The sequence below is a fragment of the Enterobacter sp. R-1.6.2 genome (assembly GCF_035064085.1).
Taxonomy (GTDB): domain Bacteria; phylum Pseudomonadota; class Gammaproteobacteria; order Enterobacterales; family Enterobacteriaceae; genus Enterobacter; species Enterobacter asburiae_B.
Window position 1 is genome coordinate 1 of the sequence record NZ_JASEYI010000016.1, and the last position, 56335, is coordinate 56335.

The 56335-nt window shown below is 58.3% G+C and carries 56 protein-coding genes, 1 pseudogene and 1 other annotated feature (1 of these 58 cut by a window edge); of the genes and pseudogenes, 21 read left to right on the forward strand and 36 right to left on the reverse strand.

The genetic code is table 11. The features are described from left to right. From QMN93_RS16955 to QMN93_RS16985, 7 genes are all read right to left on the reverse strand, one after another. A partial coding sequence (locus QMN93_RS16955) for a POTRA domain-containing protein (RefSeq protein ID WP_323619874.1) occupies positions 1-290 on the reverse strand: 290 nt, incomplete at its 3' end. A 285-nt stretch (positions 291-575) separates the two neighbouring features. After that, positions 576-1529 carry a GlxA family transcriptional regulator gene (locus QMN93_RS16960; protein ID WP_048981419.1) on the reverse strand — a complete coding sequence of 318 codons (954 nt, stop codon included), beginning with the start codon at positions 1527-1529 and terminating at the stop codon, positions 576-578. A 26-nt stretch (positions 1530-1555) separates the two neighbouring features. Further along, the gene (locus QMN93_RS16965) at positions 1556-2335 is read right to left on the reverse strand and encodes an MBL fold metallo-hydrolase (RefSeq protein WP_182382840.1); all 780 of its coding nucleotides are present in this window, start codon (positions 2333-2335) and stop codon (positions 1556-1558) included. A gap of 122 nt (positions 2336-2457) precedes the next feature. Continuing rightward, positions 2458-3258 (reverse strand): lipoprotein NlpA, encoded by an 801-nt coding sequence (gene nlpA, locus QMN93_RS16970; RefSeq protein ID WP_182382841.1) that lies wholly within the window; start codon positions 3256-3258, stop codon positions 2458-2460. 140 nt (positions 3259-3398) lie between these two features. After that, positions 3399-3797, reverse strand: a complete 399-nt coding sequence (locus tag QMN93_RS16975; protein WP_176686521.1) for a type II toxin-antitoxin system VapC family toxin — start codon at positions 3795-3797, stop codon at positions 3399-3401. A gap of 3 nt (positions 3798-3800) precedes the next feature. Beyond that, positions 3801-4061 carry an antitoxin gene (locus tag QMN93_RS16980; RefSeq protein WP_039260382.1) on the reverse strand — a complete coding sequence of 87 codons (261 nt, stop codon included), beginning with the start codon at positions 4059-4061 and terminating at the stop codon, positions 3801-3803. A 129-nt stretch (positions 4062-4190) separates the two neighbouring features. Next, positions 4191-4610, reverse strand: coding sequence for a GNAT family N-acetyltransferase (locus tag QMN93_RS16985; protein WP_039260381.1), 420 nt, complete (start codon positions 4608-4610; stop codon positions 4191-4193). 186 nt (positions 4611-4796) lie between these two features. On the opposite strand from QMN93_RS16985, the gene QMN93_RS16990 reads away from it, so the two are divergent. The 5 genes from QMN93_RS16990 (at position 4797) to QMN93_RS17010 (ending at position 11528) form a co-directional block, all read left to right on the forward strand. Beyond that, complete coding sequence (locus tag QMN93_RS16990; RefSeq protein WP_033144322.1) at positions 4797-5366, forward strand: TetR/AcrR family transcriptional regulator; 570 nt, start codon at positions 4797-4799, stop codon at positions 5364-5366. A 148-nt stretch (positions 5367-5514) separates the two neighbouring features. Further along, positions 5515-6636 (forward strand): efflux RND transporter periplasmic adaptor subunit, encoded by a 1122-nt coding sequence (locus tag QMN93_RS16995; RefSeq protein WP_182382842.1) that lies wholly within the window; start codon positions 5515-5517, stop codon positions 6634-6636. Beyond that, the gene (locus tag QMN93_RS17000; RefSeq protein ID WP_193140290.1) at positions 6636-9746 is read left to right on the forward strand and encodes an efflux RND transporter permease subunit; all 3111 of its coding nucleotides are present in this window, start codon (positions 6636-6638) and stop codon (positions 9744-9746) included. The genes QMN93_RS16995 and QMN93_RS17000 overlap by 1 nt, the downstream gene beginning before the upstream one ends. After that, positions 9746-11110, forward strand: a complete 1365-nt coding sequence (locus tag QMN93_RS17005) for an efflux transporter outer membrane subunit (RefSeq protein ID WP_182382844.1) — start codon at positions 9746-9748, stop codon at positions 11108-11110. The genes QMN93_RS17000 and QMN93_RS17005 overlap by 1 nt, the downstream gene beginning before the upstream one ends. Before the next feature lie 121 nt (positions 11111-11231). Then, positions 11232-11528 carry a YicS family protein gene (locus QMN93_RS17010; RefSeq protein ID WP_023309843.1) on the forward strand — a complete coding sequence of 99 codons (297 nt, stop codon included), beginning with the start codon at positions 11232-11234 and terminating at the stop codon, positions 11526-11528. A 61-nt stretch (positions 11529-11589) separates the two neighbouring features. Here the strand turns inward: QMN93_RS17010 and QMN93_RS17015 are convergent, their stop codons facing one another. Then, positions 11590-12540: a LacI family DNA-binding transcriptional regulator gene (locus QMN93_RS17015; protein WP_033144326.1), complete on the reverse strand. Its 951-nt coding sequence runs from the start codon at positions 12538-12540 to the stop codon at positions 11590-11592. A 293-nt stretch (positions 12541-12833) separates the two neighbouring features. On the opposite strand from QMN93_RS17015, the gene QMN93_RS17020 reads away from it, so the two are divergent. The 6 genes from QMN93_RS17020 to QMN93_RS17045 all read left to right on the forward strand — a co-directional run bounded on the left by QMN93_RS17020 (position 12834) and on the right by QMN93_RS17045 (position 18757). After that, on the forward strand, positions 12834-13148 hold the full coding sequence (locus tag QMN93_RS17020) for a PTS sugar transporter subunit IIB (protein WP_039260376.1): 315 nt from the start codon (positions 12834-12836) through the stop codon (positions 13146-13148). An 11-nt stretch (positions 13149-13159) separates the two neighbouring features. Then, positions 13160-14485 carry a PTS sugar transporter subunit IIC gene (locus QMN93_RS17025; RefSeq protein ID WP_193140288.1) on the forward strand — a complete coding sequence of 442 codons (1326 nt, stop codon included), beginning with the start codon at positions 13160-13162 and terminating at the stop codon, positions 14483-14485. 17 nt (positions 14486-14502) lie between these two features. Next, complete coding sequence (locus QMN93_RS17030) at positions 14503-15879, forward strand: glycoside hydrolase family 1 protein (RefSeq protein ID WP_182382845.1); 1377 nt, start codon at positions 14503-14505, stop codon at positions 15877-15879. 5 nt (positions 15880-15884) lie between these two features. Beyond that, positions 15885-16187: a PTS lactose/cellobiose transporter subunit IIA gene (locus QMN93_RS17035; protein ID WP_193140294.1), complete on the forward strand. Its 303-nt coding sequence runs from the start codon at positions 15885-15887 to the stop codon at positions 16185-16187. Positions 16188-16323: 136 nt separating this feature from the next. After that, entirely contained in the window at positions 16324-17703 is a 1380-nt protein-coding gene (locus QMN93_RS17040; RefSeq protein WP_033144328.1) for a carbohydrate porin, read from the forward strand. A 148-nt stretch (positions 17704-17851) separates the two neighbouring features. Beyond that, entirely contained in the window at positions 17852-18757 is a 906-nt protein-coding gene (locus QMN93_RS17045) for a DMT family transporter (RefSeq protein ID WP_048981411.1), read from the forward strand. Between the two features lie 113 nt (positions 18758-18870). On the opposite strand, the gene nepI is transcribed toward QMN93_RS17045, so the two are convergent. The 9 genes from nepI to ivbL form a co-directional block, all read right to left on the reverse strand. Next, positions 18871-20061, reverse strand: coding sequence for a purine ribonucleoside efflux pump NepI (nepI, locus tag QMN93_RS17050; RefSeq protein WP_182382846.1), 1191 nt, complete (start codon positions 20059-20061; stop codon positions 18871-18873). 102 nt (positions 20062-20163) lie between these two features. Then, complete coding sequence (locus tag QMN93_RS17055) at positions 20164-20616, reverse strand: DUF1198 domain-containing protein (protein ID WP_029741417.1); 453 nt, start codon at positions 20614-20616, stop codon at positions 20164-20166. Positions 20617-20794: 178 nt separating this feature from the next. Then, entirely contained in the window at positions 20795-22186 is a 1392-nt protein-coding gene (gene uhpT / locus QMN93_RS17060) for a hexose-6-phosphate:phosphate antiporter (RefSeq protein WP_023333957.1), read from the reverse strand. A gap of 140 nt (positions 22187-22326) precedes the next feature. Continuing rightward, the gene (locus QMN93_RS17065) at positions 22327-23646 is read right to left on the reverse strand and encodes an MFS transporter (protein ID WP_323619870.1); all 1320 of its coding nucleotides are present in this window, start codon (positions 23644-23646) and stop codon (positions 22327-22329) included. Next, on the reverse strand, positions 23639-25144 hold the full coding sequence (gene uhpB / locus QMN93_RS17070) for a signal transduction histidine-protein kinase/phosphatase UhpB (RefSeq protein WP_193140284.1): 1506 nt from the start codon (positions 25142-25144) through the stop codon (positions 23639-23641). Before uhpB ends, QMN93_RS17065 begins: the two co-directional genes overlap by 8 nt. After that, positions 25141-25734, reverse strand: coding sequence for a transcriptional regulator UhpA (gene uhpA, locus QMN93_RS17075; RefSeq protein WP_014881931.1), 594 nt, complete (start codon positions 25732-25734; stop codon positions 25141-25143). The genes uhpB and uhpA overlap by 4 nt, the downstream gene beginning before the upstream one ends. A 125-nt stretch (positions 25735-25859) precedes the next feature. Continuing rightward, positions 25860-26147: an acetolactate synthase small subunit gene (gene ilvN, locus QMN93_RS17080; protein ID WP_015570113.1), complete on the reverse strand. Its 288-nt coding sequence runs from the start codon at positions 26145-26147 to the stop codon at positions 25860-25862. Between the two features lie 3 nt (positions 26148-26150). Then, positions 26151-27839 carry an acetolactate synthase large subunit gene (gene ilvB / locus QMN93_RS17085; protein WP_193140282.1) on the reverse strand — a complete coding sequence of 563 codons (1689 nt, stop codon included), beginning with the start codon at positions 27837-27839 and terminating at the stop codon, positions 26151-26153. Positions 27840-27945: 106 nt separating this feature from the next. Then, positions 27946-28044 carry an ilvB operon leader peptide IvbL gene (gene ivbL, locus QMN93_RS17090; protein WP_057979964.1) on the reverse strand — a complete coding sequence of 33 codons (99 nt, stop codon included), beginning with the start codon at positions 28042-28044 and terminating at the stop codon, positions 27946-27948. Between ivbL and QMN93_RS17095 the strand changes: the two genes are divergently transcribed. The 5 genes from QMN93_RS17095 to emrD all read left to right on the forward strand — a co-directional run bounded on the left by QMN93_RS17095 (position 28031) and on the right by emrD (position 31421). Then, the gene (locus QMN93_RS17095; RefSeq protein ID WP_193140296.1) at positions 28031-28462 is read left to right on the forward strand and encodes a hypothetical protein; all 432 of its coding nucleotides are present in this window, start codon (positions 28031-28033) and stop codon (positions 28460-28462) included. The two genes, ivbL and QMN93_RS17095, sit on opposite strands and share 14 nt — an antisense overlap. A 102-nt stretch (positions 28463-28564) precedes the next feature. Next, positions 28565-28654, forward strand: coding sequence for a type I toxin-antitoxin system toxin TisB (tisB, locus tag QMN93_RS17100; RefSeq protein ID WP_023309830.1), 90 nt, complete (start codon positions 28565-28567; stop codon positions 28652-28654). Between the two features lie 64 nt (positions 28655-28718). Then, positions 28719-29165, forward strand: coding sequence for a GNAT family N-acetyltransferase (locus QMN93_RS17105; RefSeq protein WP_033144339.1), 447 nt, complete (start codon positions 28719-28721; stop codon positions 29163-29165). Between the two features lie 62 nt (positions 29166-29227). After that, the gene (locus QMN93_RS17110; RefSeq protein WP_045888268.1) at positions 29228-30061 is read left to right on the forward strand and encodes an EamA family transporter; all 834 of its coding nucleotides are present in this window, start codon (positions 29228-29230) and stop codon (positions 30059-30061) included. Between the two features lie 175 nt (positions 30062-30236). Then, complete coding sequence (gene emrD, locus QMN93_RS17115) at positions 30237-31421, forward strand: multidrug efflux MFS transporter EmrD (RefSeq protein ID WP_029741426.1); 1185 nt, start codon at positions 30237-30239, stop codon at positions 31419-31421. On the opposite strand, the gene QMN93_RS17120 is transcribed toward emrD, so the two are convergent. Further along, positions 31324-32412: a cellulase family glycosylhydrolase gene (locus QMN93_RS17120; RefSeq protein WP_182382849.1), complete on the reverse strand. Its 1089-nt coding sequence runs from the start codon at positions 32410-32412 to the stop codon at positions 31324-31326. The two genes, emrD and QMN93_RS17120, sit on opposite strands and share 98 nt — an antisense overlap. A gap of 84 nt (positions 32413-32496) precedes the next feature. Then, complete coding sequence (dsdC, locus tag QMN93_RS17125; RefSeq protein ID WP_069303447.1) at positions 32497-33423, reverse strand: DNA-binding transcriptional regulator DsdC; 927 nt, start codon at positions 33421-33423, stop codon at positions 32497-32499. 204 nt (positions 33424-33627) lie between these two features. On the opposite strand from dsdC, the gene dsdX reads away from it, so the two are divergent. Further along, positions 33628-34965 carry a D-serine transporter DsdX gene (gene dsdX / locus QMN93_RS17130; protein WP_182382850.1) on the forward strand — a complete coding sequence of 446 codons (1338 nt, stop codon included), beginning with the start codon at positions 33628-33630 and terminating at the stop codon, positions 34963-34965. Positions 34966-34982: 17 nt separating this feature from the next. Beyond that, on the forward strand, positions 34983-36269 hold the full coding sequence (gene dsdA / locus QMN93_RS17135) for a D-serine ammonia-lyase (RefSeq protein WP_182382851.1): 1287 nt from the start codon (positions 34983-34985) through the stop codon (positions 36267-36269). Positions 36270-36303: 34 nt separating this feature from the next. On the opposite strand, the gene QMN93_RS17140 is transcribed toward dsdA, so the two are convergent. The 4 genes from QMN93_RS17140 to QMN93_RS17155 form a co-directional block, all read right to left on the reverse strand. Continuing rightward, positions 36304-36651, reverse strand: a complete 348-nt coding sequence (locus QMN93_RS17140; RefSeq protein WP_182382852.1) for a DUF202 domain-containing protein — start codon at positions 36649-36651, stop codon at positions 36304-36306. Next, positions 36641-36988 (reverse strand): YidH family protein, encoded by a 348-nt coding sequence (locus tag QMN93_RS17145; RefSeq protein WP_039260367.1) that lies wholly within the window; start codon positions 36986-36988, stop codon positions 36641-36643. The genes QMN93_RS17140 and QMN93_RS17145 overlap by 11 nt, the downstream gene beginning before the upstream one ends. Positions 36989-37080: 92 nt before the next feature. Next, positions 37081-38403: a 6-phospho-alpha-glucosidase gene (locus tag QMN93_RS17150; protein WP_182382853.1), complete on the reverse strand. Its 1323-nt coding sequence runs from the start codon at positions 38401-38403 to the stop codon at positions 37081-37083. Beyond that, entirely contained in the window at positions 38400-40022 is a 1623-nt protein-coding gene (locus QMN93_RS17155; protein WP_182382854.1) for an alpha-glucoside-specific PTS transporter subunit IIBC, read from the reverse strand. Before QMN93_RS17155 ends, QMN93_RS17150 begins: the two co-directional genes overlap by 4 nt. 221 nt (positions 40023-40243) lie before the next feature. Here QMN93_RS17155 and QMN93_RS17160 point away from each other — a divergent pair. Beyond that, positions 40244-40988: pseudogene (locus tag QMN93_RS17160) on the forward strand (GntR family transcriptional regulator). Here QMN93_RS17160 and QMN93_RS17165 read toward each other — a convergent pair. The 3 genes from QMN93_RS17165 to ibpA form a co-directional block, all read right to left on the reverse strand. Continuing rightward, positions 40956-42617, reverse strand: coding sequence for a putative transporter (locus tag QMN93_RS17165; RefSeq protein WP_039260365.1), 1662 nt, complete (start codon positions 42615-42617; stop codon positions 40956-40958). The pseudogene QMN93_RS17160 and the gene QMN93_RS17165 overlap by 33 nt on opposite strands. Before the next feature lie 165 nt (positions 42618-42782). After that, the gene (gene ibpB, locus QMN93_RS17170; protein ID WP_032662053.1) at positions 42783-43211 is read right to left on the reverse strand and encodes a small heat shock chaperone IbpB; all 429 of its coding nucleotides are present in this window, start codon (positions 43209-43211) and stop codon (positions 42783-42785) included. 136 nt (positions 43212-43347) lie between these two features. Further along, the gene (gene ibpA, locus QMN93_RS17175) at positions 43348-43758 is read right to left on the reverse strand and encodes a small heat shock chaperone IbpA (protein ID WP_008500162.1); all 411 of its coding nucleotides are present in this window, start codon (positions 43756-43758) and stop codon (positions 43348-43350) included. Beyond that, positions 43752-43823, reverse strand: a sequence feature (ROSE (Repression Of Heat Shock gene Expression) occurs in the 5'-region of heat shock genes and acts as an RNA thermometer to modulate expression.). (Overlaps the previous gene by 7 nt.) Before the next feature lie 248 nt (positions 43824-44071). Between ibpA and QMN93_RS17180 the strand changes: the two genes are divergently transcribed. After that, the gene (locus tag QMN93_RS17180; protein ID WP_039260364.1) at positions 44072-44404 is read left to right on the forward strand and encodes a YceK/YidQ family lipoprotein; all 333 of its coding nucleotides are present in this window, start codon (positions 44072-44074) and stop codon (positions 44402-44404) included. On the opposite strand, the gene QMN93_RS17185 is transcribed toward QMN93_RS17180, so the two are convergent. From QMN93_RS17185 to QMN93_RS17220, 8 genes are all read right to left on the reverse strand, one after another. Beyond that, positions 44401-45630, reverse strand: coding sequence for a DUF3748 domain-containing protein (locus QMN93_RS17185; RefSeq protein ID WP_073001911.1), 1230 nt, complete (start codon positions 45628-45630; stop codon positions 44401-44403). The two genes, QMN93_RS17180 and QMN93_RS17185, sit on opposite strands and share 4 nt — an antisense overlap. A gap of 51 nt (positions 45631-45681) precedes the next feature. Continuing rightward, positions 45682-47019, reverse strand: coding sequence for an MFS transporter (locus QMN93_RS17190; protein ID WP_081273721.1), 1338 nt, complete (start codon positions 47017-47019; stop codon positions 45682-45684). Between the two features lie 179 nt (positions 47020-47198). Then, positions 47199-48347 (reverse strand): galactonate dehydratase, encoded by a 1149-nt coding sequence (gene dgoD / locus QMN93_RS17195; protein WP_064673027.1) that lies wholly within the window; start codon positions 48345-48347, stop codon positions 47199-47201. Further along, the gene (locus tag QMN93_RS17200) at positions 48344-48961 is read right to left on the reverse strand and encodes a 2-dehydro-3-deoxy-6-phosphogalactonate aldolase (RefSeq protein WP_323619865.1); all 618 of its coding nucleotides are present in this window, start codon (positions 48959-48961) and stop codon (positions 48344-48346) included. Before QMN93_RS17200 ends, dgoD begins: the two co-directional genes overlap by 4 nt. Further along, entirely contained in the window at positions 48945-49823 is an 879-nt protein-coding gene (locus QMN93_RS17205) for a 2-dehydro-3-deoxygalactonokinase (protein WP_064673025.1), read from the reverse strand. Before QMN93_RS17205 ends, QMN93_RS17200 begins: the two co-directional genes overlap by 17 nt. Beyond that, positions 49820-50509 (reverse strand): D-galactonate utilization transcriptional regulator DgoR, encoded by a 690-nt coding sequence (gene dgoR, locus QMN93_RS17210; protein ID WP_003861109.1) that lies wholly within the window; start codon positions 50507-50509, stop codon positions 49820-49822. The genes QMN93_RS17205 and dgoR overlap by 4 nt, the downstream gene beginning before the upstream one ends. A 226-nt stretch (positions 50510-50735) precedes the next feature. Continuing rightward, entirely contained in the window at positions 50736-51548 is an 813-nt protein-coding gene (yidA, locus tag QMN93_RS17215) for a sugar-phosphatase (protein WP_193140280.1), read from the reverse strand. Positions 51549-51663: 115 nt separating this feature from the next. After that, positions 51664-52689, reverse strand: coding sequence for an NAD(P)-dependent alcohol dehydrogenase (locus QMN93_RS17220; protein WP_182382855.1), 1026 nt, complete (start codon positions 52687-52689; stop codon positions 51664-51666). Between the two features lie 110 nt (positions 52690-52799). Between QMN93_RS17220 and QMN93_RS17225 the strand changes: the two genes are divergently transcribed. Beyond that, positions 52800-53735 (forward strand): LysR family transcriptional regulator, encoded by a 936-nt coding sequence (locus QMN93_RS17225; protein ID WP_193140278.1) that lies wholly within the window; start codon positions 52800-52802, stop codon positions 53733-53735. A gap of 34 nt (positions 53736-53769) precedes the next feature. On the opposite strand, the gene gyrB is transcribed toward QMN93_RS17225, so the two are convergent. Together gyrB and recF are read right to left on the reverse strand one after the other, a co-directional pair. Then, positions 53770-56181 carry a DNA topoisomerase (ATP-hydrolyzing) subunit B gene (gene gyrB / locus QMN93_RS17230; RefSeq protein WP_023333933.1) on the reverse strand — a complete coding sequence of 804 codons (2412 nt, stop codon included), beginning with the start codon at positions 56179-56181 and terminating at the stop codon, positions 53770-53772. Between the two features lie 28 nt (positions 56182-56209). Next, positions 56210-56335: the final stretch of a DNA replication/repair protein RecF gene (gene recF / locus QMN93_RS17235; protein ID WP_023309805.1), read on the reverse strand. It continues 948 nt past the right edge of the window; the window shows 126 of its 1074 coding nt (coding positions 949-1074); its start codon lies off the right edge, out of view — the gene reads right to left on this strand; the stop codon is at positions 56210-56212.

Consider the following 56335-nt stretch of genomic DNA (forward strand, 5'->3'; position numbering starts at 1 on the left):
CTGATATACCAGTCAGAAATACGGGCGAGAAGCTCCGTTATTTTCGCCATATCCAGACACCGGCCCTGCCACGGCGCAACCAGGGCCTGCTGCGTTTTCGGGGAAATGAGGGTCGTGCCGGAAAGGGTAATGGTATCAATGGTGAAGCAGGGCCCGGCGCCGGCTGCAGGCAGAGGTCTGGCAGGCGCGGGACGAGGAATACTCCGCTCCAGCTCTTCACGCTGTTGCTGGTTCTTTAATAAAAGCTGCTGCTGTTGCTGCTGAATAGTGTCGCGATCGGCTGGCGACAAGGGTGCAGCGTTAACGCTCGCTGAAAAAAGCGCACCCGATAAGATAAAAATAATATAATTTGCTAATGAAATTATTCTTCTTTCTATTTTATTGCTATTCATCCATGCCACAAAAATTATTCGCAATTAATATTTTCGGAATATAGGAGCATTCTTAATGCGAGTATATCTAATTTGCGTTAGGGCGAAGCAAATATAATATTTTTTCAGAAAAATGAGAGGTGGATTAAGAAAAAATAAGAAGTGATTTAACTAACCCTTAAATCTTGAGTTAGCCGTAATACACTAGCTGTGAAGACGAAACGTTTTTCTCCATTCCGCAGGACTCACCCCAAAACGCGCCTTAAACTGCTGTCGCCAGGTGACGGCGGAATTAAATCCCACCAGCTCGGCCACGCGTTCAATCGGCATATTTCCGGCTTCAAGCAGGAGCTGGCTGCGCCGCAGGCGTTCGGCGGTAAGCCAGTCGGCGACGCTCATCCCCGTGGCTTGAATAAAATGACGGGTCAGGGTGCGGCGGCTCATCGAAACCACCTCCGCCAGTGAGTCCAGGCTATGCGGTTCGGTGATGTGCCGCTGCAGGTAGTCGATCAGGCAGTTAATGCGTCCGTCGCGGGTATCTTTGGGTACCGGCTGGGCGATGAACTGCGCCTGACCGCCCTCGCGGTGGGGCGGAACAATCATCCGACGGGCAATCTGGTTGGCGACCACGCTGCCAAAGCGCTGACGAATGATATACAGGCAGCAGTCCAGCGCCGCCGCGGTTCCGGCGGAGGTGATGATATTGCCGTCATCCACGTAGAGCGCATTGATATCCAGCTGAACGTGCGGGAAAAGGGACTGGAACTGATGCTCGAACTCCCAGTGGGTGGCCGCACGTTTGCCGTCGAGGAGCCCCGCCCAGGCCAGCACAAACGACCCCAGACACAGCCCGACGATTTCCGCGCCGTTGTCTCTCGCCTGCACCAGGCTGTCGAGCAGCGTCTGGGGCGGGCGTTCAAGAACGTGCTGCCAGTAGGGAACGACGACAATATCGGCCTGACCAAGGGCGGTAAAATCCTGCGTGGCGTTGAGGGCAAATCCGTCTTTTGAGGTGAGAAATCCCGGCGTTTCGGCGCAGATCGTCACGTTAAAGCGCTTTTCGCCGGAGACCGAATCGCCAAACAGAATGCAGGGAACGGAGTAGTGGAACGGGCTGAACCCGTCTACCGCGACAATCGCGACGTTGATTAGCGACATCAGATCCTCCTTTCCCCTTAACGCGCTCAGAATATAACGGTTTCGCCATCCTGGGGAATGCTCACTGCGTCACTCACCTGATTGGCTTCAACGTACTCACGCAGCGCGCTGCGGGTCAACAGGCAGTGGTTAATCGCCTCCATATGGATCGCCACAATGCTGGCCTGCGGCAGCAGGAAATGAACGTTGAGCACGTCCTCCTGCCCCATAATAATGGGCCCAAAACCAATAACGTGGGCATAGCCCGCGTTCAGCACCACCACGTCCGGCTGGTGCTTTTGCAGATCGGCCGCCACCTCGTCACGCCAGACGGTATCCCCGGCAAGATAGAGCGTCTTCTCATCGGGATGACGCAGCACCACGCCGCAGGCCTCACCCAGACGCTCCGCCAGCTCGGGCACGGCGTAAGCGCGATCGGTGCCGTGCTGCCCGCCGTGGGTTTTCGTAATCTGAATATCGCCGAAGAAGGTCGCGTCGGTCATGACCGTCAGGTTGCTGAATCCCTGGCTGCGCAGCAGCGCGGCGTCACGATCGTTTTGCACGTAGATCGGTTTGTCTTTGGCGATCAGCTCCGCCGCAGTGAGATCCCAGTGATCGTCATGAGTATGGGTGACGATCACCGCGTCGGCGTCCAGCAGCGTGTTGACGTCAACGGGGAGTTCGACCGTCGGGTTACGGCGTTCGGCATACGCCGTGCCGGGAAAGCCCGGATAAGCCCCCTTCGGGGCCAGCATCGGGTCGATTAAAAGACGTTTTCCGGCGTAGGTAATCAGCTGGGTGGCGTTGCGAATGTGGGTAATGTTCATGGGCTATCCTCCGGTGGGTGTGATAAGGAGGATAGCCAGCCGTCGCAATTGCCGCAGTGGGTTAAAGGGCGATTACCGATGGAATCGGGCCAATTTAAGCAACCCGTTTTCAGTCAGATCGTTTACCAGCCCGGCACCGCCCCGCCGTTAAAGATCGTCTCCGCCGCTTTCGCTACCTCAGACGACTGATACGACTGGATAAATTCCTTCACGTTCTCCGCGTCTTTGTTGTCTTCGCGCGTCACTACGATGTTCACGTACGGCGAGTTTTTGTCTTCAATAAAGACGCTGTCATGCACCGGCGACAGCCCGGTTTGCTGAATATAGGTAGTGCTGATGATGGCGACATCCACTTTCGGGTCGTCCAGCACGCGCGGCAGCTGCGCCCCTTCTAGCTCCATAATTTTCAGCTGTTTAGGGTTGGCGGTAATATCCAGCGCCGTCGGCAGCAGCCCGGTGCCCGGCTTCAGGGTAATGAGCTTCTCCTTTTGCAGCAGCAACAGCGCGCGGCCAAGGTTGGTCGGGTCGTTTGGAATGGCAATCGTCGCCCCATCCTTCAGGTCAGAGACGGATTTGATTTTGCGGGAATAGCCGGCCATCGGAAAAACAAAGGTGTTCGCCACGGCCACCAGCTTGTAGCCATGCGCCTTGTTATCCTCAGCGAGGAACGGGCGATGCTGGAAGACGTTGGCATCCAGTTCTCCCTGGTTGGTGGCATCGTTGGGCAACAGCGAGCCGCTGAAGCCGACCAGCTCCACGTCCAGGCCATATTTCTCTTTTGCCACCTTTTTGGCGATTTCCGCCACGTCCTGTTCAGCGCCGTTGATGACGCCCACTTTAATGTGTTTGGCATCGCTGCCACTTTGATCGCACCCTGCCAGCAGCAGGCCAGCAAGTACCAGAGCACCCAATCGACGTTTCACAAGACAGTTCCTTTTGCTAAATGTTGTAGTGACTATATCGACAACGAGGCGGTGAAATAAAAACCGAAAAAGAATCAATAAGAAGGATAAGTTATATGCGGGTTTTGCCGGGTGGCGCTGCGCTTACCCGGCATGAGGGATCACGACGTTGTCGTCCAGTCCTCGACGGTAAGCTCCTGCACCATTCTGAATGCACGATCGTTAGTCACAATCGTTGTTCTCCGACTGATAGCATGCGCAGCGATCAGTTGATCGAGATCGCCCATCACTTTTCCTCTCTTCTCCATTGCTGCGCGGAGTTCGCCGTACGTTGCGGCGGCGTCACTATCCCAGTCGCAAATCGTAATGGTTTTAAGAAATTCCAGTATGGTTTTTTGTAATGTGTCGTTTTGCTTTTTGGCTATCCCATAAAGCAATTCAGCCTCCGTTACGCTTGAAATACACATTTTTTCAGTTGGGGTGCGAGAATATTGTTCCAACACCCCAGGATGTTGTCTCACGAGATGGCTTACCATGTTTGTATCCAACATATGCAGCATATTCTAGAGTCCTTCAAAGGGATCTCTTGTTGTATAGCTCTGATTACGTTCCTCTTTGCTGAGGAATGAATCAGGAACATGGGTCTGCTTCAATAAACGTAAAAAGTTATCTCGATGCCGCTCTTTCTCCGATCTCGCAGTCAAAACGACATTCCCCTCCTCATCCCGCCGGATGTAGACGCTCTCCGTATCAAACGCGAATTCAGCAGGTAGCATTACGGCCTGATTCCGCCCCTTTTTGAAGAGTTTTGCTGTGCGTTCCATTGCCATCTCCATGGTTTACTTGACCAGGCCAAAGCATGCGCCAGGGCCTGAAAAGAAGACAAGCAACACGCTTCAAATTAGGAATGCGACTCGCAATAAATAGCTGAATCCCTAATCACAGAAACGGATTTAAAGCGCTTTCGCCAGATAATGCCGCTGCATGCCCGGATAAGGATAATCCTGCAAAGACATTTGCAGCTGGTACCCCTGTTTTTCATAGAACGGGCGCGCCTGGAAGCTGGCGGTATCGACCAGCGCGTGCTTACAGCCTTTGCGTCTGGCTTCCTCTTCGGCCGTTTTGATGAGCTGGCTGCCCACGCCGGATCCGCGCACGGTCTCGCTGACCCAGAGATAGTCGATATTCAGCCAGTCGCCTTTACGCACCCCAATTAGCCCGCCGAGCATGACGCCTTTATCGTCTCGTACGTAAACGCCAATGTCGCCGCTAAAGGTCGCCATATCCAAAAATTGCCCGTTATAGGCTCTTAACCCCACAAATAACTCTTCTTTTTCAGCGGGCGTTACATTATTTGTTATGCTCAGGTGCATTTTTCTCTCCTTATTTTCTATGCAATCTGAATATCTCACAGCTTAACCTCCACAAAAACTCCTCATTCCCTCCATTTTTTAAATACGGAAACATTCCCTCAATATCTAAATAAAAAAGGCCTTTCCAATACGCACCCAAAACGTATACTGAGAACGATCATTCTCACTTTTACACGATAGCCGACGATGAGTACGAAACTGGAAGAACGACAAAAACAACGTCAGGACGAGATCATCACCGCCGCGCGTCGTTGCTTTCGCGCCAGCGGATTTCACGCCGCCAGCATGTCGCAGATCGCCAGCGAGGCGAAGCTCAGCGTCGGGCAAATTTACCGTTATTTCAGCAATAAAGACGCGATTATCGAAGAGATGATCCGCCGCATCATCGACTCGCGCATTGAGGAGATGCAGGGTAAAACCCTGGTGGAAGGGATGCCGCAGGCGCTCGCCTGGCGACAGACCCTCAACGAAGATGACGATGCGCTGATGCTGGAAATGTCCGCTGAGGCCACGCGTAATCCGCAGGTGGCGACGATGCTGATCGAAGCCGAATCGCGCATGTTCGCCAACGCCTGTGCGCACCTGAAAAAGCAGTTTCCCCACCTGAGCGACGAGCATATTCGCTGCTGCGTGGAGATTACCGCCGTGATGATTGAGGGGACGATTTATCGTCGATTAACCCCCTTAAAAGTCCCGTCAGAACAATTAGAACCCCTTTATCAGGATATTTTAAATATGCTTTTCTCTGCGAAGTAATCGCATATGAATAATTAGCGGGAATAAGTAATTCCCCTTTTTTACATTTCTGGCTCAGCCGGAGATGCGGTATCGCTGTGCCTTTAAATAGCCCTCCTCCCCGTTAAGCCATTAACGGGGCTGGTGTCGTTCACCCTGGAAAAAGATTATGAAAAACATAACAACCTCCATCGCGGCATTATTTCTCCTGACCGGGTGCGATAATGCGCAAACATCTGCTCCCCAGCGTCCTCTTCCGGATGTGGGGATTGTCACCCTCTTGAGCCAGCCGGTGTCCGTCGTCAGCGAGCTGACCGGCCGCACCACCGCCGCCATGAGCGCCGAAGTGCGCCCGCAGGTGGGCGGCATTATCCAGAAGCGGCTGTTCACCGAAGGCGATACCGTGAAAGCCGGACAGGCGCTGTATCAAATTGACCCTTCCAGCTACCGCGCGGCGTTTGATGAAGCCGCCGCGGCGCTGAAGCAGGCTCAGGCGCTGGTAGCGACCGACTGCCAGAAGGCCCGGCGCTATGCGCAGCTGGTGAAAGACGACGGCGTGTCGCGCCAGGACGCAGAGGACGCGAAGTCCACCTGCGCGCAGGACAAGGCCAGCGTCGAGTCAAAGAAGGCCGCGCAGGAGCGCGCGCGCATTAACCTCAACTGGACCACCGTTACCGCGCCGATTGCCGGACGCATCGGCATCTCCTCCGTCACGCCCGGCGCGCTGGTGACCGCCCAGCAGGATACCGCGCTTGCCACCGTTCGCGGACTGGACAGTATGTACGTCGACTTAACCCGTTCCAGCGCCGATCTGCTGCGTTTACGCAGGCAAACCCTTGCCACCAATAGCGATACGCTAAGCGTGTCCTTAATCCTTGAAGACGGCAGCACCTACGGCGAGAAAGGCCGTCTGGCGTTAACCGAAGTGGCGGTGGATGAATCAACCGGCTCGGTCACGCTGCGCGCCGTCTTCCCGAACCCGCAGCACCAGCTCCTGCCGGGGATGTTCGTTCGCGCCAGGGTGGATGAAGGCGTCATGAACGACGCGATCCTCGCCCCGCAGCAGGGCATCACCCGCGACGCCAAAGGCACCGCCACCGCGCTGGTGGTGAATGCCAGCAATAAGGTCGAGCAGCGTCAGCTGGAGACGGGCGACACCTACGGCGACAAATGGCTGGTGCTGAGCGGCCTGAAGGCGGGCGATAAGCTGATTGTGGAAGGTACCGACAAAGTGACCGCCGGGCAGGAAGTGAAGGCCGAAGAGATGAAAGCTGCGGGAGGAAAAGCCTGATGTTTTCTCGTTTCTTCGTGCGTCGCCCGGTCTTTGCCTGGGTTATCGCCATTCTCATCATGCTCGCCGGGATGCTGGCGATCCGCACGCTGCCGGTCGCGCAGTACCCGGACGTCGCCCCGCCGTCGATCAAAATCTCCGCCACCTACACCGGTGCCTCCGCGCAGACGCTGGAAAATAGCGTGACGCAGGTGATCGAGCAGCAGCTGACCGGGCTGGATAACCTGCTCTACTTCACCTCCACCAGCAGCTCGGACGGGTCGGTGAGCATTACCGTCACCTTCGAGCAGGGAACCGACCCGGACACCGCCCAGGTGCAGGTGCAGAACAAGGTTCAGCAGGCAGAATCGCGCCTGCCGACCGAGGTGCAGCAGTCCGGCATTACCGTCGAGAAATCGCAGAGCAACTTCCTGCTGATCATGGGCGTGTACGACAAAACCGACACCGCCAGCAGCTCGGATATCGCCGACTGGCTGGTGAGCAATATGCAGGACCCGCTGGCGCGCGTGGAGGGCGTCGGCAGCCTGCAGGTGTTCGGGGCGGAATACGCCATGCGCATCTGGCTTGACCCGGCGAAGCTGGCGTCCTACTCGCTGATGCCTTCCGACGTGCAGAGCGCGATTGAAGCCCAGAACGTGCAGGTTTCCGCCGGTAAAATCGGCGCGCTGCCCTCGTCGAACGCCCAGCAGCTGACCGCCACCGTCCGCGCCCAGTCGCGCCTGCAGACGGTCGATCAGTTTAAAAACATCATCGTGAAGAGCCAGTCCAGCGGCGCGGTGGTGCGCATCAGCGACGTCGCCCGCGTGGAGATGGGCAGCGAAGATTATACCGCCACCGCGAAGCTCAACGGCCACCCGGCGGCGGGTATGGCAGTCATGCTCTCACCGGGTGCGAACGCGCTCAACACTGCGACGGCGGTAAAAGACAAGATTGCCGAGTTCAAAAAGTCGATGCCGGAAGGCTACGACGTGGCCTACCCGAAAGACAGCACCGAGTTCATCAAGATCTCCGTTGAGGACGTGATTCAGACCCTGTTCGAAGCCATTATCCTCGTGGTGGTGGTGATGTACCTGTTCCTGCAAAACATCCGCGCGACGCTGATCCCGGCGCTGGCGGTACCCGTCGTTCTGCTGGGCACGTTTGGCGTGCTGGCGCTGTTCGGCTACTCCATCAATACCCTGACGCTGTTTGCGATGGTGCTGGCGATAGGGCTTTTGGTGGATGACGCCATCGTGGTGGTGGAAAACGTCGAGCGTATTATGCGCGACGAAGGCCTGCCCGCGCGGGAAGCCACCGAAAAATCGATGGGCGAAATCTCCGGCGCGCTGGTGGCCATTGCGCTGGTGCTCTCTGCGGTATTCCTGCCGATGGCCTTCTTCGGCGGCTCCACCGGGGTGATTTACCGTCAGTTCTCGGTCACCATCATTTCGGCAATGTTCCTCTCCGTGGTGGTGGCGTTGACACTGACGCCCGCACTCTGCGGCTCGATCCTGAGCCACACGACGCCGCACAAAAAGGGCTTCTTCGGCGCGTTTAACCGCTTCTACAGCAGGACCGAGCGCGGCTATCAGAACAAGGTCCTGCGCGCCCTGCGCCGTTCCGGCGGCATGCTGGTCATCTACGCCCTGCTCTGCGGCGCGATGGGCTTCGCCATGCTTAAGCTGCCGGGCAGCTTCCTGCCGACGGAAGACCAGGGTGAAATCATGGTGCAGTACACCCTGCCGGCCGGTGCGACGACGGTGCGTACCGCCGAAGTCAGCCGCCAGGTGCGCGAGTGGTTCCTCACCAAAGAGAAAGCCAACACCAACGTGATCTTCACCATTGAGGGCTTCAGCTTCAGCGGCAGCGGCCAGAACGCCGGGATGGCGTTTGTCTCCCTGAAAAACTGGTCCGAACGTAAAGGCGATGAGAATACCGCTCAGGCCATCGCCCTGCGCGCCACGCAGGAGCTGAGCACCATCCGCGATGCAACCATCTTTGCCATGACGCCGCCCGCGGTGGACGGCCTGGGCCAGAGCAACGGCTTTACCTTTGAGCTGATGGCCAGCGGCGGCACCGACCGCGACGCGCTGCTGAAGCTGCGTAACCAGCTGATTGGCGAGGCCAACCAGGACAGCTCTCTGCACGCCGTGCGCGCCAACGATCTGCCGCAGATGCCGCAGCTTCAGGTGGATATCGATAACAACAAGGCCGTGTCGCTGGGGCTGTCCCTGAGCGACGTTACCAACACCCTCTCCAGCGCCTGGGGCGGGACCTACGTGAACGATTTTATCGACCGCGGCCGCGTGAAAAAGGTCTACATCCAGGGCGACAGCGACACCCGCGCCGTACCGTCGGATCTCAACAAATGGTTTGTGCGCGGCAGCGACAGCACCATGACGCCGTTCTCCACCTTCGCCACCACCCGCTGGGAGTACGGCCCGGAAAGCCTGGTGCGCTACAACGGCTCGGCGGCGTATGAGATACAGGGCGAAAACGCCAGCGGCGCCAGCTCCGGCACGGCGATGGGCAAAATGGAGCAGCTGGCAAACAGCCTGCCGTCCGGCAGCACCTGGGCGTGGAGCGGTTTGTCGTTGCAGGAAAAACTGGCGAGCGGTCAGGCGATGAGCCTGTATGCCCTCTCCATCCTCGTCGTGTTCCTGTGCCTGGCGGCGCTGTATGAGAGCTGGTCGGTGCCGATTTCGGTCATTCTTGTGATCCCGCTTGGCGTGCTGGGCGCGGCCATCGCCGCCTCCCTGCGCGGGCTGAACAACGACGTCTATTTCCAGGTGGCGCTGCTCACCACCATCGGCCTGTCGTCGAAGAACGCCATCCTGATTGTCGAGTTTGCCGAAGCCAAAGTCGCTGAAGGGTACTCTCTGACGCGCGCCGCCCTGCGTGCCGCCCAGACGCGCCTGCGTCCGATCATCATGACCTCGCTGGCGTTTATCGCAGGGGTTACGCCGCTGGCCGTGGCAACCGGCGCAGGCGCAAACAGCCGCGTGGCGATTGGTACCGGCATTATCGGCGGAACGCTGGCCGCGACGCTGCTGGCGATCTTCTTTGTTCCCTTATTCTTTGTACTGGTGAAACGTCTGTTCTCCGGTAAACACGCGAACCGGAGGTCATAATGTTTCGTGTATCTGTTTTAGCGTTAGCCCTGCTGAGCGCAGGCTGTGTGTCGTTAGACCCAACGTATCAACGCCCGGACGCGCCCGTCCCGGCAACCTTGCCCGGCGCGCACGGCGAAGCCACCGCCGTGGTGAGCCAGTGGCAGCAGGTAATGAACGATGCGCGGCTGAAAAGCGTGGTGACGATGGCGCTGAACAGCAACCGCGACGTGCAAAAAGCGATTGCCGATATCGACGCCGCCCGCGCCCAGTACGGTGAAACGCGCTCGTCCCTGTTCCCGACGGTGGACGCGGAGCTGAGCCACACCCGCAGCCGCACGCTGGCAAGCGGCGTCGCGACAAGCGATGAAGCCAACGGCGCGGTCTCCAGCTTCGAGCTGGATCTGTTTGGCCGCAACCAGAGCCTCTCCCGCGCCGCGCGTGAAACCTGGCTTGCCAGCGAGTTCACCGCGCAGAACACGCGCCTGACGATGGTCAGCGAGCTGACCACGGCCTGGGTGACGCTGGCGGCGGATAACAGCAACCTGGCGCTGGCGAAATCCACGATGGAGAGCGCCGCGAACTCGCTGAAGATTGTGAAGCGCCAGCAGGAAGTGGGCGTGGCGGCGGCGACGGACGTCAGTGAAGCGATGGCGGTGTATCAGCAGGCGCGCGCCAGCGTGGCGAGCTACCGGACGCTGGTGATGCAGGACAAAAACGCCCTTAATCTGCTGGCGGGCAATACGGTGCCGGAGAACCTGCTGCCCGGCACGCTGGAGAGCCTGAGCGATAACGCCATCACGCTGATCCCGGCGGGCGTCAGCTCCAGCGCGCTGCTGCGCCGCCCGGACATTCAGGAGGCCGAGCATAACCTGCTGAGCGCCAACGCCAACATCGGCGCGGCGCGCGCCAACTTCTTCCCGACCATTTCACTCACCGCCAGCGCGGGCGTCGGCAGCGACTCGCTCTCCTCCCTGTTCAGCCACGGGATGAAGGTTTGGTCGTTTGCGCCGTCCATCACCCTGCCGCTGTTTAGCGGCGGAAACAACCTGGCGCAGCTGCGCTACGCGGAAGCGGAGAAGAAGGGGCTGATCGCTACCTATGAGAAAACCATCCAGAGCGCGTTTAAGGACGTGGCCGACGCGCTGGCGCGACGAGAAACCCTGAGCGAACAGCTCGACGCCCAGCGCGAATACGTCGCGGCGGAGCAAAAAACACTGGACGTGGCAACGCGCAGCTATAAGGCGGGCGCGGGGGATTATCTGACGGTACTGACCGCGCAGCGGTCGCTGTGGTCGGCGCAGGAATCGCTGATCGCGCTGCAGCAAACCGACCTGGAAAACCGCATCACGCTGTGGCAGTCGCTGGGGGGCGGTCTTCAGTAGCGCTTGCCGGGAAGTTCATGACAGGCGGTGAAGAGAAAATTCATACTTTCGGCTGGCGTCGCTACACTGAATGTAACGATATATTTCATGGGAAGCATGTGACTTCTAAAGGGGGTTGTTGATGAAAGCTGCGCACCTGGTCTGCCTGCTGGTTTGTCTGCTCTTCGCCGCGTTTGTCCATGCTCAGGAAAAGGATGACCCCGCGAAAGAGGCGCAAATAAAGCAGCAGGTCCTTAAAGATATTAAGAAAACCTGTACGCCACAGAAAAAGCAGAGCGATAAAGCCTGGCAGGAGATGATTTTGTCGTCCGAGGCCAATCAGCTGCTGATCAAAAATGCCATTACCGCCGTGAAGCGCGACAACCTGGATGCCTACTGGGGGGCGATTGGTCAGGTGGATTGTATGGAAGATTATTGAGAGCTGGAAACGTGCTTCTCGCCGGGTGGCGGCTGCGCCTTACCCGGCCTACACAACATTTTTAACGCTTCCGCATATCCGGAATGATGAGATCCCCGCGCAGAACATAGGACCCGAGCATCTGCGTTTTCTCCGTCAGCCAGCTCACAATGCGCGCCGCCATCGCGTCCATGGAATATTCAATCGCCGGGATCACCGGAATGCCCGGCAGGTGCAGCGATCCGGCCAGGCTGAAGACCATGATGTCGTCCGGCACCGATTTATTAAACGCCTGCAGCTGCGGGATCACCCGCTGGGCTTCCTGCTCGTCCGCCACCAGCAGCGCGTTGAAATTCAGGGTGCTGGCGTTGTTAAGCAGCTCCTGCAGCGCAACAGATGAAGAAGTCGCGTCCATAAAGACCAGGCTGCGATTAAAGGGCAGGAAATTTTTCTCCAGCGCGTGCTTGTAGCCGAGCAGCACCTGGTCGGCAAAACCGCTGCCGTGGGGGTGGATCAGCGCAATCTGGCGACGCCCCTGGCTGGTGAGGTAGTTACAGGCGGTTTCGGCGGCAAAGGCGTGATCGAACTGAATGCTGTTGGAATTATCAGACTCCATGCAGTCCACCAGAATGACGTTGTCCATCTCCACGTCCAGCGGGAAACGGGCGCCAATCACCAGGATATCATCGCAGAGTCCGCAGGAGAGTTCTTCAAGGGCGTGCATCACTTCCGCCTTGCTGTGCGCGAAGCGCAGCAGGAGGTGTTTTTGATGCTGGCTGAGCTGTTTTTCCAGCGCGTAGAGATATCCGGTGGTCTGGTTAATATTTTCCTGCGCGCAAATGACTCCAATGCAGCCCGTCGACTGGCTCAGCAGCGACTGGGCAATCACGTTGGGACGATAGTTCAGCTCATCCACGGCCTTCAGAACGGCCTGACGGCTGGCTTCCTTTACGCCACGCGACCCACTCAACACTCGCGATACCGTGGCTTTAGACACCCCGGCAAGACGTGATACATCATTGATTGTCGACATCTCTTTCCCCTGGCAGGCTTACCTCGCGCCTGCAAATTCCATCACCGCTTCGGCTCACATTATAGCCAGAACGGAGTATATCCGTTTCCGTTTTCCATGGAAACCGATTTTCCGTTTCCACTCAAAATGATGTCAAAACGGCCAAATTATGTGACCCACATCCGGTTAATTAGCCTCATAAGTAAGGGATCTTGATGGTTGTCACACTTCTGTCTTTTATGAATGGAAACCGGTTTCCGTATAATGTCCAATCATCCTCGCAATAACTTTTTACATTTAGAGGATGGTTGTCGATGTTCAAGATTATGCTGTGCTGCTCTGCCGGGATGTCCACCAGCCTGTTGGTCAGCAAAATGGTCGATGTCGCGAAAGAACGTGGTTTGCCGGTGAAGATTGATGCGTACGGTGTTTCCGAATTTGATACGCAGTTTCCGCAATACCAGGTTGTCCTTCTCGGACCGCAAGTGAAATACATGTTAAAGACACTCTCAGACAAGGCGGCTACGAAAGGCATTCCGGTGCAGCCCATCGACATGATGGACTACGGCATGCAGCGTGGCGATAAAGTACTGGACTATGCTCTGTCGCTCATCGAAGCGGCACACTAAAAGGTGTTCACATGAGTTCGTTATATCAATCCATGGTCGCGGTGATTGAGCAGTCAATTACCCCGCTGGCCGCAAAGCTGGGCCAGCAAAAGTATGTGATTGCCATCCGCGACGGCTTTACCGCCGCGCTGCCGTTTATGATCATCGGCTCGTTTATGCTGGTGTTCATCTTCCCGCCGTTCTCGGCGGATACCACCAACAGCTTCGCCCGCGGCTGGCTGGATTTCTCCCAGACCTACCGCGAACAGCTGATGCTGCCGTTTAACCTCAGCATGGGCGTGATGACCTTCTTCATTTCGGTGGGGATTGGGGCGAGCCTGGGGCGTCAGTTTAACCTCGACCCGGTGATGTCCGGCCTGCTGGCCTTTATGGCCTTCCTGCTGGTCGCCGCGCCGTATGCCGACGGCAAAATCTCGACCCAGTATCTCTCCGGCCAGGGCATCTTCACCGCGCTGATCACCGCCATTTACGCCACCCGCGTCTACGCGTGGCTGAAGCAGAACAACGTGACCATTCGCCTGCCGAAGGAAGTCCCGACCGGCGTGGCGCGCTCGTTTGAGATCCTGATCCCGGTGATGGTGGTGATCGGTACGCTGCACCCGCTGAACCTGTTCATTGAAGCGCAGACCGGAATGATCATACCGCAGGCGATCATGCACCTGCTGGAGCCGCTGGTGTCCGCCTCTGACTCCCTGCCCGCCATTCTGCTCTCCGTGCTGCTGTGCCAGATCTTCTGGTTCGCCGGTATTCACGGCTCGCTGATCGTCACCGGCATCATGAACCCGTTCTGGATGGCGAACCTCTCGGCAAACCAGGCGGCGCTGGCGGCCGGCGCGGCGCTGCCGCACGTTTACCTCCAGGGCTTCTGGGATCACTACCTGCTGATTGGCGGCGTAGGCTCCACGCTGCCGCTGGCGTTCCTGCTGCTGCGCAGCCGCGTTACCCACCTGCGCACCATCGGCAAAATGGGCGTGGTGCCAAGCTTCTTCAACATCAACGAACCGATTCTGTTCGGCGCGCCGATCATCATGAACCCGATGCTGTTTATCCCGTTCGTGTTCGTTCCGCTGGTCAACGCCTGCCTGGCGTACGCGGCAACCAAACTCGGCTGGCTGGCGCAGGTCGTCTCGTTGACCCCGTGGACCACCCCTGCACCGATTGGCGCCTCGTGGGCGGCAAACTGGGCGCTGAGCCCGGTGGTGATGTGCCTGGTCTGTATGGTGATGTCCGCGCTGATGTACCTGCCGTTCCTGCGCGCCTATGAGCGTACGCTCATCAAAAACGAAGAGCAGAAGGTCCAGGCAACCGTCGGCGCCGCCGAGACCGCCAGCAATTAAGTCAAAGAGGAAGAGTCATGAAATACGCATTTCCCGATAACTTCTGGTGGGGCAGCGCAAGCTCCGCTCTCCAGACGGAAGGGGCAAGAGAGGGGGAAACCACGTGGGATTACTGGTTTGCCCGCGAGCCAAACCGTTTTCACAACGGCGTGGGGCCGCAGCAGACCTCCACGTTTTATCAGCACTGGAAAACGGATATTCAGCTGTTAAAGCAGCTGAACCACAACAGCTTTCGCACCTCGATTAGCTGGGCGCGCCTGATCCCCGACGGTATCGGTGAAGTGAACCCGGAAGCGGTCGATTTTTACAATCAGGTCATTGATGAGCTGAATGAACAGGGCATCACGCCGTTTATGACCCTGTTCCATTTCGACATGCCGATGGCGATGCAGGAGATCGGCGGCTGGGAAAACCGCGACGTGGTGGACGCCTACGCCCGCTATGCGCAGATTTGCTTTGAGCTGTTCGGCGATCGCGTGCTGCACTGGTTTACCTTCAACGAGCCGATCGTGCCGGTGGAAGGCGGTTATCTCTACGATTTCCACTACCCGAACGTGGTGGATTTTCGTCGGGCAGCCACCGTGGCGTATCACACCGTGCTGGCCCATGCGAAGGCGGTTCAGGCCTACCGCGCCGGGCATTACGCGGGGGAGATTGGCATCGTGCTGAACCTGACGCCGTCGTACCCGCGCTCGCAGAACCCGGCAGACGTGAAGGCGGCGCACATCGCGGATCTGATGTTTAACCGCAGCTTCCTTGACCCGGTCCTGCGCGGCGAATACCCGGCAGATCTCGTAGCGCTGCTGAAATCCTGCGATCAATTACCCGCCTGTAAACCGGAAGACGGCTTCCTGATTGCGGAAGGGAAAATCGACCTGCTCGGCGTGAATTACTATCAGCCGCGTCGCGTGAAGTGTCGCGACAGCGCGGTGAACCCGCAGGCGCCGTTTATGCCGGAGTGGTTCTTCGATAATTACGAGATGCCGGGCCGCAAGATAAACCCGTACCGCGGCTGGGAAATCTACGAGCCGGGTATTTACGATATTCTGGTTAACCTGCGCGACAATTACGGCAACCCACGCTGCTTTATTTCTGAAAACGGCATGGGCGTCGAAAACGAGCAGCGTTTTATTGAAAATGGCCAGATTAACGATCGGTACCGCATCGAGTTTATTTCCGAACATTTAGCCTGGCTGCATAAGGGTATTAGCGAAGGGTGCAATTGTCTCGGCTACCATATGTGGACGTTTATTGATAACTGGTCGTGGTGCAACGCGTATAAAAATCGCTACGGATTTATCCAGCTCGATTTAGAGACGCAGAAACGCACCATTAAGAAAAGCGGAGAGTGGTTTGCCGCTACCGCGTTAAATAATAGTTTTGAAAAAGAGTAATGATGATGATCGCATTAGAAGAAGCCGTAATGGAAATTATCGTCAATGCCGGACAGTCCCGCAGCCTGTGCTTTGAAGCGCTGCACGCGGCGCGCCAGGGCAATATTGACGAAGCCAAAAGCCTGCTGCGCGAAGCCGACGGCTACGCGCGCCAGGCGCACAAGATGCAGACCAAACTGATCGAGCAGGATGCGGGCGAAGGCCGCCAGCCGATGATGTTAATTATGGTGCACGCGCAGGATCATTTAATGAATTCATTATTAGCGCGTGAACTGTCCGAAGAAATTATTCATTTATATCAGAGATAGTCTATGGCGAAATAATTATTGTAATACCTCTGTACCCTAAATAGAGATCCACTTGTTCTGATGATAGCGACATACTCTGTCAGATCGGAGCGGGATGGTTATTGTCTGAATAAAATTAAACTATATTGAGATAACCATGAATACGATTAAAAAACTTCCATTAACCATGGCGGTTATCGCCGCGCTTTGCCCAATTTCCGTGCTCGCGCAGGAATTCACCCAGGAGCAAATCGACGCCATTGTGGCGAAAGCGGTGGATAAAGCCCTCGCCGAACGTCAGGCCAAAATGGATGCGGCGGTCGCGAAAAAAGCGGACGTGGTGACCGAGCCGCAAAGCGCGGCGCAATCTCCGGATATGGCGATCCCGTTCGGAATTAAATTTACCGGCTACGCTCGGTACGGCGCGCACTTCCAGGCCGCCGATCAGAAATACGTCGCGGTGGACGGCTCGTACAACGGCGCGTCCGCCATTGGTCGTCTGGGCAACGAAGGCAACGGCGGGGAATTCCAGCTCTCCAAGGCCTTCAAGGGTGAAAACGGCGCCATCTGGGACGTTAACGTGATGATCGATCACTGGGGCGACGAAGTTAACCTGAAAAAAGCCTACGCGGGGGTGACCAACATTATGGCCTCCAACCCGAACGCCTATTTCTGGGCAGGTCGTGACTTCCACCAGCGTCCGCAGCAGGGCATCAACGATTACTTCTGGATGAACCACGACGGCCAGGGCGCCGGGGTGAAGAACTTCGACATCGGCGGCGTGCAGTTCGACGTGGCCGCCGTGGCGGCGGTGGAATCCTGTAGCCCGGAAGTGATGGAAGATGAAGCCAACCCGTCGCGCATCACCTGTACCGGCGGTTCCGGCACGGGCGACAAAGGCAACTACGCCGCGACCTCAAAAATCCACGGCATGAAGCTCGGCCCGATCGACATGGAGCTGTACGCCAACTACGGCTTTGACTCCAAGGCGGTGGAGAGCGACGAGCGTCTGAACGCGTGGCAGGGCGGCGTGGTGTTGAGCCACACCAACGACAGCGGCGTGAACAAGGTGATCGCCCGCTACTCCGATAACGCGGACAACAGCGTGTTCAACAAAACCGAGGATCTGACCACGGTCTACGCCAGCTTCGAAGGACTGTACAAATTCACCCAGGCCACGCAGGTGGAGTACATCCTCGCCTTCCACGACTACGACAACAGCCGCGATAAGACCGACAACCGCAAAAACTACAACGCCATCGTGCGACCGATGCACTGGTGGAACGACGTTCACTCCACCTGGCTGGAAGCGGGCTGGCAGCACGTGGATTACGACAACGGTGGCGACAACAAGGGCTGGAAGCTGACCCTGTCCCAGAACATGTCTATCGCCATGGGACCGGAGTTCCGCCCGATGCTGCGCTTCTACGTGACCGGCGGCAAGGTGGATAACGAACGCACCGCGCGCGTGAACAATACCAAAGACGAAACGCTCGACGACTTCAACGTCGGCGCGATGTGGGAGGCGTGGTTCTAAGCAAGGTAGAAGCAAAACGGCAACGCAAGTTGCCGTTTTTAGTGTTTGCTCCCTCTCCACGTGGGAGAGGGCCGGGGTGAGGGCATCAGGTCGCACACAACCATGCTATGCTGTTGACCGAATTAACGACAACATCGCAGGGGAGAAAATGGGTTCCACACGTAAAGGGATGCTAAACGTCCTGATCGCCGCCGTTTTATGGGGCAGTTCCGGCGTTTGCGCGCAGTACATCATGGAGAAAAGCCACATTTCTTCGCCTTACCTGACCATGGTTCGCCTGCTGTTTACCGGCGTGATCCTGCTGACGCTCTCCTTCGTTCACGGCGATAAGATTTTCTCGGTCATCAAACATCGCAAAGACGCCCTCAGCCTGCTGATTTTCTCACTCGTCGGCGCGCTCACCGTGCAGCTCACCTTCCTGCTGACGATTGAGAAATCCAACGCGGCGACCGCTACCGTGCTGCAGTTCCTCTCGCCGACCATTATCGTGGCCTGGTTCGCCCTGGCGCGGAAAAAGCGCCCCGGCGTCTTTGTGCTGTCGGCCATCATGACGTCGCTTGTCGGTACGTTTCTGCTGGTCACCCACGGCGACCCGACCTCGCTCTCCATCTCGCCTGCCGCGCTGTTCTTCGGCATCGCCTCGGCGTTTGCCGCCGCGTTTTACACGACGTATCCGTCAACGCTGATCGCCCGCTACGGCACGCTGCCGATTGTCGGCTGGAGCATGTTGATTGCCGGGCTAATGCTGACGCCGTTCTACGCCGGGCGCGGGACCACCTTTGTGATTGACGGCAGCCTGCTGCTGGCGTTTTTCTATCTGGTGGTGATTGGCACGGCGCTAACGTTCAGCCTGTACCTGAAAGGTGCACAGATGATCGGCGGGCCGAAGGCGAGCATTCTGAGCTGCGCCGAACCCTTGAGCAGCGCGCTGCTGTCGGTGGTGTTGCTGGGAGTGGCGTTCACCCTGCCGGACTGGCTGGGGACGCTATTGATTGTGTCGTCGGTAGTGTTGATTTCAATGGATTCGAGAAGACGGGTTCAGACATCGGCGTAGCCTGATGTCCCCTCACCCTAACCCTCTCCCCACAGGGGAGAGGGGACGGCTCGGTGCTGTCTTTTCACCCTCGCCCCTTTGGGGAGAGGGCCGGGGTGAGGGGGGAAATTGACTTACTTTGCCTTAACCTTCCCCGCCACCAGCAGCGCGGTCAGCAGCATCAGCGTGCCGGAGATCACCAGCGGTGACGTCAGCCCCAAATGGTCGAGCGCCACGCCGCCAATGGCCGCGCCGCAGGTATTTGCCAGCTGGATCACCGCCACCTGAATCGACCCGGCTTTTTCCGCCTGATCGGCAAGCGTGCGGGTGATCCACGTCGACCAGCCCACCGGCACCAGGGCAAAGGCCAACCCCCAGATAATCGCGATGGTAGACGCCACCCACTTATCGCTGCCCCACAGCACCAGCACCGCTGCGCTCGCTGCCAGCACCAGCGGCGCACCCGCCAGCGCCACCTTCAGGGAGCGTTTCAGGAACTGGGAAGACAGCGAGGTGCCGACAAAGCTGGCGATACCAAAGCTCAGCAGCACCAGCGTCAGGCCGTCCACGTCAAAGCCCGCCATGGTCATAAACACCGGGCGGATATAGGTAAAGAAGGCAAACTGCCCGGCAAAGGACATAAAGATAGCGGTCATCCCCGCCAGCACGCCGGGGCGCTTCAGCAGCGCGAACATGTTCTGTTTGTGGTGCGCCGCTTCGCCCGGTAGCGACGGTAGCGCTTTCCACACCCAAATGATGCAGAGCAGGCCCATCACCGCCGCGGCGTTGAAGACGTTACGCCAGCCGATAATCCCGCCGAGGAAGCTGCCGAGCGGCGCGGCAATCACCAGCGCGATAGAGACCGCACCGAAGATAACGGAAAGCGCTTTTGGCACCGTCCGCGCGGGCACCAGTCGCATCGTGAGCGAGGCCGACATCGCCCAGAAACCGCCTAATCCCAGCCCCAGGCAGGCGCGCCCCAGCAGCATCAGGGTGAAGCTTTCCGCGAAGGAGACCAGCAGGCAGGAGAGCGTCAGCAGCACGCTGAACAGAATGACCACCTTGCGACGGTCGATGGTGCCAATCACCTGGGTGATAAACAGGCTGGCGAACATCGCCACGAAGGCGGTAACGGTGACGGACTGCCCCGCCACGCCCTCGGAAATGCCCAAATCCTGCGCCATCGGCGTCAGCAGGCTCACCGGCAGAAACTCAACGGTAATCAGGCAGGCGACGCAGAACGCCACGGCGAAAACGGCCGACCAGTTGGGGCGAGAAACCTCTTTGGTCTGCGGTCTGGTCGTGGGCTGGATATGTTCTGTCATGGCGTCACCTGAAGATAAAAACGTGCGGAAAAGTCGCGCAGTTTATCATCAAAAGTGTGACGGATTTAACGATTTGACAACTTTTGTCGTTTTTACAGGGGATCAGTGCAGGTAAAACACGCCCTCTTCCGGCAGGAAGAGCTGGTTATAGCGAAGCTGGAAAGCGTTTAGCTCCTGCGGATCGGGCTCCATCTCGCGCATGAAGCCAAGCGCCAGACGAATTTGCGCATCGGTAATCGGCGCGGCAAGGCGGGCTTTACGCAGCATGCGGTGCCAGGCGTGCAGGTTCTCCTCGCTGCCGTCGACAATGCAAACCTGCCAGATGAGCAGCACCTGCGCGGCGTTTTGCAGATGCGCCTCGTCCGGCCGCTCAAGGTAGCGGATAAACTCATTGCCCGACGTTTTACCGAACTGGTCGATCATCGACTCAACCGGCATCGGGGTGATCCCCAGACGCTCGCTCAAACGTTTGATGGCGCGGCGGGAATCTGAGGTCAGGACGCGAAATCCCACCACAAACACCACGGCAAGCGTTGCCAGCATTATCCAGACCATGCGTTCTCCTATGAATAGCCGCTCATCATAGCGGGAAACGCAGCGCCTCGACAGCGGGTGGCACCATAATAGTGAAAGGAAAAGATGTTGAAGAATTGGGAGAAGAGGAGTTAATGCCGTCGGGATCAATATAAAAAAGCCCGGCATCACACACCGGGCAAAGAAGTTACCTGCACACTCAGGCTGTTTTTAATTTCTGCGCGCGATTTTCACGGCGAATCTTACGTTCTTCCAGCACCGCGACCATTGCCATCAGGACGATACAGCCGATGGCCGCCGCATCCAGCGCCGCGAAGGTGCCCGCCCAGCCGGTGAGGCCGAAAATTGGCGTGCCGTCGGCGATCATCCCCAGACCCAGCTTGGCGAAGCTGTCGCCGATCAGGTAGGCGAAGGTGCCCTTAATCCCATCGGCGGCGCCGATCGCTTTTTTCGGTACGAAGCCGACTGCCGCCACGCCGATCAGCAGCTGTGGACCAAACACCAGGAAGCCGAGCGCGAACAGGGACGCCAGGTAAACGTACTGGTTGCTGGCATGCTGGTAGACGCCGAGCGTGGCGATAATCAGCGCCAGCGCGACGCAGGCCACCAGCGCACGACGGCCGTTGGCGAGATCGGAGAGCCAGCCCCACAGCAGCGTGCCGACCAGGGCGCCCACTTCGAACAGGGTGAAGCCCTGAATCGCCACTTCTTTAGAGAGCTTCAGCTCCTGGAAGGCATACACGGTCGACCACTGGTCAATACCAATACGCACCACGTAGAGGAAGATGTTTGAGAAGCACAGCAGCCAGATCACTTTGTTTTTCAGCACGTACTCAACAAAGATCTGCCATTTGGACATCTCGTTTTCTTCGGTCTCTTTGTCCTCTTCGCTGATCTCCTCGCCGAACAGCTCTTCGGCTTTGCCGAGGCCGTAAGATTCCGGGGAGTCGCTGCCGTAGCGCAGGCCGATAAAGCCGACAATCAGGGCGATAATCGACGGGAAGATAAACATGCCGATCACGTGGCCGTCGAACAGGTAGTTTGCGCCAAACAGCGCTACGCCAGCCGCCCCCGCCCCGCCGAGGTTGTGGGAGATGTTCCACATGCCGAGGTACGAACCACGCTTGCGGCGCGGGGTCCATTTGGTGATGGTGGAGTAGCTGCACGACCCGCCGGTACTCTGGAAGAAGCCGCTCAGGGCGTAGAAGGCGATCATCATAAACAGGCTGACGGAGCCCGCGCCCATGCTGGCGCTGAAGCCGAGCATACAGATGGCGGAGAGGATCAGCATAAACGGCAGGAACTGCTTGGTGTTTTTGCCGTCCGCGTAGTAGGACACAACGGTTTTACCCACGCCGTAGGTGATGGAGAAGCCCAGGCCAATCATCCCCAGCTGCGTCATGCTCAGCCCGTAGGTTGAGATCATGTCGTTCTGCGCGATGTTAAAGTTTTTGCGGATCAGGTACATGGTCAGGTAGCCGATGAAGACCACCAGATAGGACTGCATGAACGGTTTGAACCACATCTTGCGCCGCACGTCGAGCGGCAGATCCAGGGTCGGCTTGCGCACCTGGTTGAGGAAGGCCAGCATGGTTTGCTCCTGAGCTGATTTTTACCTGCGAATGGCAGGCATTGTAAAAATCAGCCGGGAGAGATGCCTGAGACAGCGTCCAGGTAAAACCGGGAAAATTTCCTGGTTTTGCGCCATTCGGGGTGAAAAGGTGAGACGCATCACGCTTCGCTCACCTCGCGCGGGGCCTGCGCGTGCAGGAAGGGCAGCAGCAGCAGCGCGGAAATCCCCGCCGCGATGGCGATCACCGCGAAGAAACCGCTCCAGTGCCAGACGTCGATCACCCGCGCCAGCGGCCAGCCGGAGAGCGATGCGCCGAGGTAGGCAAACAGCCCGACAAAGCCCGTCGCCGCGCCTGCCGCCTCTTTGTGGGAACATTCCGCCGCCGCCATGCCGATCAGCATCTGCGGGCCAAACACGAAGAAGCCGGTGGTGAAGAAGCACGCCGCCTGCATCACGTAGCTGGCGAACGGCATCAGCCACAGCGAGCCGACGGAGAGCAAAATCCCGGCGGCGAAAATCAGGTTCATCGGACCACGGTTGCCGTTGAACAGCTTGTCCGAGCCCCAGCCCGCCACCAGCGCGCCGATAAACCCGCCCAGCTCGAACATCGTCACCGCCGAGTTGGCGGTCACCAGATCCACGCCGAGCGTCTCGGACATGTACAGGTTGCCCCAGTCGTTGATCGCCGCGCGCACCACGTAGACCAGCACGTAGCAGAGCGACAGCAGCCAGATGTACGGATTTTTCAGCACGTATTTGGTGAGGATCTCCCTGCGGGTCAGCCCCGCGCCTTCCTGCTGCTGGGCAATCTCCATCTCGTCGTGTCGCCAGTCGCCCACCGGCGGCAGGCCGACGGTTTGCGGCCTGTCGCGCAGGCGCCAGCAGAGGAACAGCCCGGCGACAATCGCGAGGCCACCGGCAATCATCATCCCCGCACGCCAGCCGTAGTGCAGCGCCGCGGCACCCACCACCATAGGGATCAGCGCCCCGCCGACGTTATGCGCGGTGTTCCAGATTGCCCACCAGCCGCCGCGCTCGTTGCGCGAGTACCAGGCGGTGAGCAGGCGGGCGCAGACCGGCGCGCCCCAGCCCTGGAAAAAGGCGTTCAGCGCCCACAGCAGGGCAAAGGCCCACAGCGAGGTGGAGAAACCAAACAGGATGTTCACCACACCGGTGGCGATCAGCCCAACGCCCATAAAATAGCGCGCGTTGGAGCGGTCGCTGACGGTGCCGGAGAAGAACTTCGACAGGCCGTAGGTGATGTAAAACAGCGTCGCCAGCAGGCCGATATCGGTGCGCGTCATCACGCCGCTGGCGAGGATTTCCGGCGCGGCGGCGTTGAAGCTTTTGCGGGTGAAGTAGAACAGCGCGTAGCCGAGCCAGATGGTCATCAGGATATGGCGACGCCAGTAGCGGTAACGGGCGTCGATTTCCGCTTTGTCGCCTATCGGCGCGGCGCTGGCAGGGGTTTTAAACATGGTAACTCCGTAGCGGCAGGCTGACGCTGACGCGCGTCCCGTGGGTGCAGGAGATGTTCAGCGTGCCGCCGAGCGCCTTCACGCGCTCGCGCATGCCCGCCAGGCCAAAGCCCTGCTGGCCGGATCCCGGCGGCAGGCCGCAGCCGTCGTCTTCAATCACTAGCATCAGGCGCTCGTCCTGCTGCCAGCCCTGGATCGTGACCGCGCTGGCGCTGGCGTGCTTGACGATATTGTTCAGCCCCTCCTGACAGACGCGGAACAGCGTCACGCGCTGGCCTTCGCTCAGCGCAGGCTCGTTAATACGCCAGTCGAGATGGCTGATAATCCCGCGGCTTTCCAGCTCCATCTCGCGCATCAGGGAACGCACCGCCTGCTCAAGCGTAAGGTCGTCAAGCTGGCGCGGGCGCAGCCGTCCTAACAGGCGGCGAACGGAGTCATAGACGCCCAGCGAAAGCTGTTCGATATGCGCCCCGCCCTGCTTCACGCCCGCGTTTTCCGCCGCCAGGCGCTGGACAATGCCCGCCTGGGTGCGGATGGCGGTGATGGTCTGCCCGATATCGTCGTGCAGCTCGCGGGCGACCTCCTGCCGCACGCTCTCTTCCGTCTCCAGCAGACGCTCCGCCAGACGGCGGTTGCGCGCCAGCTCGGTTTGCAGGGACTGGTTCAGCTCGCGCAGGCGCTGTATGCCCGCGCCGAGCAACAGCCCGGTCAGGCTCTGGGCCAGCAGGGAAAGCAGCAGATCCACCGGATGATCGTGCCAGGTCTGGCTGGCAATCAGCGCGATGGCGTTCATCAGCGTGGCGATCAGCGCCCCCTGCCAGCCGTAGTGCCAGGCCAGGGCAATGATTGGAAGCGCCAGACAAAACGGCGTGAAGCGTGAAAGCTCGGCGGGAAGGCCAAGCTGGAGCCACAGGCTCACCACAAACAGCAGCAGATACCAGATGAGGTGCCGGGCGCGCCAGTTCACCGGTTGGGAAACCAGCGCCGGACCGAGCGGCTGCCAGACGGTGCTGGTGAGGTAGTGCCAGATCACGAGGCAGGTTGGTGCCAGCGTCAGGCCGCCGGTCAGGGTCAGCAGCAGGGCGTTGAGCATCTCCTTCTCGCCTATCCACGGAAGCGACTGCAGCAGCGCGGCGGCAATCAGCGCCGCCCCCTGACGCAGCAGCGTGCGCCAGTCGCGCTGGTGGCGGTAGCGGGAAATGAGCGCAACCGGGAGAAGCGTTAGCAGGCTTCCGGTCATCAATAAGGGCAGGTGCGCGAGGGCGACTTCCTGCGCCAGCCAGACCAGCATCAGCCACTCTGCGCCGAGCAAAACCGGCCAGTAGGCGCGCGGACACTGGAGCATTAACCCCAGACGCAGGCCGAAGGGAAACAGCAGCACCGCCAGCTCGGGGCGTTCCACCAGGTGCAGGCTGATGCTCCACAGGCAAAACCAGGCGGCGGAGAAGATAAAAAAGCTGGCGACAACGGCGATCAGCCGCGAAAAGACGGGACTCATTGCCAGCTGTCGAACATGCGGCGCGCCAGCTCGACGTCGTTGCTGACGTTAAGTTTTTCCATCAGGTTGGCGCGGTGAACGTGTACGGTTTTCGGGGACAGATCCAGCTCGGCGGCAATCTCTTTTACCGACATCCCCTGCGCGAGTTTTTCCGCAACCTGACGCTCGCGTTTGGTGAGCGGATCCTGACGTCCGGCCGCCAGCTTGATGGCGATATCCGGCGTTAAATAGCAGCCGCCGGTGGAGACGGTGCGCACCGCGGCGATCAGTTCGTCGGGGCTACAGCGTTTAGAGAGGAAGCCGCGCGCGCCCGCGTTGAGCGCCTGCTCGACCAGCGCCGGGCTGTCGTGGACCGACAGCATAATCGTCGCCATCCCTTTCGGCAGCTGGCTTAGCAGCTCCAGCCCGGAGAGATCCGGCATCGAGATGTCGCAGATACAGACCTGCACCCCGCGCCCCGGCAGGCCCGCCAGCGCTTCACGACCGGAGCCAAACTCGGCCACGACCTGAAAATCCGGTTCGAGGTTTAAAAGCTGGGCAAAGCCGGAGCGGACGATAAGGTGGTCGTCGATGAGAGCGATGGTGGTCATGGGTTGATCCTGATGCGTGAACACGCCGGATGGCGGCGTAAACGCCTTATCCGGCCTACGTGTAAAGTCCTTGTAGGCCGGATAAGCGCAGCGCCATCCGGCAAAAGCCTCTTACCTTAAGTGATTTACTCGAAAAACACCGCAATTTTGTTAAACATGGTGGGATCGGACTGGTTGCGCGCCACTTTGGTGACGTCTTCCAGCTTGTCGATCTGCGCCATCATCTGCTCCAGACGCTGATCGTCGTTGACCAGTAGCCAGATGCGGCTGTGCTCGCTGCCCTGAATCGGCAAGCAGAGAATGCCTTCCACGTTAAACGCCCGGCGGGCAAAGAGCCCGCAGACGTGGGTCATGACGCCAGGGTGGTTGCGGACGGTGAGTTCCAGAATGACGTTATCACATTGTTTCTGCATGGCTTATTCCCCCACCATCTCAGTATTTGCCGCACCCGGCGGCACCATCGGATACACTTTTTGTTCAGGGTCGATACGCACGTGGATCAGCGCCGGGCCGGGGCGAGAAATCGCCGCCTGCAGCGCCGCGTGGGCGTCTTCTTCCGCGTTCAGATCGCAGGTATGCAGGCCAAAACCGGCGGCAATCTGCATAAAGTTAATCATCCCCGGATAGGTCGCGGCAAACACGCCCTGCTTGTAGAACAGGCTCTGCTGCTGGTGCACCAGACCCAGCGCCTCGTTGTTCATCAGGATGATTTTCACGTCTAACTGGTTTTCGGCCGCGGTCGCCATTTCCTGAATGTTCATCATCAGGCTGCCGTCTCCGGAGAAGCAGATGACCTTGCGGTCCGGATTAGCCAGCGCCGCACCAACCGCCGCGGGCAGGCCGAAGCCCATGGTTCCCAGCCCGCCGGAGGTCAGCCACTGGCGCGGACGGTTCAGCGGGTAGGCCTGGGCGGTCCACATCTGATGCTGGCCGACGTCGGTGGTGATAATCGCGCTGTCGTCCACGCAGGCGGCCACGGCGTTGATCAGCCCGTAGTGGCTCAGCGGGTCGCCTTCTGTTGGTATGGCTCCCGGGAACTCGCGCTGCAGATCGGCCACCAGCTGGCGCCAGTCGGCGCGCTCGGCTGCGTCCGTCTGCGGGATCAGCTGCGCCAGCACTTCCGCCACGTCGCCCTGAATCGCCACGTGCGGCTGCTTGATTTTACCCAGCTCGGCGCGATCGATATCCACGTGAATGATCTTCGCGTTCGGGCAGAACTGCTCGGTTTTGCCAATCGCCCGGTCATCAAAACGCGCGCCCATAACAATCAGCAAATCCGCCTCTTGCAGGATGTAGTTGGTGCTGCGCGCGCCGTGCATGCCCAGCATGCCGAGAGAGAGCGGGTGCGCTTTAGGCAGCATACCCAGCGCCATCAGGGTCATGGTGGTTGGCAGGTTGGCTTTTTCCGCAAACTCGCGGATTTCATCCGCAGCGTTAATCGCCCCACCGCCCAGATAGAGCACCGGGCGTTTGGCAGCGTTAATCATGGCGGCGGCATCGCGCACGCTCTCAGCGCTGAATTCGGGCGCGGGGGCACGGTCGCCCGGCTCCGGCAGCACGTCGATCTCGATCTCTGCGGTCTGGACATCCTTAGGAATGTCTATCCACACCGGGCCCGGGCGGCCAGACTGCGCAATGCGGAACGCATCGCTGATAACCTGAGGAAGCTCGCTGATATCGCGAACTAAATAGTTATGTTTGGTGATGGGGATAGAGATGCCGTAGGTGTCCACTTCCTGGAACGCATCGGTGCCGATCATCGAGGACGGTACCTGGCCGGTAATGCAGATCAGCGGAATGGAGTCGAGACGCGCGTCGGCGATGGCGGTCACCAGGTTGGTTGCGCCAGGGCCGCTGCAGGCCATACAGACCGCCGGTTTGCCCTGCGTACGCGCCATGCCCTGAGCAATAAAGCCTGCCCCCTGCTCGTGGCGCGCCAGCACGTGGCGGATCTGCGTGCTTTGGCTTAACGCATCGTACAGCGGCAGCACCGTGCCGCCAGGGATACCCGCAACCGTGGTGATGCCCTGCCGTTCCAGCAGATGAACGATCAGCTGCGCGCCAGTAAAACGCGTCGTGGTGGATGTTGTGCCCGAACTTGCCATGCTCCAGTCCTTTTCTTCTGGGCCGACGTTCCGGGGAGGGTCCTAAACGAAAAACCCCGCCCGGTTTGCGCCGGCGGGGTTTTGGATTCGTGTGTTGATCCAGTCCCTACGGCGCATTGCCGACGACCACCACCACACGCACGACGACCACTGCGGCTGGTTGCGCAGTTTTTAGTAGGGTCGAAGTGAAGATGGATGAAGTCATTGGGGACCTGTGTTTGGAATCATTGATGGAATTTATACAAACACAGGTTTTCGGGCGTGACAATGGAAATATTTTCATCTGCGCAAAAATGCGTCAGGGATCACGTTTCGTTTGTTGGGGGATGAAAACAAAAAACCCCGCCGGAGCGAGGTTTTTATCAGGGTTTGCGGTTGGTCGCCGCAGAACACACTGTGTTACGTCAACGCAAAAAGTATACGCGATCGAAGACGAACGCGCAATTCCGGCACGGATTTTGACGTTTTTGAGTATGGATCGCCTTCCTGATTTTGTCCAAAAAATACTGTTCATGCATACAGTATTTATCTATACTGAGGGTGTTCGCAGTGAGCGAGGGGGCCGCAGTTTTACCGGCGCAACGAAGTCTTGGCTGAAACGGGTGGTGCCGTCAGTGCCTTAACCCCTGAAGTGAGCACACTGTGTTACGTCAATCCAGGTGCTGGCAACAGGCGGCGGAAAGGTACGCCAGCATCGTGCTCCTTTTAACCAAAAGGAGACGCGTATGAGCGTAGTGGATATGGTGATACTTATCCTCAAACTCATTGTTGCAGTACTGCAACTGCTTGATGCTGTCCTGAAATTCCTTCGGTAATTCAGGTTCAAGTCGCACCTGAGAGGGGCGGGCAACCGCCCCTCTTTAATAACGAGGGAATGCTATGTCGCGTCTGTTAATTGAGCCCGTCACACCGGATGAACCGGGGTATATCGCCCTGAAGGCTGAAAGTATCGCACTGAATTTCAACATGCTGCGCAGGCTGGAAGAGAACTGGCAGCGCGGCGAGAACCGCTTTAACGCGCCGGGAGAAAAGCTGCTGGGCGCGTTTCTTAACGGCAAGCTGGTCGGCGTATGCGGCCTCAACCGCGATCCGTTCAGCCAGCAGCCGCGCGCCGGACGTATTCGCCATCTCTACGTCAGCGAGAAGTGCCGCGGGCTGGGCATTGGCAAACAGCTTTTAACCGTGGTGATGGCCGATGCCAGCATCTGGTTTGATTTTCTGAATACCCACGCGCCGGACAGTGCCTACGGGTTTTATAATCGGGCGGGTTTTACGCTGGTCTCGGACGAACCGCGGGTGACGCACCGCCTTTTTTGTGCCGTGTAACCGGCTGGCAGCATCAGGGTGTGAATGTTACAGTTGAGTGACAATTCATCACCCGATACGCCATGACCACCACCGTTTTCTGCATTTTGCTCTTCGCCGCGCTGCTGCATGCCAGCTGGAACGCCATCGTTAAGGCCGGAACGGACAAGCTCTATTCCGCGATAAGCGTCAGCGGATCCGCCACGCTTATCGCTCTGGTCTTACTGCCGTTTTCCCCACAGCCATCTGCTGCAAGCTGGCCGTTTTTGATCGTCTCCTGCGCCTTACAGGTGGTGTACACCGTGCTGGTAGCGAAGACCTATCAGGTCTCCGATATGAGCCAGACCTATCCCCTGATGCGCGGCACCGCCCCGCTGCTGGTGGCGCTGATCGGCGTGCTGGCGCTCGGCGATCGTCTCTCCTGGCTCGCCTGGTCCGGCATCGGGGTAATTTGCCTTTCGATTCTGGCGATGGCGATGCATGGCCGCATGCAGTCACGCAAAGGGATCTGGCTGGCGCTGCTGAACGCCTGCTTCATTGCCGGGTATACGCTGGTGGACGGCACCGGCGTGCGGCTGTCGGACACCGCGCTGGGCTACACGCTGTGGACCTTCTTTATGAACGGCTTCTGCCTGCTGAGCTGGGCGATGGTGGCGCGTCGGCGCGAGGCGTCCGGCTACCTGCGCCTGCACTGGAAAAAGGGGTTACTCGGCGGGGTGGGCACCATGGGCTCTTACGGTCTGGCGCTTTGGGCCATGACGCAGGCACCGCTGGCGGTGGTCGCGGCGCTGCGTGAAACCTCCATACTCTTTGGGGCACTGATCGCGTTTGTCCTTTTAAAAGAGAAGGTTGCGGGCCTGCGCATCGCGGCGGCGCTGGGTATTGCCGGCGGAGCCATTCTGCTGCGCCTGGCGTAGATCACTGGCAACATTAGTTGCCGTTCTTGTTTACAAATCCTGCCTTTCCCGGTTTTTTCATTCACCACGACAATGCTTAAATTGTCATCTCTCTGTGGTAGATTCCTCGCGCATTTATGGGAATGCGCAGTCACTTATTCTTCATTTTTCTCTTTTGGCAAAAGTATTCAGCGACATGAAAAAACAAAGGAACGTTAACTTATTGTTGATGCTGGTGTTACTGGTGGCCGTCGGGCAGATGGCGCAAACCATCTACATTCCGGCGATTGCCGACATGGCAAAGGAATTGAACGTCCGCGAGGGCGCGGTGCAGAGCGTGATGGCAGCCTACCTGCTGACCTATGGCGTTTCGCAGCTCTTCTACGGCCCGCTGTCTGACCGCGTCGGGCGTCGCCCGGTGATCCTGGTGGGCATGAGCATTTTCATGGTGGCGACGGTGATTGCCATTACCACGCACAGCCTGACCGTACTGATTGCCGCCAGCGCCCTGCAGGGCGTCGGGACCGGCGTCGGTGGGGTGATGGCGCGAACCTTACCGCGCGATATGTATCAGGGCACCCAGCTCCGTCATGCCAACAGCTTGTTGAATATGGGTATTCTGGTCAGCCCGCTTCTCGCCCCGCTGATTGGCGGCCTGCTGGACACGATGTGGTCCTGGCGCGCCTGCTACGCCTTCCTGCTGGTGCTGTGCGTGATTGTCACCTTCAGCATGGCGCGCTGGATGCCGGAAACGCGCCCGCAGGACGCGCCGCGCACGAAGCTTATCACCAGCTATAAAACGCTGTTCGGCAACGGGTCGTTTACCTGCTACCTGCTGATGCTGATCGGCGGCCTGGCGGGCATTGCGGTGTTTGAAGCCTGTTCCGGCGTGCTGCTGGGCGCGGGTCTGGGCCTGAGCAGCATGGTCGTGAGTATTCTGTTTATTCTGCCGATCCCGGCGGCGTTCTTCGGCGCGTGGTTTGCCGGACGCCCAAATAAACGCTTCTCCACCCTGATGTGGCAGTCGGTGATCAGCTGTCTGCTGGCGGGTCTGATGATGTGGATACCGGGGCTGTTTGGCGTGATGACGGTCTGGACGCTGCTCATCCCGGCAGCGCTGTTCTTCTTCGGCGCGGGGATGCTGTTCCCGCTGGCGACCAGCGGCGCGATGGAGCCGTTCCCGTTCCTCGCTGGCACGGCTGGCGCGCTGGTAGGCGGTTTGCAGAATATCGGCTCCGGCGCGCTGGCCTGGCTCTCGGCGATGATGCCGCAGACCGGGCAGGCTAGTTTGGGCCTGCTGATGACGCTGATGGGGCTGCTGATTTTACTGTGCTGGCTGCCGCTGGCGTCGCGTGTTCCGCATCACGAGCAGCCGGTTTAACCGCATGATGGCCCGGCTTCTCGCCGGGTTTTTCACAGACGGGCGCAATCATCGCCTGCAGTAACGGCTCCGGCGCGGGCCGCCAGGCCCCCTCTTCCCCGTCGTAAAACTGGAAATCCGCGTTCAGCGCATACGGGATTTTCGCCTTTTGCAGCTCGCAGGCCATAAAGGTGGAGAACGCCATTTGCGAAGCGGTTGGCGTAAGGTGGTTTGACTCTCCCACGCCCCAGCCCCCGACCCAGCTCACGTGCCCGGTTTTTTGCTGCCAGCGTAGCGCGGTAGTGATGCGATTATGGATAGCCGCTTTCTCCGCCGCCGTGCCGGACGTCCACGGGTATTTACCGCTATTTTTCAGCGGCCCCCACGGGAAAATATGCCACTCTGCCAGCAGGTAGTTTTGGCTGTGCGCGGGCAGCTTCAGGCTGGATAAATCCTCCGGCGCGGCGCGCAGGCGTGGCGCAACAAAGATCATGCGCTGCGGGTCCATGTCGTGGATCGCTTTAATGGTTTTTTCATACACGCGGTTTAGCGACGCGAGGTTGTGGTTAAGCTTGTCGGCCGGCTCATAAATGAGATCAAAACCCAGCAGCGGATAGCTCTGACCGAAATAGTGCGCCACGGCAATCCACCAGTTAATCGTCTCTTTCTCGTTATCGGCTTTCGGGTCGTTTTTATATTCATCAGCCTGATAAGCGATAATCGGGATCACGCCATACTGCTCGCAGGCTTCTACCAGCTTGCGCAGGTGAATTAGCCGCGCTTCCGTCGGCTCATCGGCGACGCGAATGCGCACGTGGGTAATGCCTTTTGCACGAAAATCGCGCACCACCAGCGGGTCGAATTCGCGTATGCCGCGCTCGGTGCGCGCCCAGTCCACATCCATCCCGACGCCCAGCTGCTGCGCATAACGGGCAGCCGTCAGCGGCGGCTCAGCGGCAATCGCCCAGCCGGAAGAGATCAGTAACGCACAGGCAATAAAAGGCTTTAACACGGTTTACCCTGGATAAATCGAAAGCATTACCTGTATTTAGCACGCTTTTTCACATTTCGTGTAGAGCGAAAGCGTAATAATTCTTCAACCTGCCAGTTCTCTCAGCCAGCCGATAAAGGCGTCTATTTTCGGCCACTGTCGGCCAGAGAGCGTCGAGATATAGTAGTGCTGATGGCATTTCAGGGTCTTTTCACCAAACGGGGCGATAAGCTCGCCCCGTTCGAGCCGTTTCTGCACCAGCCGCTTTCTGCCCATCGCGACGCCGACGTGGTTGATGGCCGCAATAATCGCTAAATCGGAACGATCGAAACCAATACCCGACGATGGCGGCATATTCACCGCAAAATGTTGCGCCCAGCTCAGCCACTCATCCGTACCGGAATCGTTGCTCCAGGCCTGACGGTCGTGCAGCAGCGTGCAGTGGCTAAGGTTATCGGGGTTTTTCAGCAGCTCATGCTCGCGGGCATACTGCGGCGAGCAGACGGGCAAAATCTCCTCGTCCATCAGGAAGTGATGAGAGAGATGGTTTGGCGGCGTATCGTCGAAATAGAGCGCCAGATCGACGCCCGTTCGCTGCATATTAACGTAATCATTGCCGGTCAGGATGGTGAGTGAAATCGACGGGTAGCGGCGGGTAAAGTCCCCCAGCATGGGCACCAGCCAGCACTGGGCGATCGACGGGCGGGAGTAGACCGTCAGCGTGCCGGAGAGCGCCTGGTTTTTGATATCCAGGATCTCCTGATTCAGGGTATCGAGGGACGATTTTAGCGTCCAGTAAACGCGCTTTCCCTCCTGCGTCAGCTCGACTTTCCGGTGCGAGCGGACGAACAGCTGTATGCCCAGCTCCTCTTCCAGCAGGTTGATGCGGTGGCTCACCGCGCTTGGGCTGAGCGACAGCTCCTCCGCCGCCAGGGCGAAAGACTCATGCCGGGCGGCCACTTCAAAGGTGTACATTTTCGACAGCTGCCAGCCGTTTAACAGGCGGTTTCTGGCTTCATTCGCATCGGTCATCACAATTCTCACGCGGGTTTTCTGCGCTCAGCATACCGCTCAAGGGTGAATTTATGTGAACCTAATACGCATTAAGTGCGCTTTTTAGACCGAAGTCACTCAGTTGATCCAATCTGGCTCACCTGAACGCCAATTTATATCGTTTGTCAGCCCACGCCGTTTTTTCGTCCAATACCCACAGATGACATAAGGGTGAGGTGAGATATGGGATCTCAGGTCTGGGTTGTGGCAACGCTGCTGGTCAGCATTGTGTTAATTGTTTTAACCATCGTTAAGCTGAAGTTTCACCCGTTCCTCGCGCTGCTGCTGGCGAGCTTTTTCGTCGGCGCGATGATGGGGATGAGCCCGCTGGATATGGTGAATGCCATTGAGAGCGGAATTGGCGGTACGCTGGGCTTCCTGGCGGCGGTGATTGGTCTGGGCACCATTCTCGGCAAGATGATGGAAGTCTCCGGCGCGGCAGAGCGCATCGGGATCGCGTTGCAGCGCTGCCGCTGGCTGTCGGCGGACGTGATTATGGTGCTGGTGGGCCTTATCTGCGGGATCACGCTGTTCGTGGAAGTGGGTGTGGTACTGCTGATCCCGCTGGCGTTTTCCATCGCCAAAAAGACCAACACGTCGCTGCTCAAGCTGGCCATTCCGCTCTGTACCGCGCTGATGGCGGTGCACTGCGTGGTGCCGCCGCATCCGGCCGCGCTGTTTGTGACCAATAAATTAGGCGCGGACGTCGGAACGGTCATTGTCTACGGTTTGATGGTGGGCCTGATGGCCTCGTTGGTCGGCGGCCCGCTGTTCCTGAAACTGCTCGGCAACCGTCTGCCGTTTAAACCGGTTCCGACGGAATTTTCAGACCTGAAGGTGCGGGAAGAGCACACCCTGCCGTCGCTGGGCGCCACGCTGTTCACGGTGCTGCTGCCGATTGCCCTGATGCTGGTGAAAACCATTGCCGAGCTGAATATGGCAAAAGAAGGCACGCTGTATACGCTGCTGGAGTTTATCGGCAACCCGATCACCGCCATGTTTATCGCCGTGTTTGTCGCCTACTACCTGCTGGGGATACGCCAGCATATGGGCATGGGCACGATGCTGACGCACACCGAGCACGGCTTCGGCTCTATCGCCAACATTTTGCTGATTATCGGCGCGGGCGGCGCGTTTAACGCCATCCTGAAAACCAGCGGGCTGGCGGACTCGCTGGCGCATATTCTCTCGAACCTGCACATGCACCCTATCCTGCTCGCCTGGCTGGTGGCGCTGGTGCTGCATGCCGCCGTAGGCTCCGCGACGGTGGCGATGATGGGCGCCACGGCGATCGTCGCGCCGATGCTGCCGCTCTATCCAAACGTGAGCCCGGAGATCATCACCATTGCCATAGGTTCTGGCGCCATTGGCTGCACGATCGTGACCGATTCCCTCTTCTGGCTGGTGAAGCAATACTGCGGCGCGACCCTGAATGAGACCTTCAAATACTATACGACGGCGACGTTTATCGCCTCGGTACTTGCACTTGGCGGCACATTCCTGCTTTCCTTCATTATCTGAGCGCGAAGAGACGTATTATGGAAAACGCAACTATCACTACTTTAACCGCACAGTTTCCTCTGGTTGAGGATCTGATCGCCCTGAAAGAAACTACCTGGCTTAACCCGCGCACCACGACGCTTGCAGAAGGGTTGCCCTATGTCGGGCTGACCAAAGCCGACGTGGACGACGCGCACGCGCGCCTCAACCGCTTCGCGCCGTATCTGGCGAAAGCCTTCCCGGAAACGGCGGTAACGGGCGGGATTATCGAATCCGAGCTGGTCGCGATCCCGGCGATGCAAAAGCGGCTGGAGAGAGAATCTGGTAAGCCTATTCCCGGCACGCTGCTGCTGAAAAAAGACAGCCATCTGCCGATTTCCGGCTCGATTAAAGCGCGCGGCGGCATCTATGAGGTGCTGACCCATGCGGAAAAACTGGCGCTGGAAGCCGGGTTGCTGAGCATCGACGACGACTACAGCATTCTGCTGGAGCCACGCTTTAAGGACTTCTTCAGCCAGTACAGCATTGCGGTAGGCTCAACCGGCAACCTCGGGATGTCCATCGGCATTATGAGCGCACGCATCGGCTTTAAGGTGACGGTGCATATGTCCGCCGACGCCCGCGAGTGGAAGAAAGCCAAACTGCGCAGCCACGGCGTCATCGTCGTGGAATATGAGCAGGATTACGGCGTGGCGGTGGAGCAGGGACGAAAAGCGGCGGAAAGCGATCCGAACTGTTTCTTCATTGACGATGAAAACTCCCGCACCCTTTTCCTGGGCTACGCCGTTGCAGGTGAGCGCCTTAAGGCGCAGTTTGCCGAACAGGGCCGCGTGGTGGATGCGGACCATCCTCTGTACGTTTACCTGCCGTGCGGCGTTGGCGGCGGCCCCGGCGGCGTGGCGTTTGGCCTGAAGCTGGCCTTTGGCGATAACGTCCACTGCTTCTTCGCGGAGCCAACGCACTCCCCGTGCATGCTGCTGGGCGTCTACAGCGGCCTGCACGATGAGATCGCGGTGCAGGATCTGGGCATTGATAACGTGACGGCGGCGGACGGGCTGGCGGTAGGACGCGCCTCCGGCTTCGTGGGCCGCGCGATGGAACGCCTGCTCGACGGGTTCTACACCCTTTCCGACCAGAGCATGTACGACATGCTCGGCTGGCTGGCGCAGGAGGAAGGGATCCGCCTGGAGCCGTCGGCGCTGGCGGGGATGGCCGGGCCGGTGCGGGTTCATTCGCATACCAACGTTACCCACCTGGTGTGGGCAACCGGCGGCGGAATGGTGCCGGAAGACGAGATGGCGAAGTATTTAGCAAAAGGCCGTTAATCGTAGGCCCGGTAAGGCGTAGCCGCCACCGGGCTTACAGGCTCAAAATTTGCTGAATATGGGTTACTGCAAACAGCAGCGACAGGGAGAGAACAGCGAGCGCGATCAGGAACTTATCCCGCACCGCTTTCGGCTGCACAAAGTCGTTCTGCGCCACGTCCATCAGGTTACGGCTGCGGGTATAGCGCCATAAAACGATCGCCACCAGCACCAGCGCAACAATTGAAATCCAGAATGGCACCCCCGTGCGGTGCCAGTTGTGCTTAATCGCCAGGGCAATCAGCGCGCCATACCCCAGCAGCGTACGCAGCCAGGCCAGCGACGTCCGCTCCGGCTGCAGGCCGGGGTCCGCTTCGCGCCGCGCTTTGCGGCTATCCGCCATAGAACACCAGCACCATCACCACGCCCGCCACCGTCAGCAGAATCGTGCTGACGATCAGCAGCCCGCGCGTATAGGGCAAATCCTGCTTCAGGCGCATCGCCTTCTCATTGCGCAGCCAGCGCAGGTAGCCGTAAATCGCCAGCACGCCCGCGCACAGGCACAGCAGCAGCGCCAGCACTTCGCGAATCAGCGGCGTGGCGAAATCGGGCGCGAGCTGGTCGAGGCCGACGCCGGCGGCAAGAAAGCCCAGCGCGGTACGGATCCACGCTAAAAAAGTGCGTTCATTAGCCAGAGAGAAGCGGTAGTCCGGCGCTTCGCCGAGGCGGGAAATTTTCATGAGGGTTCCTTGTCGTGCTCCAGGCAGGCTTCAGCATAGCGTAAATCGACAAGGACAAGGAGACCGGCATCGGGCGATGCCGGTCAGGACGATTAGTGCAGCGCTGGCCAGAAGTCCTTATTGGCCTCGATCAGGTCATCCAGAATCGCTTTCGCGACGGACGCGCTCGGCACGGTTTTCGACAGGGTGATCGCCTGCCAGAGTTTCTGGTACGAGCGCTGCTCCCAGGCATCCACCACCAGTTTTTCCACCGCCACCTGCTGGCTCATCAGCCCTTTCTGGAAGTGTGGAATATCGCCCACCGTAAGCGGCTCTGGGCCGTTATGGCCTACCAGGCAAGGGATCTCCACCATCGCGTCGGCATCAAAGTTATGGATGGCCCCGTTGTTTGGCACAATCAGCAGCATCCGCTCCTGGGTGTTGAAGGCAATCGCCGTCGCCAGATCGACGATGTACGACGCATGTTCGTCGATTTCCAGCTCACCGGCGGCGGAGTGACCGGCTTCAATAATCGCCCGGCAGGCGCTGAACACGTGCTTCTCACGGTGATCCATGACCTCATTGGCGCGGGTGCGTTCCGGGTTGGAGTGCGCGACCACGTAGTCCGGGAACAGGTAATACTTCAGGTAGGTGTTTGGCATGGTATCCGGATCCAGCGCCTGCACGTCTCTGGCTTTAGCAAAGGTATCGTTCCAGCTCGCTTCGGTATGCGCATCTTCCGAAGGCGGCACGTAGCCGTTTTTCGCCACGTATTCGCGCAGTTTCGGCATTAGATCGTTGCCGTTCAGATCTTCTATCGACGTCCACCAGCCGAAGTGGTTCAGGCCGTAGTAGCGCACGCGCATCTCTTTGCGGTCCTTCAGGCCGACAATCTGCGCCATCCGCCCTTCAATGCCGATCGGCATATCGCAGATGTTGAGGATTTTGGCGTTCGGACGCAGGCGGCGCGTGGCTTCCGCGACAATCGCCGCCGGGTTGGAATAGTTCAGCATCCACGCGTTCGGGGAGTACTGCTGCATATAATCCACCAGCTCCAGCACGCCGCCGATAGAGCGCATGCCGTAGGAGATGCCGCCCGGTCCGCAGGTTTCCTGGCCCAGCACGCCGTGGCGCAGCGGGATTTTTTCATCTTTTTCACGCATCGGGTATTTGCCCACGCGGATATGCGCCATCACAAAATCCACATCGGTAAACGCCGCTTTAGGATCGGTGGTGTAGCTGAATTCAATCTCCGGCGCCTGCTCCCTGAGGATGATTTTGCACGCTTCGGCGATGGTCTCCTGACGTGCGCCGTCGTTGTCATAGAACTTCAGCGCGCGCAGCGGGAAACGGTCACGGTTGGCTAACAGCATCAGGACGATACCAGGCGTAAAGGTGCTGCCGCCGCCTGCAATAACAACTGAGAATTTTTTCATGATATAGCCTCTGTCAGGGTGGTTTGTTCATTTGTTAAAGGGGTTTTCATTAGCGATTCCAGCTGGTCGCGCACCTGAGGAACGTGCAGGCCGACAATCACCTGAATGCCGTTGCCGCGCCGCACCACGCCGTGGGCGCCGAGGGCTTTGAAGACGTCATCGCTTTGCGTGTTCGCCATATCCACCAGCGCAATACGCAAGCGGGTGGCGCAGTTGTTGATGCTTTCGACGTTAGCCGCGCCGCCGAGCGCCTGTAAGAACCCGGCGGCCTGCCCGACCTGCTGGCTGGCCGCTGCCGGGGCGGTGGTTTGCCCCCGCGCCGCCTTATAGTCGGCCTTGCTGTAGAGTTTGATTTCGCTCTCTTCCCGGCCCGGCGTTTTCAGGTTCAGACGTTCGATCAGCGTTTTGAAGACCACGAAGTAAATTCCGGTGAAGCAGATGCCGATGCCAATCTGGGTGAATACCGTCGAGGCGTGGTTATGGAACATCGGGATCCAGTTTTGCGGCAGGAACTGGTCCAGCAGGCCGCCGCCCATGTTCCCGACCACACCGAAGGCGTACATCACCGTTGCCATAGTCGCCGCCAGCACCGCGTGCACGGCAAACAGCAGCGGCGAGATAAACAGGAAGGTGAATTCGAGGGGTTCAGTAATGCCCACCAGCACGGCGGTGAGCGTGGCAGGCACCAGCAGCCCCGCCACCTTGACGCGGTTTTCCGGCGACGCGGTATACCAGATCGCCAGCGCAATCCCGACCGAGCCAAACACTTTTGAGTTGCCGTGCAGCGCGAATCCGCCTTCCGGGAAGAGGGTTTTCAGCGGCAGGGTGCTCTGGCTGAATTCCTGCAGGTGCTGCGCCCAGTAGACCTGAATGCCGCCTTCTACCGCCGCCGGGCCGAAGATGAACGGACCGTAGACGAAGTGGTGCAATCCGGTTGGGATCAGAATGCGTTCCAGGAAGGTATACACCCACACGCCCAGCGCACCGGCGGAGCGCAGAAACGCCTGCAGGGACTCAATGCCCATCTGCACTTTCGGCCAGCCCAGCAGCGTCAGCCAGGCGCAGGGGATCATGACGAAGAACGCGAGGATAACGACAAACGAGCTGCCCTGGAAAATCCCCAGAAACACCGGCAGCGGCTTGTCGAAATAGCGGTTGTGGATGGCGGTGACGATGCCTGAGATCACAATGGCACCGATGATGCTGGTATCGAGCGTTTTGATCCCGGCAATCATCGCCAGCCCGCTTCCGGCCGTCGGTTCGGCGGAGAAATCGACGCCAAAGAAGTGGCCCCAGGTCATCCCCATCGCGTTAATGAAGTAGTTCCAGGTCAGGAAGCTAATCAGCACCGCCAGACAGGCGCGGCCCTGCGCCTGCTTCGCCAGGCCAATCGGTAAGCCGACGGCAAAAATCAGCGGCATATTGCGAAACACCGCCCAGCCGCCCTCTTCAATGATGTGAACAATCTGCGCGAAAAGATGATCGGGGGCCGTTAAGGCTTCGCCGACAAACAGCGGGTTGCGAAGCATGATGGCGATTCCCACCACGATCCCGGCGAACGGAAACAGCAACACCGGGGTAAACATGGCACCGCCAAAACGTTGTATTTGACTGAGCATTTTTAAATCCTCATGAAACAACCTGTAGGGGTAGAGGCCTTTATGGTTTTTTGCTGGCCTGAGGTGAGCATAAGAAGTTACTGATGCGCGAACATGGCGTGCCGCTGCGATTCGTGATCGCATTCATGGTTTTATTTTGACCAATCAGGTCTACTTTTTGACGTAAATATGGACATGTCAGAACGCAATCCACGCCCTGATAACGGCAGAGAGGTCTACTGGTGATCTACAAATCCATTGCTGACAGATTGCGGCTGCGGCTGAATTCGTCGGACTACAACGTCGGCAGCCCGCTGCCCGGCGAAAAAGCGCTGGCGCAGGAGTTCGGCGTGGCGCGAATGACCATCCGCAAGGCGCTGGATCTGCTGGTGAGCTGGGGGCTGGTTGAGCGGCGGCACGGCAGCGGAACCTTTGTCTCACGCAAAGACGTTCACCACGAAACCACCAACCTGACCGGGCTGGTGGAGGTGCTGCGTCAACAGGGAAAAGAGGTGCAGAGTAAGGTCTTACAGTTTGAAGTGATGCCCGCCCCGCCCGCCATCGCCAGCCAGCTGCGGATTCAGGTGGATGAACGGATCTACTTTTCCCGGCGGGTGCGCTACGTGGACGGGAAGCCGCTGATGCTGGAGGACAGCTTTATGCCGGTGAAGCTGTTCCGCAATCTGTCGCTGGCGCATCTTGAGGGGTCTAAGTTTGATTACATCGAGAAGGAGTGCGGGATCACCATCAGCGGCAACTACGAGAGCCTGACGCCGGTGCTGGCAGATAAAACGCTGGCCGGTTATATGAACCTGCCGGAACAGACGCCGCTGCTGCGAATTACCTCTCTCCTACAGCGACAGCGGCGAGTTCCTCAATTATTCCGTGATGTTCCGAAATACCAGTGATTACCAGGTGGACTACCATCTGCGGCGCATCCACCCGGATGACCTGCTAGCTCATCCCCCAGAACAGCACCGCCAGTAGCTGCGGGGTGATGATGCGCAGGAACATCACCAGCGGATAGACGGTGGCATAGGAGAGCGCGGCCGCACCGCTGGTGGCGTGCAGGTTGTTGGCAAAAGCCAGCGCGGGCGGATCGGTCATGGAGCCCGCCAGCATCCCGCACAGCGTCAGGTAGTTCATTTTGGCGAACATACGCGCCAGTATTCCCACCGTCAGCAGCGGGATCGCCGTGATAAAGATGCCGTATCCAACCCAGCTCATCCCTTCGCCCTTGACCAGGGTATCGACAAAATCCCCTCCGGATTTCAGGCCGACCACCGCCAGGAACAGCACGATGCCCAGCTCGCGCAGCGCCAGGTTGGCGCTCGGCGGCATAAACCAGTAGAGCTTGCCGATACAGCCGATACGCCCGAGGATCAGCGCCATAATCAGCGGCCCGCCCGCCAGGCCCAGCTTGAGCGCCACCGGGAAGCCCGGCACGTACACAGGAATAGAACCGAGCAGCACGCCAAGCCCGATACCGATAAACACCGGCAGCATCTGCACCTGCTGCAGCTTTTGCTGGGCGTTACCCACCATATCCGCCACGGCGTCGATGGACGACGGGCGCCCGACCAGGTTGAGGATATCCCCGAACTGCAGGCTGGCCTCCGGGCTGGCGACCAGTTCAACACCCGCACGGTTAAGGCGAGAGATCACCACGTCATAGCGCTCTTTTACCTGCAGATCGCGTATTTTCTTGCCAAGAACGTGTTCGTTAGTCACCACAACACGTTCCACGCGCATATCGGTGCCGCGGGTTGAGAGCGAGGTATCCACTTCCTGGCCAATCACCAGCCGCGCGTTGTTTAAATCTCCGGGCTGGCCGACCAGGTGCAGCAGATCGCCCTGCCGAATGACGGTGCCGGGCGCGGGCACCATCAGCATATCGTCACGCTTGAGGCGGGAGCAGATGATATTGGCGCTGTTGAGGATCGGCACGTCCTGAATCGCCATATTGTTCAGGTTGGGGTTATCGACCCGAATGTTGATGGTTTTAATTGGCATATGGCCGTTGGTGAGCGTGGTTTCGTGGTCCTTCGCCTCTTTGTCAACGTTAATGCGAAACAGGACGCGTACCAGCCACATGGAAAGCAGAATGCCGCAAATCCCAAACGGGTAGGCCATGGCGTAGCTCATCCCCATCTGGTCGACGATGCCGGGTTCGATGCCCAAATCGCGCAGGATTTGCTGCCCGGCACCGAGCGCAGGCGTGTTGGTAACCGCCCCGGAGAAAATGCCCAGCACCACGGGGAGCGGGATATCGAAGATTTTGTGCAGAATTGCGGTGACCAGCCCGCCCATTACCACTATACCGAGGGCAAACAGGTTGAGCCGTAATCCGGAGACCCGAAGTGAGGCGAAAAAGCCCGGTCCCACCTGAATACCGATGGTATAAACGAAGAGGATCAGGCCGAACTCCTGAGTAAAGTGGAGCATTTCGGCGCTGAGGACCAGCCCGAGCTTGTCGGCGAAGTGCCCGACAAAAATGCCGCCAAACAGTACCCCGCCTATCCCAAACCCGACGCCACGGATTTTGATATTACCTATCCACAGGCCAACAACAGCGACCAGGGCCAACACGCTGACGGTTAACGCGATATCACTCATGACCCACTTCCTTAGCATAACCTTAGTTATGCTAAGGATTCTCTCAGAGCCGGAGGCGGTTGTATGGGTGATGGCGCACAAAAAAGCCCTGCCGGGGCAGGGCTTTATCTTTTCACCCTCTCCCTACAGGAGAGGGCCGGGGTGATGGCATCAGCCCGCACGCTATTAGCTATTCAACGCAGGCCGCTCGCTAATGGCGATACGCTGCGGCGCGATGGCTTCCGGCACGTTGCGGATCAGGTCGATATGCAGCAGACCGTTGGTAAACGTTGCGCCGGACACTTCCATATGGTCTGCCAGGGTAAAGCTCAGGCTAAACGGCTGATTAACCAGCCCCTGATGCAGCCATTTGGTCTCGGTCTCTTGTTTTTCCGGCGTACCTTTCACGGTCAGGCGAGTGCCTTCAAGCTGGATGTCCAGATCGTCCTGGCGGAAACCGGCAAGCGCAAGGGTGATGCGATAGTGGTTATCGTCGCTTTTTTCGATGTTGTACGGCGGAAACGTCTGTTGCTCGGTGGTGCTTTGCAGGGCGTTAGCCAGTTTGTCAAAACCAATCCACTGACGCAGCAGAGGGGATAAATCATAGTTACGCATACTAAATCTCCTTCTGAGAAGCGAGTTCGGCACAGTCTAATTTTGTGCGCAGTTGTTCCTGCAAATCCTGATGGATTCGCATATGCTCCCGTTACGGCAAGCAAGTCTGGGTGGGCCGCTTACGCGACCCGCGTAATTAGTTAATTTCGATACGACGCGGTTTTTTCTCTTCCGGAATCACACGTTCCAGTTCGATAAACAGCAGGCCGTTAACCAGGTTCGCGCCTTTAACGTGAATGTTCTCGGCTAACTGGAACTTGCGTTCAAAGTTGCGCTCGGCGATGCCCTGATAAAGGTAGGTACGTTCTTTCTGCTCGGCCGTATGGGAACCTTTCACCACCAGCAGGTTGTCCTGCGCGGTGATCTCCAGTTCGTTTTCTGCAAAACCGGCGACGGCAATGGCGATGCGGTAGTGGTTTTCGTCAACCAGCTCAACATTGTATGGAGGGTAGCCGTTGCTCTGGCTTTGGTTATTTTCTAAATGGTTAAACAGGCGGTCAAAACCAATTGCAGAACGGTATAGCGGAGAAAGATCGAAGTTACGCATAAATAAAACTCCTGAAATCAGCGAGAAATTGTAGCCTTCCACCATGGACAGGCCTTTGCGCCCCCGAACACCCATCAGGCGAGTTCGTTATCGGGCCACATTCTTAAAATGGGTCTGCAATCGGGCTTTTCAAGAACGACAGCTGCACTTTTTTTTGCACTTTCCTGCATCTCGCTTAGACTGGGACAACAGCACAAAGGGTTAAATTGCGATGGCTGCCACAGTGCGGGGTTATCGGGCTATCCATTTTGGATAAGGCTCGCTATAACCCTGAGTTGCAGGTCTATGCAGTGCCATTAACGATGACTGAGTGATGATGAAAAATGTTCTGATAAAGCTGACGACGTTCAGCGGGGTAGTTTTACTTTGCGGGTGTTCGAGCGTGATGTCTCACACCGGCGGTAAAGAAGGAACATATCCGGGGACGCGCGCCAGCGCGGCGATGCTCTCCGATGACGATACAAACTGGGGCACCAAATCCCTGGTTATCCTGGATATGCCGTTTACGGCCGTGGCGGATACGCTTCTGCTGCCGTGGGATATGTTTCGTAAGGACAACTCCGTACGCTCGCGGGTAGAGAAAAGCGAGCAGGAAAATCTGGCGACAAACGCCGTCATCCCGCCCGCTGACATGCCTCCACGCTAGTACTGCGCGGTTTCCGTTACCCAAAGCTGACGGAAACCGGCTGTCTCCTCCATCCACGCAATAACGCGCCCGTCCGGGGAAAACACGACCGCATCAGCAGACGGTGGGTTGCCATGATCGGACGTCAAAAACGTCACCTCTCCGGTCCGTGCGTCGCAGCAGGCGATCCGATTTTCGAGCACAAACCCCAGACTGTCGCCCGCAGGATGCCAGTTAAATGCTGACTGAATATCGCTCCCGGTACGCGTCAACTGGCGCGGCTCGCCGCCCGCAGGAGAGATCAGCCACAGCTGCACAATTCCGTTATCATCCCGCATCAGAAACGCAATCTGCGTCCCCTGCGGGTTGCTGCGAACCCAGTGACGCGGCACGTTCACCAGGCCCGGGTACGCCCTCTGATGCGTAAAGGTCAAACGACGCTGGTTCACACCCGCAGGCGGCGCTGGCAGGGTCTCCGTCGTGCCCTGTAGCGGCGCATCGCCCGCACGCTTCCAGCCCTGCTCGTCTTCCGGCAAATTTACGATAAACAGTTCGGGTACTTTTTCGCCCTGCGCGGAGAGGGTATCGCCGATAAACGCCAGCCTGTCGTTGCCCACCCAGCCCTCTTCGTAAGCGCGGTTGATTTCATCGCTGCCCGGCCGTAGGTTGGGCGTGGTGCGGCTAACCAGCACGCTCCAGAAGGTTCCCGGATATTCACGCGGATGATTCCCCTGCGGGTTCACCGGGCCGAAAGGCGCAGCCACGCCGACGTTGCGTAAATCGAGTTTAGGATCGCGCTCGTGCAGGACATGGTCGTTATAGGTAAAGCTGACAAGCTGCCCGTTCGGGCTGAAGACATGGACGTGGCTACCCCCGCGCAGCGCGCCTGCGGTGTAAGGCGCGGTGATATCCATCGCGTCCAGGTTGCTCACCTGACCGTTTTGCGCAATCACTCCCTGGCGATGATGAAAATCGTAATGCCAGTCGGCATCCGGGTTTTTCGGGCCGTGGATAAAGACATATTTATCTTCTGCAGGATGAACGGTCACCACGCCGACATGCGCGCCGTCAGTGGCGCGATAAACCACCTCTACCTCACCCGTAGCGACGTTGACCCGCTCGATGGTTTCACCGGTGAACGACGCACCGGACGGGCGCACGTCGTAGACCAGCCACTGGCTGTCCGACGTCCAGGTATTAATGTTGGTCAGCTGGTGGTTGCGCGAAGCGAAGGTGATTTGTTTCATGAGGATACCCTGATGCACGGTGAGTGCATCAGGGTAAAACATCCGCAGGGATTAGCCTACTCGTTTCACATCACCCACCAGCAGGATGTAGGAGAGTGCCCCGATCAGCGCCACGGCAGAAATATAAACCAGCGCCGGGCCGAAGCCGTAGTCCTGCGCCAGGTAGCCGATGACCAGCGGTACGGTGATCCCGCCCAGCCCGCCGACAAAGTTGAACACGCCGCCGGTCAGGCCAATCAGCCGCATCGGCGCAAGGGACGACACCAGCGACCAGGTGATAGAGGCGAAACCGTTACCGAAGAACGCCACCGCCATCAGGGTCATAATCCACACCGGATCGTTGGTGTAGTTGGCACCCATGATGCAGGTAGAGATCAGCAAGCCGCAGATGATCGGCGTTTTACGCGCCACGCCCAGCGAGTAGCCTTTTTTCACCAGCTTATCGGCCAGCCAGCCGGAGAGCAGCACGCCGAAGAACGCCGCGAGAAACGGCACGGTGGTCATAAAGCCCGCCTTCAGCGCCGTGATCCCTTTCTCCTGGGTCAGGTAGTTCGGGAACCAGGTGAGGAAGAACCACAGCGTGGAGGTCACCGCGAACTGGCCCAGATAAACACCCACCAGCTTACGATGGAAGACCAGCTTCCAGTCCGCTTTGGTCAGCGGCTGGCGCGCCTCTTTTTTCACCGGTGCATCGCCGTCCACCAGGCCACCGCCGTCACGGATGTAGTCCAGCTCGGCTTTGGTGATGCTTTTGGTCAGACGCGGCGGCTGGTAAACCTTGAACCAGATTAGCGACCAGATAATGCCAATCCCACCCGTGACGATGAATACCCAGTGCCAGCTCAGCAGCTCCTGGATCCAGATCAACAGCGGCGTCAGAAACGCCAGGCCAACGAACTGTCCGGAGGTGTAAAAGCCGACGGCTGACGCACGCTCGTGTTCCGGGAACCAGCTGGTCACCATGCGGTTGTTGGTGGGAAACGCGGGCGCTTCGAAAATACCGGTGATGGCGCGCAGGCCAATCAGCGACATCAGCCCGGTCGCGAAGCCCTGGAACAGGGTCGCCACGGACCAGCCGAAAATGGCGATAAAGTAGGTCAAACGTGAGCCCACGCGGTCAAGGAACCAGCCGCCCGGTATCTGACATAACGTATACAGCCAGGCAAACGCCGAGAAGACGTAGCCCATTTCCGCTTTGGTGATGCCAAACTCTGCCTGAATATGGGCCGATGCCACGGCAAGGTTGGCGCGGTCGACATAGCAAATGACCACGGTAATAAAGATCATGATTAGCGTCAGGTAGCGGCGACGCCCGGTTTTTGCAGCAGTAACTGGAATATCCATCGCAATCTGTCTCCAGATTTTGGGCATAGCGAAGCCGCTCACCATGCCCTGTAATTTACAGAGGGTGTATTTGGTTTTTTTAATTAATAACGTAAACAGAATGCGCTAAATAATTCGTGCTGGGGGAAGGCGGCAAGTTTTCTTACCCCGGGAGCATACAAAAGTATGTGACCGGGGTAAGAAAACGCAGCCAACGCATCACCAGCGCGAAGTATGACGCGCATTTACCATTCGGCTACGCTGCCGTCCTCATGACGCCACAGCGGGTTACGCCAGTCCGGCGCACACTTACTCAGTTCAATGACTTTGGCTTCGTCTATTTCCACGCCAAGGCCCGGCTTCGTTAACGGTTTAAAGAAACCGCCTTCCATGCAGAAGTCTTCTTTATTTTTCACAAAATCGAGCAGTTCCGCGCCCTTGTTATAGTGAATCCCCATGCTCTGTTCCTGGAACACCGCATTGCGGGAGACAAAGTCAACGTGCAGACAGGCAGCCAGCGCGATCGGGCCGAGCGGGCAGTGCGGTGCCAGCGCTACATCGTAAGCTTCGGCCATCCCGGCAATTTTGTAGCATTCGGTGATGCCGCCCGCGTGAGAGAGGTCCGGCTGCAGAATGGCAATGCCGCCCGCTTCGAGCACGCGTTTAAACTCGAAGCGCGAAAACATACGTTCACCCGCCGCGATAGGAACGTGGGTCTGTTCAGCCAGTTTCGGGTAGTACTCGGCCTGCTCGGCCAGCACCGGCTCTTCGATAAACAGCGGGCGATACGGCTCCAGCTCTTTAATTAGCACTTTGGCCATCGGCGCGCTGACGCGGCCGTGGAAATCCAGGCCAAACTCAATCTCGTTGCCGAAGGCTTCACGGATTTGCGCCACGGTATTGACCGCCCGGTCTACCGCGCGCGAGTTGTCGATAATACCCATCTCTTCGCAGCCGTTGAGCTTGAAAGTGTCGAAGCCGATGTTGCGCAGCTGCGTGATGCCATCAATCACTTCCGCAGGACGGTCGCCGCCGACCCAGCTGTAGGCTTTGATTTTGTCGCGCACCAGGCCGCCCATCAATTGCCAGACCGGCGCGTTCAGCACTTTGCCTTTGATATCCCACAGCGCCTGGTCGATGCCGGCGATGGCGCTCATCAGGATCGGCCCCCCGCGGTAGAAGCCCGCACGGTACATCACCTGCCAAAGGTCGTTAATGCGCGCCGGATCCTGACCAATCAGGTATTCCCCCAGCTCATGCACTGCCGCTTCTACGGTACGCGCCCGCCCTTCAATCACCGGTTCGCCCCAGCCCACAACCCCTTCATCGGTTTCGATTTTCAGGAACATCCAGCGCGGGGGTAAACGGTACGTGGTGAGTTTGGTTATTTTCATTTCACTGCCTCTCGATACGCTTTCACAAATGCTGCCGCCTGCTGTGCGGTACGCTCCACGGACTGTCCGGCACGATAAAGATCGCTGCCCAGCCCCGTGCCCACACAGCCAGCGCTGATCCACTGGCCCAGGTTTTCTGGCGTTACGCCGCCCACGGCAAAGACCGGCACGCTGGCGGGCAATACCGCTTTCAGCGCTTTGATGTAGTCCGGACCAAAAGCCGATGACGGGAAAATTTTGAGCGACTGTGCGCCTGCATCGAGGGCAGTAAAGGCTTCCGTAGCGGTAGCGCAGCCCGGGCAGACGGTCATGCCGTGCCCCACCGCGCGGCGGATCACCTCAGGCTGAATGTTGGGCGTGACGATAAGCTTGCAGCCCATTTTCGCCAGTTCATCCACCTGCTCAGACCGTAACACTGTGCCTGCGCCAATCAGCGCCCTATCGCCGAAGGCCTCCACCACGGCCGGAATGCTTTTTTCCCACTCCGGAGAGTTAAGCGGGATTTCCACCGCGTCGAACCCGGCGTCGATAACCGCGCCGACGTGGGCTAACACCTCATCGGGCGTGATGCCGCGCAAAATCGCGATAAGGGGAAGATCAGTTTGCCACTGCATGAGCGATGCTCCTTATTCCTGCCTGAAATGCCGTGTCGCCGGATAGCGTTGAAACGTTACGCCCAACGGCGCGAAACGCCTGCTCGTAGCGCGACGTCAGCGATGCGCCTGCGACAATGGTGATGGCCTGCTCGTGCGCGATGAAATCACGCATGCTGGCGACCTCAGCGCCAATCAGCAGGCCGGAAAGAAACTCGCTGACCTGCTCGCGCGGGAGATTTCCCAGCACGTGCGAGGCGCGAACTTCAAAAAGGTGCGGCAAAACATCAGGAGAAGCGATCCCACGTTCAAGCCCGGCAGCAAACGCCTCTGCCGAGGCTTCCTGCTCAGGCAAACCGGCCCCGACCAGCGAATGGTTGAGCAGCAAATGGTGCAGCTCGCCGGTCATCACGGTGCGAAAGTCGTGGATTTGCTCAGCGTCAGCCTGGACCCACTTGCAGTGTGTTCCGGGCATGACGTAGACAGAAGAAGGAGAAAGCGTGCGCGCGCCAAGCAGCTGCGTCTCTTCGCCGCGCATCACGTTGTGGTTATCGTCGCGAGAGACACACAGGCCGGGAATAATCCAGATATTGTCGCCAACGGACGTTAACTGCTCGCCAATAGAGGAGAAATGGGCGGGAACAGGCAGATATGGCGCGACTTTCCAGCCTACGTTACTGCCTACCATTCCCGCCATTACCACCGGCGTGGCGCTATCGCGCCAGTGTTGTGTGACCTCTGCTAACACCGCCTCGGGGGACTTACCCTTCAGGCGCGTCACGCCTGCTTCCGATTGCCTGCTCTCCAGGCACTGCTCACCCTGGTACAGCCAGGCGCGCAGATTGGTCGATCCCCAGTCAATTGCGATGTAGCGAGATGTCATGTGATTTCCTTCAGCCTTCGTGTCGAGCTGGCAATCATAGTAAGTGCCGCCTGCTCTGCCGCATCGCCGTCCTGATGCCGTATCGCATCGAACAGCGCTTTATGTTCCTGGAGCGTTTTCGGCATGTTGGCCTCATCGCCCATCCAGGTACGTTCAAATACTGCTCGCTGTAGCGAGCTGATCGCCACGCTAAGCTGCTGTAATACCGGGTTATGCACCGACTGCAGCACCGCTTCGTGGTAGCGAATGTCCGCCTCGTTAAACGCCTCCCGGTTCTGGTTATTGGCGATCATGTCGTTTAAAGCCGACTCGATCTGGGCCAAATCGCCGGAAGTTGCGCGTTCCGCCGCCCAGCGGGCGATGGCCGGTTCAACCAGGTTTCGGACTTCGCTCATCGCGCCGATAAGCCGCGGGTCGTAGTCGTTTTCCAGCACCCACTGCAGCACGTCGGTATCGAGGTAGTTCCACTGGTTACGCGGGGCAACAAACGCGCCGCGATAGCGCTTCATTTCAATCAGCCGCTTCGCCATCAGCGAGCGGAATACTTCCCGGATGATGTTGCGCGAGGTTTCAAACTCCTCACACAGTTCTGCCTCTGCCGGCAGCGGCGAACCAGGAACGTATTTGCCACCCACAATTTGGGTGCCCAGCGTAATGACAATGCGATCGGTTTTATTGAGAGTCATGGAGAGTCCTTGTGCTCTGTATGTCCATCACTACTTTACCGCGACCGCTGAATTTCACCTCACTTTTGCAGTACAAACGTGAGGGAGTTCGTCTTTGCCATGGCTGTAATGTAGTACAATCATTTAATGTTGTACTACAATCAAGATCACAAAAAGAACAATTCAATAAATTCAGCGCAAAAAAAAGCCCCGGTTGATAACCGAGGCCGATGATTAAAAATAAGCGTTACTGCAGCACAAACTTCTCGATCGCGTAAGCAACGCCGTCTTCCAGGTTGGATTTGGTCACGAAGTTGGCCACTTCTTTCACGGATGGAATGGCGTTATCCATCGCCACGCCCATACCGGCGAATTCGATCATCGCGATGTCATTTTCCTGGTCGCCCAGCGCCATGATCTCTTCCTGTTTAATGCCCAGCGCATCGGCCAGCGATTTGACACCGGTGCCTTTATTGACGCGTTTATCGAGGATTTCGAGGAAGTACGCCGCACTTTTCAGCACGGTGTACTTCTCTTTTACCTCCGCCGGAATGCGCGCAATCGCTTTATCCAGGATCTCCGGCTCATCGATCATCATCACTTTCAGGAACTGCGTCGCCGGGTCCATTTTCTCCGCTTCACAGAACACCAGCGGAATGGTCGCAACGTAGGATTCATGTACCGTGTAGTAGCTGATATCGCGGTTGGCGGTATAGAGCGTATTGCGATCGAGCGCGTGGAAGTGGGAACCCACTTCACGGGACAGTTTTTCCAGGAACAGATAGTCTTCGTAGCTCAGCGCGGTTTGCGCAACCGTACTGCCATCTGCGGCTTTCTGCACCAGCGCGCCGTTATAGGTGATGCAGTAGTCGCCCGGCTGATTCATGTGCAGCTCTTTCAGGTAGCTGTGTACGCCCGCATACGGACGCCCCGTGGTCAGGACCACATTCACGCCCTTAGCGCGCGCCGCGGCGATCGCGTTTTTAACGGCTGGAGAGATGGTGTGGTCTGGCAGCAGCAGCGTGCCGTCCATGTCGATTGCAATGAGTTTGATAGCCATGAGTTCCCCGGAATAAATGAGTGCTGCCTCATGCTAACGCGATTAAGCACACAAAAATAGAGCTATATTGCGCAACAGGAATGCCCCTTTTACGCTTATTCCGGGGAACGAAGGCTTACTCGCGGGTGAGCACAATTTTACCGAACGCGCCGCGGTCAAGATGTTCAAACGCCTGTTCAAGCTCGTTAAAACGATAGCGATGCTCAATCACCGGCTTCAGCCCCGTGACGTCAACAGCGCGGACAAAATCTTCCAGCGCCCGGCGGTGCCCCACGCCAATCCCCTGAATGACGGGGGATTTCAGCAGCAGTTCGCCAGCAGAGAGGGTAATCTCCGTCCCGGCGAGCACGCCAATGACGGAGATACGTCCGTGAACGGCAACGGCGCGCAGGGAATGCTTCAGGTTCTCTCCACCGACGGTTTCGATAATATGGTCGATACCGCGATCCTGCGTGAGCGCCAGCGTATTTTCAGCCCAGTCGCCTTTCAGCCGGTTGATGCCGTGGCTGGCCCCCAGCGTTTTGGCCAGCGCCAGTTTCTCATCGCTCCCCGAGGTGACAAACACCTCCGCGCCGTGCGCTTTTGCAATCTGAAGGGCGAAGATCGCCACGCCGCCCGTGCCCTGCACCAGCACCGATTGCCCGGCGCGGAGCTGGCCGCGTTCCACCAGCGCAAACCAGGCGGTAAGCCCTGCGCAGGGTAAGGTGCTGGCCTCGGCGTCATCCAGGGTCTCCGGAGAGGCCACCAGCGCGTCTTCCTTCAAAATCACATACTCGGACAGCATGCCCTGGAAGTATCCGCCGGACGTTTTATAGGGCAGATTGCGCGCGTCCGCCTGCGGCTTACCTTCGATCCACTCAGGGAAGAAGGTTGAGATGACGCGCGCGCCGGGCTGGAAGCGCGTAACACCTTCACCAATGCTGTCCACCACGCCCGCCATGTCAGACGCCGGGGTAAACGGGAAGGAAAGCGGGATCGGCATTGTGCCTTCAACAACCATTTTATCGCGATAGTTGAGCGCAACAGCATTCACCCTTACGCGCACTTCACCCGGGCCTGGCTGTAGGACGGGCGCCTGAGTCAGCTTGAGGTTCTCGCGCCCGAGGGCATCCATGGACCAGCGTTGCATTGTCTCTGTCATTTTATTTCTCCTGCCATCAGATGAGCTTTAGTCCTGACAGTCTACCGTTGACTAATGGTCGCCAGTGGCGATAAGTTTTCTCTTTATTGACGCCAGAATAGATACAATCCATGACCGATACGCTGAAGGATATTCCTGTTTTCGTGGCCGCCGTTGAGGCGGGAAGTTTCGCGCAGGCCGCGATTCGCCTGCATTTGTCACGTTCGGCGGTCGGAAAAAGCATCGCTCGCCTCGAACAGCGGCTGGAGGTACGTCTTTTTCAGCGCACCACCCGCAGCCAGAGTCTGACCGATAACGGCGCCCTTTTTTATGAACGCTGTCTGCGCGCGCTGGAGGAGATTCGGGGTGCGGAATCGCTACTTGAAACGGGGAAACAGCAGGTCAGTGGCCGCCTGCGCGTTGCCATGCCGGTGCTGTTTGGTCGCCAGTGCGTCGCCCCCTTGCTGATAGCGCTGGCGCAGGAACACCCCGGGCTTGAGCTGGAAATGTCATTCAGCGACCGCGTGGTGGATCTCGTCGAGGAAGGGTTTGATATGGCGGTGCGTAACGGCACGCTTCAGGACAGCAGCGTGCTGGTCGCCAGAAAGCTGGGAGAACACCGCATGGTGCTTTGCGCCGCGCCGGAGTATCTGTTGAAGAAAGGCCAGCCACAAAGCGTTAATGATTTATCCCAGCATACGGCCATCAACTATTTGAGCGCAGGCAGAGTGTTGTCCTGGCAGCTGATGGATAACGAAGGAACGTCGCACACCTTTACGCCCCGATCGTCACTCAATATGGATGATTTGCAGGCGATCTGCGACGCTGCGCTGGCCGGACACGGCATTGCATGGCTGCCCTGCTGGATGGTCGTCAAAGATATTCACCAGGGTAAACTCGTGCCGCTCCTGAAGCAGGCACCGGATGTGCATTTCAACGTTCATGCCGTGTGGCAGCAGACGCCGCATCTGCCGCTGAGGGTAAGAATAGCGATAGATACGCTGGCGAGCCGTTTACCGGCAGCGATGTCACTGGACCTTCCAGCGTCCATAAAAAAGCCGCGCTAAAAGCGCGGCCAGTTATCGTGCGGTATAACGACGATTAAATATCGATATTTGCCGCTTTCAGGGCGTTCTCTTCGATGAAGGCACGACGTGGTTCAACCGCATCGCCCATCAGGGTCGTGAACAGCTGGTCCGCGGCAATCGCGTCCTTAACGGTCACGCGCAGCATGCGGCGGCTTTCCGGATCCATGGTGGTTTCCCACAGCTGGTCCGGGTTCATTTCGCCCAGACCTTTATAGCGCTGGATCGCAAGACCACGACGAGACTCTTTCACCAGCCAGTCCAGCGCCTGCTCGAAGCTGGCTACCGGCTGACGACGTTCGCCACGCTCGATGAACGCATCGTCTTCGATCAGGCCGCGCAGCGTCTCGCCGAGCGTGCAGATACGACGGTATTCCGGACCGGTCACAAACTCGTGCTCCAGCGGATAGTCGGTGTCAACGCCGTGGGTACGCACGCGAATAATAGGCTCGAACTGCTTATCGGCGTTCTGCTGGATATCGCATTTCCACATGCTGCCGTGCTGCTCTTTTTCGTTCAGATCGGTCACCAGGGCATTCACCCAGCGGGTCACGGTCTGCTCGTCGCTCAGATCGGCTTCGGTCAGGGTCGGCTGATAAACCAGCTCCTTCAGCAGCGTTTTCGGATAACGGCGTTCCATACGCGTAATCATTTTCTGCGTGGCGTTGAACTCGGACACCAGACGCTCCAGCGGCTCACCGGCCAGTGCAGGGGCGTGCGAGTTCGCGTGCAGGGTCGCGCCATCAAGGGCGATCGCGATTTGGTACTGATCCATCGCTTCGTCGTCTTTAATGTACTGTTCCTGCTTGCCTTTCTTCACCTTGTACAGCGGCGGCTGTGCAATGTAGACGTGACCACGCTCAACGATTTCAGGCATCTGACGATAGAAGAAGGTCAACAGCAGCGTACGAATGTGCGAGCCGTCGACGTCCGCATCGGTCATGATGATGATGCTGTGGTAGCGCAGTTTGTCCGGGTTGTACTCATCACGGCCGATGCCGCAGCCCAGCGCGGTAATGAGCGTCGCCACTTCCTGAGAAGAGAGCATCTTGTCGAAACGGGCTTTCTCAACGTTGAGGATTTTACCCTTCAGCGGCAGGATAGCCTGGTTCTTACGGTTACGGCCCTGCTTCGCAGAACCGCCCGCGGAGTCCCCTTCCACGAGGTACAGTTCGGACAGCGCCGGGTCACGTTCCTGGCAGTCAGCCAGTTTGCCCGGCAGGCCTGCTAAGTCCAGCGCGCCTTTACGACGGGTCATTTCACGGGCCTTACGCGCCGCTTCACGGGCACGCGCCGCATCGATAATTTTACCCACAACGATTTTCGCGTCGGACGGGTTTTCCAGCAGGTATTCGCTCAGCAGTTCGTTCATCTGCTGTTCAACCGCCGATTTCACCTCGGAAGAGACCAGCTTGTCTTTGGTCTGGGAGGAGAACTTCGGATCCGGCACCTTCACGGAGACAACGGCAATCAGGCCTTCACGTGCGTCATCACCAGTGGCGCTGACTTTCGCTTTCTTGCTGTAGCCTTCTTTGTCCATGTAGGCGTTCAGGGTACGGGTCATCGCCGCACGGAAGCCTGCAAGGTGCGTACCGCCGTCACGCTGTGGAATGTTGTTGGTGAAGCAGTAGATGTTTTCCTGGAAACCGTCGTTCCACTGCAGCGCCACTTCCACGCCAATACCGTCTTTTTCGGTGGAGAAGTAGAAGATATTCGGGTGAATTGGCGTTTTGTTCTTGTTCAGATACTCAACGAACGCCTTGATACCGCCTTCGTAGTGGAAGTGGTCTTCTTTGCCGTCACGCTTGTCGCGCAGGCGAATAGAGACGCCGGAGTTCAGGAACGACAGTTCACGCAGGCGTTTCGCCAGGATGTCGTACTCGAATTCGGTGACGTTGGTGAAGGTTTCATGGCTCGGCCAGAAACGCACCATGGTACCGGTTTTGTCGGTATCGCCGGTAACGGCCAGCGGTGCCTGCGGCACGCCGTGCGTATAGAGCTGACGGTGAATTTTGCCTTCTCGCTGGATAACCAGCTCCAGCTTCTGCGACAGGGCGTTAACCACGGAGACGCCTACGCCGTGCAGGCCGCCGGAAACTTTATAGGAGTTATCGTCAAACTTACCGCCTGCGTGCAGCACGGTCATGATCACTTCCGCAGCAGAGACGCCCTCTTCCGGGTGAATACCGGTTGGGATGCCACGACCATCATCGGTGACGGAGACGGAGTTGTCCGCATGGATGGTGACCACGATGTCTTTACAGTGACCCGCGAGCGCTTCGTCGATAGCGTTATCTACCACCTCGAATACCATGTGGTGCAGACCGGTGCCGTCATCCGTGTCGCCGATATACATACCCGGGCGCTTACGCACCGCATCCAGCCCTTTCAGGACTTTGATACTGGAGGAGTCATAAGAATTCGACATCAACGTTTCTCGCTCATTTCAACTTGGGTTAATCCGTTATTTTACCCTTTTCCACGGTAAACATCTTCGAATTTTCGTCCGACATGTCTATAACGTGTTCAGCGCTAATGGCGCTGACGAAAACCTGCGACTGCGTGGCTTTTAAGCGGCTGGC

Coding starts and splice junctions, on each gene's coding strand:
- QMN93_RS16960 (WP_048981419.1), bottom strand. CDS start 1,529: ATGTCGCTAATCAACGTCGCGATTGTCGCGGTAGACGGGTTCAGCCCG.
- QMN93_RS16965 (WP_182382840.1), bottom strand. CDS start 2,335: ATGAACATTACCCACATTCGCAACGCCACCCAGCTGATTACCTACGCC.
- QMN93_RS16975 (WP_176686521.1), bottom strand. CDS start 3,797: ATGCTGCATATGTTGGATACAAACATGGTAAGCCATCTCGTGAGACAA.
- QMN93_RS16980 (WP_039260382.1), bottom strand. CDS start 4,061: ATGGAACGCACAGCAAAACTCTTCAAAAAGGGGCGGAATCAGGCCGTA.
- QMN93_RS16985 (WP_039260381.1), bottom strand. CDS start 4,610: ATGCACCTGAGCATAACAAATAATGTAACGCCCGCTGAAAAAGAAGAG.
- QMN93_RS16990 (WP_033144322.1), top strand. CDS start 4,797: ATGAGTACGAAACTGGAAGAACGACAAAAACAACGTCAGGACGAGATC.
- QMN93_RS16995 (WP_182382842.1), top strand. CDS start 5,515: ATGAAAAACATAACAACCTCCATCGCGGCATTATTTCTCCTGACCGGG.
- QMN93_RS17000 (WP_193140290.1), top strand. CDS start 6,636: ATGTTTTCTCGTTTCTTCGTGCGTCGCCCGGTCTTTGCCTGGGTTATC.
- QMN93_RS17005 (WP_182382844.1), top strand. CDS start 9,746: ATGTTTCGTGTATCTGTTTTAGCGTTAGCCCTGCTGAGCGCAGGCTGT.
- QMN93_RS17010 (WP_023309843.1), top strand. CDS start 11,232: ATGAAAGCTGCGCACCTGGTCTGCCTGCTGGTTTGTCTGCTCTTCGCC.
- QMN93_RS17015 (WP_033144326.1), bottom strand. CDS start 12,540: ATGTCGACAATCAATGATGTATCACGTCTTGCCGGGGTGTCTAAAGCC.
- QMN93_RS17020 (WP_039260376.1), top strand. CDS start 12,834: ATGTTCAAGATTATGCTGTGCTGCTCTGCCGGGATGTCCACCAGCCTG.
- QMN93_RS17025 (WP_193140288.1), top strand. CDS start 13,160: ATGAGTTCGTTATATCAATCCATGGTCGCGGTGATTGAGCAGTCAATT.
- QMN93_RS17030 (WP_182382845.1), top strand. CDS start 14,503: ATGAAATACGCATTTCCCGATAACTTCTGGTGGGGCAGCGCAAGCTCC.
- QMN93_RS17035 (WP_193140294.1), top strand. CDS start 15,885: ATGATCGCATTAGAAGAAGCCGTAATGGAAATTATCGTCAATGCCGGA.
- QMN93_RS17040 (WP_033144328.1), top strand. CDS start 16,324: ATGAATACGATTAAAAAACTTCCATTAACCATGGCGGTTATCGCCGCG.
- QMN93_RS17045 (WP_048981411.1), top strand. CDS start 17,852: ATGGGTTCCACACGTAAAGGGATGCTAAACGTCCTGATCGCCGCCGTT.
- nepI (WP_182382846.1), bottom strand. CDS start 20,061: ATGACAGAACATATCCAGCCCACGACCAGACCGCAGACCAAAGAGGTT.
- QMN93_RS17055 (WP_029741417.1), bottom strand. CDS start 20,616: ATGGTCTGGATAATGCTGGCAACGCTTGCCGTGGTGTTTGTGGTGGGA.
- uhpT (WP_023333957.1), bottom strand. CDS start 22,186: ATGCTGGCCTTCCTCAACCAGGTGCGCAAGCCGACCCTGGATCTGCCG.
- QMN93_RS17065 (WP_323619870.1), bottom strand. CDS start 23,646: ATGTTTAAAACCCCTGCCAGCGCCGCGCCGATAGGCGACAAAGCGGAA.
- uhpB (WP_193140284.1), bottom strand. CDS start 25,144: ATGAGTCCCGTCTTTTCGCGGCTGATCGCCGTTGTCGCCAGCTTTTTT.
- uhpA (WP_014881931.1), bottom strand. CDS start 25,734: ATGACCACCATCGCTCTCATCGACGACCACCTTATCGTCCGCTCCGGC.
- ilvN (WP_015570113.1), bottom strand. CDS start 26,147: ATGCAGAAACAATGTGATAACGTCATTCTGGAACTCACCGTCCGCAAC.
- ilvB (WP_193140282.1), bottom strand. CDS start 27,839: ATGGCAAGTTCGGGCACAACATCCACCACGACGCGTTTTACTGGCGCG.
- QMN93_RS17095 (WP_193140296.1), top strand. CDS start 28,031: ATGGATGAAGTCATTGGGGACCTGTGTTTGGAATCATTGATGGAATTT.
- ivbL (WP_057979964.1), bottom strand. CDS start 28,044: ATGACTTCATCCATCTTCACTTCGACCCTACTAAAAACTGCGCAACCA.
- tisB (WP_023309830.1), top strand. CDS start 28,565: ATGAGCGTAGTGGATATGGTGATACTTATCCTCAAACTCATTGTTGCA.
- QMN93_RS17105 (WP_033144339.1), top strand. CDS start 28,719: ATGTCGCGTCTGTTAATTGAGCCCGTCACACCGGATGAACCGGGGTAT.
- QMN93_RS17110 (WP_045888268.1), top strand. CDS start 29,228: ATGACCACCACCGTTTTCTGCATTTTGCTCTTCGCCGCGCTGCTGCAT.
- emrD (WP_029741426.1), top strand. CDS start 30,237: ATGAAAAAACAAAGGAACGTTAACTTATTGTTGATGCTGGTGTTACTG.
- dsdC (WP_069303447.1), bottom strand. CDS start 33,423: ATGACCGATGCGAATGAAGCCAGAAACCGCCTGTTAAACGGCTGGCAG.
- dsdX (WP_182382850.1), top strand. CDS start 33,628: ATGGGATCTCAGGTCTGGGTTGTGGCAACGCTGCTGGTCAGCATTGTG.
- dsdA (WP_182382851.1), top strand. CDS start 34,983: ATGGAAAACGCAACTATCACTACTTTAACCGCACAGTTTCCTCTGGTT.
- QMN93_RS17140 (WP_182382852.1), bottom strand. CDS start 36,651: ATGGCGGATAGCCGCAAAGCGCGGCGCGAAGCGGACCCCGGCCTGCAG.
- QMN93_RS17145 (WP_039260367.1), bottom strand. CDS start 36,988: ATGAAAATTTCCCGCCTCGGCGAAGCGCCGGACTACCGCTTCTCTCTG.
- QMN93_RS17150 (WP_182382853.1), bottom strand. CDS start 38,403: ATGAAAAAATTCTCAGTTGTTATTGCAGGCGGCGGCAGCACCTTTACG.
- QMN93_RS17155 (WP_182382854.1), bottom strand. CDS start 40,022: ATGCTCAGTCAAATACAACGTTTTGGCGGTGCCATGTTTACCCCGGTG.
- QMN93_RS17165 (WP_039260365.1), bottom strand. CDS start 42,617: ATGAGTGATATCGCGTTAACCGTCAGCGTGTTGGCCCTGGTCGCTGTT.
- ibpB (WP_032662053.1), bottom strand. CDS start 43,211: ATGCGTAACTATGATTTATCCCCTCTGCTGCGTCAGTGGATTGGTTTT.
- ibpA (WP_008500162.1), bottom strand. CDS start 43,758: ATGCGTAACTTCGATCTTTCTCCGCTATACCGTTCTGCAATTGGTTTT.
- QMN93_RS17180 (WP_039260364.1), top strand. CDS start 44,072: ATGATGAAAAATGTTCTGATAAAGCTGACGACGTTCAGCGGGGTAGTT.
- QMN93_RS17185 (WP_073001911.1), bottom strand. CDS start 45,630: ATGAAACAAATCACCTTCGCTTCGCGCAACCACCAGCTGACCAACATT.
- QMN93_RS17190 (WP_081273721.1), bottom strand. CDS start 47,019: ATGGTGAGCGGCTTCGCTATGCCCAAAATCTGGAGACAGATTGCGATG.
- dgoD (WP_064673027.1), bottom strand. CDS start 48,347: ATGAAAATAACCAAACTCACCACGTACCGTTTACCCCCGCGCTGGATG.
- QMN93_RS17200 (WP_323619865.1), bottom strand. CDS start 48,961: ATGCAGTGGCAAACTGATCTTCCCCTTATCGCGATTTTGCGCGGCATC.
- QMN93_RS17205 (WP_064673025.1), bottom strand. CDS start 49,823: ATGACATCTCGCTACATCGCAATTGACTGGGGATCGACCAATCTGCGC.
- dgoR (WP_003861109.1), bottom strand. CDS start 50,509: ATGACTCTCAATAAAACCGATCGCATTGTCATTACGCTGGGCACCCAA.
- yidA (WP_193140280.1), bottom strand. CDS start 51,548: ATGGCTATCAAACTCATTGCAATCGACATGGACGGCACGCTGCTGCTG.
- QMN93_RS17220 (WP_182382855.1), bottom strand. CDS start 52,689: ATGACAGAGACAATGCAACGCTGGTCCATGGATGCCCTCGGGCGCGAG.
- QMN93_RS17225 (WP_193140278.1), top strand. CDS start 52,800: ATGACCGATACGCTGAAGGATATTCCTGTTTTCGTGGCCGCCGTTGAG.
- gyrB (WP_023333933.1), bottom strand. CDS start 56,181: ATGTCGAATTCTTATGACTCCTCCAGTATCAAAGTCCTGAAAGGGCTG.